This is a genomic window from Mycobacterium szulgai, assembly GCF_002116635.1.
Lineage (GTDB): Bacteria > Actinomycetota > Actinomycetes > Mycobacteriales > Mycobacteriaceae > Mycobacterium > Mycobacterium szulgai.
This window is the reverse complement of the sequence record NZ_LQPW01000163.1, coordinates 56,200-109,568: the sequence shown is the minus strand read 5'-3', so window position 1 is coordinate 109,568 and position 53,369 is coordinate 56,200. Positions and strand designations below refer to the sequence as shown.

Annotated in this window: 45 protein-coding genes, 2 pseudogenes and 1 riboswitch (1 of these 48 running past the window's edge); of the genes and pseudogenes, 12 read left to right on the top strand and 35 right to left on the bottom strand. The window is 64.7% G+C overall.

Translation table 11 applies throughout. From position 1 onward, the window contains the following. Positions 1–211, top strand: a 211-nt coding sequence (locus AWC27_RS24860) for a PE family protein (protein ID WP_085672901.1), incomplete at its 5' end; no start/stop codon positions are given. On the opposite strand, the gene AWC27_RS24855 is transcribed toward AWC27_RS24860, so the two are convergent. From AWC27_RS24855 to AWC27_RS24845, 3 genes are all read right to left on the bottom strand, one after another. Next, entirely contained in the window at positions 195–1,670 is a 1,476-nt protein-coding gene (locus tag AWC27_RS24855) for an FAD-binding protein (RefSeq protein WP_085672900.1), read from the bottom strand. The two genes, AWC27_RS24860 and AWC27_RS24855, sit on opposite strands and share 17 nt — an antisense overlap. Positions 1,671–1,822: 152 nt before the next feature. Then, a complete protein-coding gene (locus tag AWC27_RS24850) occupies positions 1,823–2,323 on the bottom strand; it encodes a VOC family protein (protein WP_085672899.1) in 501 nt (166 codons plus the stop codon). Between the two features lie 91 nt (positions 2,324–2,414). Beyond that, on the bottom strand, positions 2,415–3,101 hold the full coding sequence (locus tag AWC27_RS24845) for a TetR/AcrR family transcriptional regulator (RefSeq protein WP_085672898.1): 687 nt from the start codon (positions 3,099–3,101) through the stop codon (positions 2,415–2,417). Between the two features lie 112 nt (positions 3,102–3,213). Between AWC27_RS24845 and AWC27_RS24840 the strand changes: the two genes are divergently transcribed. Beyond that, complete coding sequence (locus AWC27_RS24840; RefSeq protein ID WP_085672897.1) at positions 3,214–3,654, top strand: nitroreductase/quinone reductase family protein; 441 nt, start codon at positions 3,214–3,216, stop codon at positions 3,652–3,654. Positions 3,655–3,657: 3 nt separating this feature from the next. Here the strand turns inward: AWC27_RS24840 and AWC27_RS24835 are convergent, their stop codons facing one another. Both AWC27_RS24835 and AWC27_RS24830 read right to left on the bottom strand, forming a co-directional pair. Further along, positions 3,658–4,329 carry an Rv1815 family serine proteinase gene (locus tag AWC27_RS24835; protein ID WP_085672919.1) on the bottom strand — a complete coding sequence of 224 codons (672 nt, stop codon included), beginning with the start codon at positions 4,327–4,329 and terminating at the stop codon, positions 3,658–3,660. A 73-nt stretch (positions 4,330–4,402) separates the two neighbouring features. Next, positions 4,403–5,350 carry a sterol desaturase family protein gene (locus AWC27_RS24830; RefSeq protein ID WP_211281709.1) on the bottom strand — a complete coding sequence of 316 codons (948 nt, stop codon included), beginning with the start codon at positions 5,348–5,350 and terminating at the stop codon, positions 4,403–4,405. Between the two features lie 140 nt (positions 5,351–5,490). Here AWC27_RS24830 and AWC27_RS24825 point away from each other — a divergent pair, with 140 nt between their 5' ends. Then, the gene (locus AWC27_RS24825; RefSeq protein ID WP_169726861.1) at positions 5,491–6,342 is read left to right on the top strand and encodes an alpha/beta hydrolase fold domain-containing protein; all 852 of its coding nucleotides are present in this window, start codon (positions 5,491–5,493) and stop codon (positions 6,340–6,342) included. Then, positions 6,339–7,526, top strand: coding sequence for an NAD(P)/FAD-dependent oxidoreductase (locus AWC27_RS24820; RefSeq protein ID WP_085672895.1), 1,188 nt, complete (start codon positions 6,339–6,341; stop codon positions 7,524–7,526). Before AWC27_RS24825 ends, AWC27_RS24820 begins: the two co-directional genes overlap by 4 nt. A 7-nt stretch (positions 7,527–7,533) precedes the next feature. Here the strand turns inward: AWC27_RS24820 and AWC27_RS24815 are convergent, their stop codons facing one another. From AWC27_RS24815 to AWC27_RS24720, 20 genes are all read right to left on the bottom strand, one after another. Beyond that, positions 7,534–8,244: an MgtC/SapB family protein gene (locus tag AWC27_RS24815; protein ID WP_085672917.1), complete on the bottom strand. Its 711-nt coding sequence runs from the start codon at positions 8,242–8,244 to the stop codon at positions 7,534–7,536. A gap of 142 nt (positions 8,245–8,386) precedes the next feature. Further along, the gene (locus AWC27_RS24810) at positions 8,387–8,710 is read right to left on the bottom strand and encodes a DUF732 domain-containing protein (RefSeq protein ID WP_083111351.1); all 324 of its coding nucleotides are present in this window, start codon (positions 8,708–8,710) and stop codon (positions 8,387–8,389) included. Positions 8,711–8,744: 34 nt separating this feature from the next. Further along, entirely contained in the window at positions 8,745–10,154 is a 1,410-nt protein-coding gene (locus AWC27_RS24805) for a PPE family protein (RefSeq protein WP_085672894.1), read from the bottom strand. A gap of 13 nt (positions 10,155–10,167) precedes the next feature. Further along, on the bottom strand, positions 10,168–11,442 hold the full coding sequence (locus tag AWC27_RS24800) for a PPE family protein (protein ID WP_085672893.1): 1,275 nt from the start codon (positions 11,440–11,442) through the stop codon (positions 10,168–10,170). A 924-nt stretch (positions 11,443–12,366) separates the two neighbouring features. Then, complete coding sequence (locus tag AWC27_RS24795) at positions 12,367–13,557, bottom strand: PPE family protein (protein ID WP_085672892.1); 1,191 nt, start codon at positions 13,555–13,557, stop codon at positions 12,367–12,369. Positions 13,558–13,867: 310 nt separating this feature from the next. Beyond that, positions 13,868–14,041, bottom strand: a riboswitch (M-box (ykoK) riboswitch). A gap of 162 nt (positions 14,042–14,203) precedes the next feature. Next, the gene (locus AWC27_RS24785) at positions 14,204–15,412 is read right to left on the bottom strand and encodes a PPE family protein (RefSeq protein ID WP_085672916.1); all 1,209 of its coding nucleotides are present in this window, start codon (positions 15,410–15,412) and stop codon (positions 14,204–14,206) included. Positions 15,413–15,506: 94 nt separating this feature from the next. Then, entirely contained in the window at positions 15,507–16,781 is a 1,275-nt protein-coding gene (locus AWC27_RS24780) for a PPE family protein (RefSeq protein ID WP_085672891.1), read from the bottom strand. 13 nt (positions 16,782–16,794) lie between these two features. Further along, a complete protein-coding gene (locus AWC27_RS32910; RefSeq protein ID WP_264078830.1) occupies positions 16,795–16,929 on the bottom strand; it encodes a hypothetical protein in 135 nt (44 codons plus the stop codon). Between the two features lie 640 nt (positions 16,930–17,569). Continuing rightward, on the bottom strand, positions 17,570–19,402 hold the full coding sequence (eccA, locus tag AWC27_RS24775; RefSeq protein ID WP_085672890.1) for a type VII secretion AAA-ATPase EccA: 1,833 nt from the start codon (positions 19,400–19,402) through the stop codon (positions 17,570–17,572). After that, positions 19,399–20,613: a type VII secretion protein EccE gene (gene eccE, locus AWC27_RS24770; RefSeq protein WP_085672889.1), complete on the bottom strand. Its 1,215-nt coding sequence runs from the start codon at positions 20,611–20,613 to the stop codon at positions 19,399–19,401. The genes eccA and eccE overlap by 4 nt, the downstream gene beginning before the upstream one ends. Next, positions 20,610–22,388, bottom strand: coding sequence for a type VII secretion-associated serine protease mycosin (mycP, locus tag AWC27_RS24765; RefSeq protein WP_085672888.1), 1,779 nt, complete (start codon positions 22,386–22,388; stop codon positions 20,610–20,612). The genes eccE and mycP overlap by 4 nt, the downstream gene beginning before the upstream one ends. Further along, positions 22,360–23,871, bottom strand: a complete 1,512-nt coding sequence (eccD, locus tag AWC27_RS24760) for a type VII secretion integral membrane protein EccD (protein WP_085672887.1) — start codon at positions 23,869–23,871, stop codon at positions 22,360–22,362. The genes mycP and eccD overlap by 29 nt, the downstream gene beginning before the upstream one ends. A gap of 281 nt (positions 23,872–24,152) precedes the next feature. Next, the gene (locus AWC27_RS24755; RefSeq protein ID WP_085672886.1) at positions 24,153–25,055 is read right to left on the bottom strand and encodes an ESX secretion-associated protein EspG; all 903 of its coding nucleotides are present in this window, start codon (positions 25,053–25,055) and stop codon (positions 24,153–24,155) included. A 108-nt stretch (positions 25,056–25,163) separates the two neighbouring features. Then, entirely contained in the window at positions 25,164–25,448 is a 285-nt protein-coding gene (locus AWC27_RS24750) for a WXG100 family type VII secretion target (RefSeq protein WP_083111340.1), read from the bottom strand. A gap of 50 nt (positions 25,449–25,498) precedes the next feature. Then, positions 25,499–25,795: a WXG100 family type VII secretion target gene (locus AWC27_RS24745; protein ID WP_083111339.1), complete on the bottom strand. Its 297-nt coding sequence runs from the start codon at positions 25,793–25,795 to the stop codon at positions 25,499–25,501. A 287-nt stretch (positions 25,796–26,082) separates the two neighbouring features. Continuing rightward, entirely contained in the window at positions 26,083–26,382 is a 300-nt protein-coding gene (locus AWC27_RS24740) for a PE family protein (RefSeq protein WP_083111338.1), read from the bottom strand. A 301-nt stretch (positions 26,383–26,683) separates the two neighbouring features. Continuing rightward, complete coding sequence (locus tag AWC27_RS24735) at positions 26,684–27,916, bottom strand: PPE family protein (RefSeq protein WP_085672885.1); 1,233 nt, start codon at positions 27,914–27,916, stop codon at positions 26,684–26,686. An 11-nt stretch (positions 27,917–27,927) separates the two neighbouring features. Then, positions 27,928–28,227 carry a PE family protein gene (locus AWC27_RS24730; protein WP_083111336.1) on the bottom strand — a complete coding sequence of 100 codons (300 nt, stop codon included), beginning with the start codon at positions 28,225–28,227 and terminating at the stop codon, positions 27,928–27,930. Between the two features lie 191 nt (positions 28,228–28,418). Next, on the bottom strand, positions 28,419–29,627 hold the full coding sequence (locus tag AWC27_RS24725) for a PPE family protein (protein ID WP_139837200.1): 1,209 nt from the start codon (positions 29,625–29,627) through the stop codon (positions 28,419–28,421). Between the two features lie 561 nt (positions 29,628–30,188). Continuing rightward, complete coding sequence (locus AWC27_RS24720; protein WP_085672884.1) at positions 30,189–30,383, bottom strand: ferredoxin; 195 nt, start codon at positions 30,381–30,383, stop codon at positions 30,189–30,191. A 227-nt stretch (positions 30,384–30,610) separates the two neighbouring features. Between AWC27_RS24720 and AWC27_RS24715 the strand changes: the two genes are divergently transcribed. Beyond that, on the top strand, positions 30,611–31,792 hold the full coding sequence (locus AWC27_RS24715) for a cytochrome P450 (protein ID WP_085672883.1): 1,182 nt from the start codon (positions 30,611–30,613) through the stop codon (positions 31,790–31,792). 42 nt (positions 31,793–31,834) lie between these two features. On the opposite strand, the gene eccCa is transcribed toward AWC27_RS24715, so the two are convergent. Both eccCa and eccB read right to left on the bottom strand, forming a co-directional pair. Beyond that, positions 31,835–35,998 (bottom strand): type VII secretion protein EccCa, encoded by a 4,164-nt coding sequence (gene eccCa, locus AWC27_RS24710; protein WP_085672882.1) that lies wholly within the window; start codon positions 35,996–35,998, stop codon positions 31,835–31,837. Then, a complete protein-coding gene (gene eccB / locus AWC27_RS24705) occupies positions 35,995–37,515 on the bottom strand; it encodes a type VII secretion protein EccB (RefSeq protein WP_085672881.1) in 1,521 nt (506 codons plus the stop codon). The genes eccCa and eccB overlap by 4 nt, the downstream gene beginning before the upstream one ends. Positions 37,516–37,827: 312 nt before the next feature. Between eccB and malQ the strand changes: the two genes are divergently transcribed. From malQ to AWC27_RS24680, 5 genes are all read left to right on the top strand, one after another. Further along, positions 37,828–39,969 (top strand): 4-alpha-glucanotransferase, encoded by a 2,142-nt coding sequence (gene malQ / locus AWC27_RS24700; protein ID WP_085672914.1) that lies wholly within the window; start codon positions 37,828–37,830, stop codon positions 39,967–39,969. A 165-nt stretch (positions 39,970–40,134) separates the two neighbouring features. Then, on the top strand, positions 40,135–41,871 hold the full coding sequence (locus AWC27_RS24695) for a molybdopterin-dependent oxidoreductase (protein WP_085672913.1): 1,737 nt from the start codon (positions 40,135–40,137) through the stop codon (positions 41,869–41,871). A gap of 66 nt (positions 41,872–41,937) precedes the next feature. After that, a complete protein-coding gene (locus AWC27_RS24690) occupies positions 41,938–42,813 on the top strand; it encodes an LLM class F420-dependent oxidoreductase (RefSeq protein ID WP_085672912.1) in 876 nt (291 codons plus the stop codon). Beyond that, the gene (locus AWC27_RS24685; protein WP_085672880.1) at positions 42,813–43,277 is read left to right on the top strand and encodes a nuclear transport factor 2 family protein; all 465 of its coding nucleotides are present in this window, start codon (positions 42,813–42,815) and stop codon (positions 43,275–43,277) included. Before AWC27_RS24690 ends, AWC27_RS24685 begins: the two co-directional genes overlap by 1 nt. 130 nt (positions 43,278–43,407) lie before the next feature. Further along, positions 43,408–43,710 (top strand): LapA family protein, encoded by a 303-nt coding sequence (locus tag AWC27_RS24680; protein ID WP_245847512.1) that lies wholly within the window; start codon positions 43,408–43,410, stop codon positions 43,708–43,710. Positions 43,711–43,734: 24 nt separating this feature from the next. Here AWC27_RS24680 and AWC27_RS24675 read toward each other — a convergent pair whose 3' ends face one another. Both AWC27_RS24675 and AWC27_RS24670 read right to left on the bottom strand, forming a co-directional pair. Next, positions 43,735–44,163: a type II toxin-antitoxin system Rv0910 family toxin gene (locus AWC27_RS24675; RefSeq protein ID WP_085672879.1), complete on the bottom strand. Its 429-nt coding sequence runs from the start codon at positions 44,161–44,163 to the stop codon at positions 43,735–43,737. 328 nt (positions 44,164–44,491) lie between these two features. Then, a complete protein-coding gene (locus AWC27_RS24670) occupies positions 44,492–45,055 on the bottom strand; it encodes a hypothetical protein (RefSeq protein ID WP_085672878.1) in 564 nt (187 codons plus the stop codon). Between the two features lie 267 nt (positions 45,056–45,322). Here AWC27_RS24670 and AWC27_RS24665 point away from each other — a divergent pair, with 267 nt between their 5' ends. Further along, positions 45,323–47,176, top strand: coding sequence for a DUF4407 domain-containing protein (locus AWC27_RS24665; RefSeq protein WP_085672877.1), 1,854 nt, complete (start codon positions 45,323–45,325; stop codon positions 47,174–47,176). A gap of 174 nt (positions 47,177–47,350) precedes the next feature. Beyond that, positions 47,351–47,773, top strand: a pseudogene (locus tag AWC27_RS24660) (DUF6941 family protein); the annotation flags it as partial. A 5-nt stretch (positions 47,774–47,778) separates the two neighbouring features. Here AWC27_RS24660 and AWC27_RS24655 read toward each other — a convergent pair. The 6 genes and pseudogenes from AWC27_RS24655 to AWC27_RS24630 all read right to left on the bottom strand — a co-directional run. After that, positions 47,779–48,237 (bottom strand): annotated as a pseudogene (locus tag AWC27_RS24655) (GAF domain-containing protein); the annotation flags it as partial. Positions 48,238–48,494: 257 nt separating this feature from the next. Then, positions 48,495–49,151 (bottom strand): response regulator, encoded by a 657-nt coding sequence (locus AWC27_RS24650; protein WP_085672876.1) that lies wholly within the window; start codon positions 49,149–49,151, stop codon positions 48,495–48,497. 144 nt (positions 49,152–49,295) lie between these two features. After that, positions 49,296–50,066: a universal stress protein gene (locus tag AWC27_RS24645; protein WP_085672875.1), complete on the bottom strand. Its 771-nt coding sequence runs from the start codon at positions 50,064–50,066 to the stop codon at positions 49,296–49,298. Positions 50,067–50,183: 117 nt separating this feature from the next. Beyond that, entirely contained in the window at positions 50,184–51,197 is a 1,014-nt protein-coding gene (locus AWC27_RS24640; RefSeq protein WP_211281708.1) for a 1-phosphofructokinase family hexose kinase, read from the bottom strand. A 5-nt stretch (positions 51,198–51,202) separates the two neighbouring features. Continuing rightward, complete coding sequence (locus AWC27_RS24635; RefSeq protein WP_085672874.1) at positions 51,203–53,239, bottom strand: erythromycin esterase family protein; 2,037 nt, start codon at positions 53,237–53,239, stop codon at positions 51,203–51,205. Between the two features lie 17 nt (positions 53,240–53,256). Further along, positions 53,257–53,369, bottom strand: the end of a protein-coding gene (locus tag AWC27_RS24630) for an HSP20 family small heat-shock protein (protein ID WP_085672873.1). 319 nt of this gene lie beyond the right edge of the window; 113 of the gene's 432 nt are visible here — the last part of the coding sequence; the start codon falls outside the window, past its right edge; the stop codon is at positions 53,257–53,259.

Here is a 53,369-nt window from a genome sequence, read left to right as displayed (position 1 = left end):
TTTGTTCGGCGACGGCGGGGACGGTGGCGCGGGCGGATCAGCTGGGGTAGCCGCCAAGGCCGGCGGTAACGGCGGCCGCGGCGGTGACGCGCTACTGCTGGGCAACGGTGGTAACGGCGGCAACGCAGGGCTTGGCGCTCCCAATGGCAACATCGGCACCGGCGGTAGCGCGGGATGGTTGGGCAAAAACGGGGTTAACGGGTCGACGTAGCTCGCGCCGCCGCATGCGCTCCGGCGCGCCGGCCAAAGAACGAACCCTCACCCAGCTGGGTCCCGCTGGCGTATCCCTTTCCGTCCTGGGCGATGTTGGAGGCGCAGGCCCCGGCTGCATACAGGCCGGCCACCACCGACCCGTCTTCGCGCAACACCTCACCGTCCACCGACGTGGCCAGCCCGCCCACGGTGAATCCGGCGTACATCGCTTTGCCCAGCGACATGTCGAAGGCGCCCCACGGTCCTTTGTCTTGCGCCGCAAGGAATTCCGGTTGCTTGTGAAAGTCCGGGTCCTCGCCCCGCGCGGCATAGGTGTTGTAGCGGTCCAGTGTGGCGGCCAGGTTGCCCTGCGGAATACCAAGCGCGGCTTCCATTTCCGTGACGGTCTCCCACCCGTCGATCAACGGCACCAGGGGCATTTTCGGGTGCTCCAGGTGTGCCTCGTCGACGATCAAGTAGGCGGCGCTGTCGGGTTGGTCCATGATGAACCCGGCGGTTCTGGAGTGGTACGAGTCCTCGGCGACGAACCGCTGCCCCAGCTTGTTGACGATGATCCCGGTGAGCAGGATCGACGGTGGGTACGGCGGCGCGGTGATGAAGATCTGATCCATGTGTTGCGTTGCGCCGCCGGCGGATTCGCCGAGCCGGATACCGAGCCCGTCGTCGTAGGTATTGCCGAGCACGAACGGCTTCTCGGCGAGCTTTGGGGTGTACTTGGCGACCATGTCCGGATTCATCACGAACCCGCCGGCGGCGATGATCACCGACTTCGCTTTGATCGCACCGGTTTCGGAGAACCGCTTCCAGATGACACCGCTCACGCTGGTCTGCGGGCCCGAGCCCTCGATGATGAGTTCGGTGGCACCCGTTTCGTAGCGGACCTCTACCCCCAAGCTGGCCGCCCGCTTGACGAGCAGGTCGATCACCATGCTGGCGCCGCCGGTATCACCGGGGATCGGCACTTTGTGGCCGCGGGGTGCAGGCACCGCCTGCTCGAGGAAGGGCCAAACCTTCTCGTTGCCCGTGTACATCAGCCCTTCAGTGTTGGGCTGGATCACGGCCTTGCCCGGGAAGAAGCTGCGCTCGAACTGGAAACCCAGGTCCTCCAGCCAGTTGAAGTGCTCCACACTGCCATCGCAGTACGCGCGGATCTTCTCGTGATCGGGTTGCCGGGACACCGCAACCAGGTACTTGTACATCTCGTCGGGCGAGTCTGGGTTATTGGTCGCCTGCTGGACCGCGGTTCCGCCGCCCAGGTAGAAGTGGCCGCCGGCAAGCGAAGTCGTGCCACCGGCGGCGGCGGCGCGTTCGAGCAGCAGTACCCGCGCTCCGGCGGCAGCGGCGGCCACCGCCGCGCAGCCACCGCCGATTCCGAAACCGATGACCACTACGTCGACGTCATCCGACCAGGACGTCACTGTGTTCACGTCCACCGTCGTTGGTATTTCGGTACTCATTGCCGCCACTCCTTACCCCTGCTACGCGCTGCATCGTCGGCGCGGCTCATTGGCGCCACTCCTGCGCATCGCGCAGCTCTGCATCGTCGTCGGCGCGGCTCATTGGCGCCACTCCTGCGCATCGCGCAGCTCTGCATCGTCGTCGGCGCGGCTCACCGCTGCTCCTGTTTGATGTACTCGTAGAACGCCCTGATTTGTGGCGACAGGTGCGCGATCTCGACGAACGGCACCCCGGCCTGCGGTGCGGACACATAGGCGAAATGGATCCCACCGGGCATCAGGCCCTGCTGCACCACCTCGGCTCCATGATGGGACGCCTCCAGGATCGCGGCATCGAATAGTTCCAGGGTTTCGGCTTCGATACAGATGTGGTGCAAGCCCGGCCCGTGGTCGCGCAAAAAGTCACTATAGATGTTCTCCCCGCGGACCGGTGTGATCAGTTCCAGCTGCATGTCTCCGAGATAGCTCAGCGAGATACTGGCGACGAAGTCAGCGGGCTTGCCGCGATAGGTACAGCTGTCCGGGGCGAAATGCACATCGGGTATCCGAACCCACTTTCTTGCGCCTAACAGGCCGGTGAGAGTCGTTTCGGTGGCGTCCAGGTCCGCGGTTACCCATGCGATCTGTGTCGGAGACTGAACGGGAAAGCTCATCGTTTCGCAGAATAGCCCAATTTGCCGCGATCGGCGATGGCCGTGTCTGAACGGCCGGATGAACGTGTTCTAATTTCGCTCGCTGCCCCCGTCAGTGTTGTCCCAGCACATCCACCAGCAGCCGCAACTGGGCATCGAACACCGACTCAGGATCGGTCAGCGTGTCGGCGCCGTACTGCCCGAACACCTCGAGGCTGACCGCACCCACCACGCCGGCCCATAGCAGGAAGCATTTGGCAATCACGCGGTCATCGCCGGGAAATCCGAATTCATGCCGAATGCGTCCGAAGTCCGACGCCATCGGTCGCGGCGCCGGGCTATTGGTCAACATGATGTCGCCGGTGGCGATCCCGGCGGCGATGGCGTCGAAGAACGCCCCGACCACGCGGGTACCCACTCCGACCGTCCGTTCAGGGGGCGCGTGGTACCCCGGCACCGGGCTGCCGTAGAGGAGCGCCCACCGCGCCGGGTGCGCGACGGCCCACCGGCGCACCGCGCGAGCAATGGCGATGACGTCGTCGCTCCACAGCTCGGCGATGGTGGCGTCGCGCGCCCGGTCCACGCTGTCGGCCAGGTCGGTATATGCGTCGACGAGCAGCAACGTCAGCAGCTCGTCACGGCTGGACACATACCGGTAGACCGCCGACGACACCATGCCCAGCTCGCGGGCAATGGCGCGCAGCGATAAACCGGCAGCACCGTGATCCACCAGGTGGCGCCGGCCGAGCTCGACGATTCTCGACTCGATCTGTTCCCGCGACTCCTGGCGCTTGCCCACGGGGCCAAGTCTGACACAACCGAGATCACTGCTCTTGATTTTCCGATAAGACTCTGTCACGGTAGCTATCGAGAGCGGTGCTCTCAATTGTTATCGACCGAGAGGCTGCGCTGTGTCCACGCGATACGAGGAACCGAATAAAGCCGCCCGGGCAGCGAACGCGCTGATCCGCTGGCTCGCCGAACTGGGCATCAGCATCGCCGGTACCCGCGCACTGCGGGTGCGGGGCCGCAAGAGCGGCAAGCAGCGTTCCGTGGTGATCAACCTGCTCACCGTCGACGGCGTCGACTATGTCGTCTCACCGCGCGGCAACACCCAGTGGGCGCGCAACGTCAGGGCGGCCGGCGTGGTGGAGATGGGACCCAGCTGGCACAAGGAGCGCGCCGAGGTCCGGGAACTTGCCGATGATGCCAAGCCCGAAGTCCTCAGGCGCTATCTGCAGCGCTGGTACTGGCAGGTCAAGGACTATGTCGTGGGATTGACCCCGCAGTCCAGCGATGATGAGCTGCGCGCCGCAGCACCGCAGATCCCGGTGTTCGAGCTCGCGAACTGACCGCTACGCCCTGGGCGGCGTACCGAGATCCTGCCGGGCCTGCCCCAGGACTGACTGCCAGGACACCGCCGCGGGAAACTGCCCCCAGACGCTGTTGAAGATTCCGACGATTTGTGCGGGCCCCCCGACCGGCGCCACGTAGATAGGTCCGCCCGAGTCGCCCTTTTGGCTGGCTACCCCGTTGGACATGGTGAACCACCCGTTGTTGACGGCATCGACGGTTCCACACGTTTCACCGGTGCTGATACCGAAGTGGCAGACCGCTTGGCCGGGTGCAACCATGACGCTTGGATTCGATACCAATGGACGTCCACCCGGAAGGACGTCGTTCACGGTTACGTTGTCGGCCAGCGCGATCGCCTCGTAGTCGTCGATCGACTCGTCGGTGGCCACCGTAGTGCCGCTGGGCGTGCTGTCGCGAAACGCCGCAAGATGGCCGATGACGTTGTTGTTGACGTCAGTGACCGGTCCCGCGCCCCTGCAGTGCCCGGCGGTGTAGGCAATGCGCTGGCTGCGGTCGATATAGGCCAGCGTGCAGACGCGGTTGTCCTGGTGGATCTCCATACCGGGAAACACCAGGGTCGGGTCGGCCTTGGCGGTCGCCGGCGAATAGACCGAGGCGAGCGCCGCGAGGGCAACCGATGCGGTCAATACACGCTGTGCCAGGCGCCGCAATGTGGACTCCGATCCGTCGAGGCCGCCGAGTGCCGGCCGCACATTGAGTTGTTCGCGTCGGAGGTTCCCGGCGTTACCGCGACGTGACCAAGCGGGCCGCCGCAGACGTCTTTGCGCTGACCCGCGGTTCCCAGCCCGGCGGCCCGAAGACGTAACCCAGCCGGTCCCGTAGCCGCTTTGCGGAACGCCAGTCCCGGACAATCGCCACGTACTCGTGGGTCTGCAGCTTCCAGATGTTGAACGTGTCGACCTGCTTGGTCAGGCCGTAATGCGGCCGGAACAGCTCGGACTGAAAGCTTCCGAACAGCCGGTCCCACACGATGAAGATACCGCCGTAGTTCTTGTCCAGGTACAGCTGATCCATCCCGTGATGCACCCGGTGATGTGAGGGCGTGTTGAAGGTGAACTCGAACCACCGCGGCATCTTGCCGATCCGCTCGGTGTGCACCCAGAACTGGTAGATCAGGTTCAGCGACCAACTGAAGAACACCATCCAGGGCGGCAGGCCAAGCAGAGGCAACGGCGCCCAAAGAAGTACTTCGCCGCTGTTATTCCACTTCTGGCGTAGCGCGGTGGCGAAGTTGAAATATTCGCTGGAGTGATGGGCCTGATGCGTTGCCCATATCAGCCGGACCCGATGAGCCACCCGGTGATAGACGTAATAAAGCAGATCTACGCCCACGATCGCGACCACCCAGGTGTACCACTGGCCCGGCGAGAGATGCCACGGCGCGACATAGGCATACAGCGCGGCATAGCCAAGCAGGGCCAGAGTCTTCCAACCCGCGGTGGTGGCTATCGAAACCAATCCCATCGAGATGCTCGCCATCGAATCGCGGCTGAGATAGGCACCCGAAGCCGGCCGCGGCTTTCCGGTATCGGGGTTGGTCTCGATACTTTCCAGCTTGCGGGCAGCAAATCCTTCGAGGGCCAGCAGCAGCAAGAAGAAGGGGATGGCGAACAGCACCGGGTCCCGCAAGGGCGGCGGTAGCAGGGACCAGAACCCGGGGTAAACATCCACACCAGACAGATTACGACCACGGCCGCCCCGCCGGTGACCATCGGTCGCATTGGTTGTCCGGGGAGTACAGACTGATAACCGCTATGGACCGCAGAATGCTCAGGCTCAATGTCAGCCATCGGTTGCTTCGCTCTACCGGCATGCGCAAGCGGCTCTTTCCGGCCGCCAAGCTGGACCGCTGGGCCGCACATCCGCGGCTGCCCTACAGCGGCCGGCCGTCCAAGCGAGTGCTGAAGAAGGTCGAGGTCACCCGGGCCGACGTGGCCGGGCGTCCCGTTTACCAGGTCAAGCCGCTGCTGAGCTCGCCGCCGCTTAATGGCGGTGAGTTGTTATACCTGCACGGCGGGGCATACGTGCTGGACCTGATGCCGCACTTCCACTGGCCTGCGATCGCAAAGCTGGCCAATCTCACCGGCCGGACACTGACCGTGCCGATTTATCCGATCGCTCCGGAGCACAGCTATCGCGAAGTGTTTCCCTTTCTACTGCAGGTGTATCGCCGCATGCTAAAGGACCAGGATCCGAGTTCGATTGCCTTCATGGGCGATTCGGCAGGGGGCGGCATGGCCTTTGCGCTGTGTCATGCGGTGCGCGACGCCGGTCTGCCACAGCCGGCCGATGCCGTGCTGCTATCCCCCTGGATGCACGTGGGGCTGCCGGATCCGGATGTCCCGGCGGTCGCCAAGATCGATCCCTTCCTGAACCTCGACGACCTGCGGGCAGCGGGACTGCGCTATGCCGCCGGCGATCCGCTGGACACTCCCCTGGTGAGCCCCAGCCAGGGGCCACTTGAAGGCTTGCCGCGGCTCACGGTGTTCACCGGAACGCACGATGTGCTCAACCCCGACACCCGGGCTTTCCGCAAGCGCGCGCTCGCCGAGGGTCTGGACATCGGATGGTACGAGCGGGAAGGAGCTTTGCACGTGTGGATGTACTTGCCCAATCGCAGCGCCATGGAAGCCCTGGTGCAGATCCGCGAGGTGTTGCAGTGACCCAAGTGCTGGTAATCGGCTCCGGGTTCGCCGGTCTGTGGGCGGCACTCGGCGCCGCACGACGACTCGACGAGCTTGCGGTGCCGGCGGGCAGTGTCGAAATCACCGTTGTGAGCGCAGAACCGTTCCATGACATCCGGGTTCGCAATTACGAGGCTGACCTGAGTGCTTGCCGCATTCCGCTCGCCGACGTGCTCGACCCCGCCGGTATCGCACACGTCACCGCCGAGGTGACCGGGATCGACGCCGACGCCCGGCGCGTTACTTCCGCCAGTGGCCAGACCTACTCCTACGACCGCCTGGTGCTTGCGTCGGGAAGCCGGGTGGCCAAGCCGGACCTGCCGGGCTTGCGGGAGTTCGGTTTCGACGTCGACACCTATGACGGCGCGGTCAAGCTGCAACATCACCTGCAGAAGCTGGCCGACGGTCCCGCGACGCCGGCGGCGGCCACCGTCGTTGTGGTCGGTGCCGGCCTCACCGGTATCGAGACCGCTTGCGAACTGCCGGCCCGGCTGCGCGCTATGGGCATGACCCCTCGGGTCGTGCTGGTCGACCACAACTCGTTCGTCGGCTCCGACATGGGGGCATCGGCGCGGCCGGTGATCGAAAAAGCCTTGTCGGACAACGGGGTTGAAGCCAAGACCGGTGTCGGTGTGGCCGCGGTCGGCCAGGACAGCGTATCGCTCTCGGCGGGCGAGCAACTCGCAACCGCCACGGTGGTGTGGTGTGCCGGCATGCGGGCCAACCCGCTGACCGAACAGCTGCCGGTGGCACGCGACCGGCTGGGCAGGGTTGCAGTCGATGACTACCTTCGGGTGGTCGGGGTGCCCGCGATGTTCGCCGCGGGTGACGTGGCCGCGGCACGCATGGACGACGAACACCTGTCGGTGATGTCGTGTCAGCATGGGCGCCCGATGGGCCGTTATGCCGGTTACAACGTCATCAGCGACTTGTTTGATCAGCCGATGCTGGCGCTCCGAATTCCCTGGTACGTCACGGTTCTCGATCTGGGGCCGGCCGGGGCGGTATACACCGAGGGGTGGGATCGGAGGGTCGTGTCACGTGGCGCGCAGGCTAAGGCCACTAAGCAGACGATCAATACCCAGCGGATCTACCCGCCCTTGACCAGAAGCCGCGCCGACCTGCTTGCGGCGGCCGCGCCGGACCTGCAGGCACGCCCTTAGCGCAGGATCAATCCGCGCTCGCTTGTTCACCGGCATACCAGTGCACGGCGTAAATGCCTGGCTGCAGCGACAATTCGGCCACCATGCGCTCCAGCTTGGCCGGTGCGTGGCCGCCTATGAGCAGGTGCGCAGCCAGGGTGACCTTGTCGTCGCCATCGGATGGACTCGTGTGAATGCCCCAGAGCGTGATGTCGTTGTTGCTGGTGTGCTGGACGATTTGGGCGCGCGCATACTTTGCGGATTTGCGCCGACAAACCACCTCCACCTGATAGGGCTGCAGGCTTTCGTCCTCTTCGACGCTGTTGTCGTGGTCGATCAGGCGGCCTAGCGGGCGCCCCAGCAGATGGATTGCCACGACCGTACCGGTGGCGATCACCGTGAAGACCAAATGCCCCGAAGCGGCCAGCACGCCTACGGCCGCCGAGCACCACAGGGTGGCGGCGGTATTGAGGCCCCGGACATTGAAGCCTTCGCGCAGGATCACTCCGCCGCCGAGAAACCCGATCCCTGACACCACGTATGACGCGACCCGGGTGGGGCTGCTGTCCTCGGTTGCGGCCGCGTACAACACGAACAACGTTGCGCCAGTTGCCACCAGAGCATTGGTGCGCAGGCCGGCCATGCGTGCCCGCCATTGCCGCTCAAAGCCGATCAGGGAACCACAGCCAACTCCAACGCCCAGCCGGAGTGCGAAATCGGCGATGCTGAGTGTCTGCATGACGGCGCACTCCTTTCCTGTGGCGGGGCTGAGCACCGCTACCGAACCCGCCGGGCGCGGCGGCAGCTAACCACGTTCAGGTGAACGGCAAGTGGCCCTGAGTCGAAGCTAACGACCCGGGCAAGAGCAAAGGCGACTTGGGTCAGGCGTGGCTGAGGTGGTGAGGGCAGTAATATTTCGAGGCGAGCAGGGCGAACTGCGACGCGGCTTCCATGTCCAATCCGGGGTTTCGGGTCTTGACGTCGTGGAGTAGCTCCAGGCCCGATTCACCGTTATCCAGGCATCCACAAACCGCTTTCGCCGAGCCGATGGCCGACGCCGGGTTGCTATAGGTGATGCCGGCTTGTTGCAGCGCCGCCAGAAACGCCGCGTCGTCACCGTCGTGGGTGTCGTCCGGATCGGCATACGCGGGCGCGGCAAGACCGATCATGGCCGCGACGCCAAGTAGCGCCAATAGCCGTCTCATAGCTAACACTCTCCTATGTCTGGTGGCATGCCCGTCAGCCCAACGAGGCATCTGACGGCAAGACTTTTGGCTTGTCGCCTTTGGTGAGGTGGACCGCGTGAATACCGGGCTTCTTCGACAGTTGCTCAAGCAAGCTGTCCAGCCCTTCTTGATCGACGTTGTGATGCTGGACGCTCTCAGGTTTTTCCGAAATCTGTGCGACCAGACGCTTTAACTGCTCAGGCGAGTGTTTGTCTTTGAGGTCCTTGATCTTGGTGAGGCGCCCTTTCACGCCGACACGTGCGTAGGCGTCCGGAGCTCCCGCGCCAAAGGCGCTACCGAGCATCCCCGCGCTGGACATCGCACTGAACAGGCTCCCCTCGCTGAGCGCCGCCGCCGGCACCGCCTCTGGCCCAGCGGCCGACAGCGCGGCAGCGACCATCCGGATGCCCGGGGTGGCCGGCGCCCAGCTCGGCGGCACCGTCAACTTCCCGACCAGGGTGCCGCGTCCCAAGTCGGCCGCCACCGGGTTCACCGAGCTGGTCAACCAGCCCCGGCCCCAGTGCGGACCGGCGACTCCCAGTCCGCCACCCAGCGCGTCCTTGGGCAACTCGCCGAGCACGCCGGGTTTGGTGGCGAATTTCAAGAACTGCGATGCGACGAAGTTGATGATCAGCCCGATGTCATTGAACTGCGTGGTGAAGCCAAGCGGAACCTTGATGGCTTGGTACAAACTCGTGTACGTCGCAGCCGTGGTTGGGCCGAAGATGGCGTTGATGAGCTGAGGGACGGCGGTGTTATACGCCGTGGCAAGGTCTGCGCCCCACTGAAGCAGCGTCGAAATCGGATCGGCCGCCGCTAACAGCGACTGGAGGTCGGTGGCGGCCGCGCCGCCGGCGGCTTGGCCCACGGCGGCCGCCTGGCCGGCCAGACCACTCGCATTCGTCATCTGTGGCGGCTCGGTGAATGCCGAGACTTGGGTGGCGGCCGCCGACGAGCTTACGTAGCTGTTCATTGCCGAAGCATCCTGTGCCCAGAATTCCGCGTACTGAGCCTCGACGGCGGCGATTGCCGAAGTGTTCTGTCCGAAGAGGTTCGTCGCCACGAGCATGGCCAGTTGGCTGCGATTGGCGGCGATCACCGGCGGGGGCACGTGCGCGGCGAACGCGGTTTCGTAGGCGCTTGCCGCCGCGTTGGCCTGCGTTGCCGTCTCTTTGGCCTGGGCGGCGGTCGCACTCATCCAAGTCAGGTACGGAGCGACGGCGGCGGTCATGGCTATCGATGACGGGCCGACCCAGGGTCCGCTGGCCAGCGTCGAAATCGCCGAGGTGTACAGGGATACCGTGGACTGCAGCTCGGCGGCCAGCATGTCCCAGGCCGCCGCGGCGGCCAGCATCGGTTCTGCTCCTGGTCCGGTGTACATCCTGCCCGAGTTGATCTCTGGCGGTAGCGCTGCGTAAAACATGCGTGCCCCTTACCTAGTCCTCGATCGCCGGTATCACGATGATGGTGGCCGCGGCCGGGTCAGCCTCGGCGACGACACCACCCACCGCGTGCGCTGCAGCGCCGCCGCTGGAACCGAACGCAGTCGTCCCCAGCGCGCGTCCAGCCAGGCTTGACAGCGCCATCTGACTGAACACGCCGCCCTCACCCGCCAGCGAGGCGGCCGGAGCGGCCGCCAAGCCGGTGGGAAATATCGAGGCAAGCGTTCGCATCGCGGGGGCTTCGGTGGTCCAGCCCTGCGGCACCGACAAACTTCCCACCAGCGCCGCACGGCCCATGGCCCCCGATGCCACGGGCGCGCCGCCGACACTGCCGGCGGCGGTCAGGTTCGCCCCCAGCTGCGGGGCGATGGGTGCCAATGCTCCGCTGATGGGTTTGGCGGGGCTGAAGAAGGCTTGCAGGCCCTGGCCGTTCTGGGCATAGGCGTATACCTGGCCGAACGACAGGAACGGTCCACCGGGGATGGAGGTTATTCCCTGAATGGAGTACGGCCCGGTGAGGGTGGCCATGATGGTGTTCCAGTTCGCGATGTTGGTTACAAGCCAGGGCGGCAGCGGCGGCAAGGTGAGGCCGGGCACTGCAGCCGCGGAAGGGTTTGTCGCCAGGCCTTGCAGCGCGTTCGGCATCGCCGAGATCAGCTGGGACAACTGAGAAGTGACTTCGGAGCCGGTAGAGCTGCCGGCGGCTTGGGCCACCGTTGCCGATTGTGTGGCCGCCGCCGACGGGTTCGTGGTTTGCGGGGGTTCGTTGAACGGCGTCAACGCCGACGCGGTCGCCGACGAGGCCGCATAGGCGTACATCGCGGCGGCGTCCTGGGCCCACATCTCGGCGTAGTGGGCTTCGGCAGCCGCGATCGCCGGAGTGTTCTGACCGAAGATATTCGTGGCGATCAACGTCATCAACAACGCGCGGTTAGCCTCGATTACCGGCGGCGGCACCGTCGCGGCGAACGCCGTCTCGTAGGCCGCCGCGGCGATCTTGGCCTGAGTGGCGGCCTGTTCGGCCAGCGCGGCTGTCGCACTGATCCACGACACGTATGGCGCCGCTGCGGTCGCCATCAGGATCGACGACGGGCCCGTCCACGGTCCGACCGTCAGCCCCTCGATCGCGGAGCCGTAAGACGCCGCCGTAGCGTGCAGTTGCGCAGCCACCTCGTCCCAGGCTGCGGCTGCAGCAAGCATTGGCCCCGAACCCGCGCCTAAGTACATCCGACCGGAGTTGATTTCCGGCGGTAGCGCCCCGAAGTCCATATGTGTTACCTCCGGTCCCCTATATTGCCGTCATGGTAATCACGGCCTCGTAGTTCTGCACACGAATCAGTCCGGCTCTCATCAGACTCACCAGACATACAAATAATGTGCGGGGCAAGTGAGCCAATCATTCAACCACGGCGAACCCGCATGGCCCGCCATTCGCTGACCGTGTCACGATTGGTTTTCCCTCCCCTGCTTCATGCCTTTCCCCAGGCCTCCCTGCCCGATAATGATATACTGCGCGCAATTTATTTGCATTGGGTTCCGCTCACGTAAGCGCAACGTAAACAATGCGTTTCACCTCCCGTTGACCTCCAGTGAGACCCGTGCGCAGCTACCGGTAAATAACAGTAAAAAAGCAGCTCGCAGCGATGTGTGGGGTACATCTGCAAACAAGCCAAGCGGATTTAAGTGTGGGTTGATTTCCGGCCGCACGCGCGTAGTCGATACCCGCGATTTCGTGCCATTTGTTGCCTCCATCGCGAATATTTTGCTCCGGTTCGTCACAGATGCGACGATTAAAATTCGGATAACGCATCGTCGATGGATTTTTTCGAAGCCATCCGTCACCACCATTATGGCGGTGATTTATTTATCAATGTCATATGCGGTCGTAACATCATCGAAGGCCGCCTCGTCGACATGTGCAGTCGAGTCGCCCAAGGCTGTTGCGTGACCGTATTTGAGGTCTAAGTCACCCTGGATTCGACGCCACGGGTCGCCCGGTCTCGAACGTCCATCGCCTGCATCTACCCCTCCAATCCGTGGCGCCCGATGAGCCTCCCGCGATCCACCGCTACCGCCAGCCGTTGTCGTCCGTTCTCCCAACGCTAGGCGAGCGTACGCAACGCGTTAAGCCAGCCTTGTTACATACGCCTGTCAGCTAGCTGCCCACTTTCTGTAGATTTCCTGGACGCCGGGCTATCCGGCGGCGGGTGGGCGTGCCACGAAGGTGGGACGGAAACCGTACTGGGGCACTGCGCGCCCGAAGGGCTGACCGGACATATTGCCCATGGGAACCGCAGGCATGCCGGCGGCCACGGCCGGCGGTGGCGCAACCATCGGAGTGCCCCCGAGTGCTGCCCCGACGGGACTGGTCGATGGTGCGGCCGCAAGCCAACTCGGCGGCACCGACAGCTTGCCGACGATACCGGCGTCGCCCGTAACGGCCGATACTGCGCCACCCAGTCCGCCCGCGGATGCGAGCGGGCTTGCCACCGCATCGCCGACTCCAGTCGCGGCAGCTGCGGCACCCGCCTCAGCCGCATCCGCAGCACTGTTACCAGCCAGCACGCTGGCCATGAAGGGAGCAAATGCGCTGCCCGGCACGAAGAGCCCAGTCGAAGTTATGGTGTTCCAGACATTCGCGTTGGGCCCCCACGCATTCCAGAAGGTCTGCCACCAGGCAGGTCCAGACCCAGTCAGCAGATCCCAAATGATCTGCCAAATGGTTGTGCCGTTGGATCCCGAAAGTCCCTGTAGTGCACTGGGTATCGCCGCGATCAGTTCTGATAGCGCGCTCTGCTGATTGCCGGCAGAGGCGACGGCTGCTGCCTGGGCGGCCAGCCCGTTGGGATTGGTCGTCGGCTGGGGTCCGACGAAAGGGGTCAGCCGGGCGGCGACGGCCGAGGTGCCGGCGTACGCGTACATGGCGGCGGCGTCCTGCGCCCACATTTCGAGGTAATGCGCCTCGGTCGCGGCGATTGCCGGGGTGTTCTGGCCCAGGATGTTGGTGGCGATCAACGTCCTCAACAACGTGCGGTTTGCTGCGATCACCGCTGGGGGCACCGTCGCGGCGAATGCGGCTTCGTAGGCACCCGCCGCGGCTTCGGCTTGGGCGGCGGACTGCTCGGCCTGGACGGCGGTAGTGCTCAACCACGTCACGTAGGGTGCGACGGCGGCTGCCATCGATGCAGCGGCTGGTCCATACCATTCCTCGCCGGTCAGCGCGCAGAGCACCGAGTGGTAGGACAACGCGGTGGCGCGCAGTTCGGCGGCCACCCCGTTCCAGGCCGATGCGGCTGCCAACATTGGTCCGGAGCCCGCGCCCGTGTACATGCGCGCGGAGTTGATTTCGGGCGGCAGAGCCGCAAAGTCCAGTGTGCCGGTCATGGCGGGGTTCTCCTAGCTGGAAGATCCGAAGCCGGCGTCCCGATATTTCAATTTCTGTGTTCTATGGCTAATTTCCGCGCACACCAATCAGGCGCACTCACGAGACTTGAGTGCGCGGTTGAGGATTTAGCGGTAAAGCCGAATCAGATTACGAAAAATTGGGCCGGGCCGGATCGAAACGAAATGGTCTTCGATCTCGGATACGGACTATCGCCGGGACTCACTTCGCTCTCACCTCCTCAGGGCCGGGGCACACGGGGATGCCGGTCAACGACACGCAGGGATGAAAGCCCAGCACAAGTCAAGCTGAGCAACACCCCTCTCGACAGAGCTTTGGCACCACACGGCGTATCCGGCTTACCAGCCGAAAGCCACTTGGGCTCAACCCTTAAGCCGGGAAGAGCTGTCCTGACCCTGGGCGTCTTTCGACGTTCGAGGTCAGTGGCCTGTGTCCGTGCAGACGCCTCACCTAGCGAGGTGCATGCAGAGGCCATCGTGGCACTCGGGGCGGGAGTAGTCAACTCAACGCGCTCAGCGATTTGCAATGCTTAATTCGCAAAAGCTGAACAATCGTTTGGCATCGGCAAACAATTTCGATTATCCGCTGGTCGACGCAGAATTGCCGTTAGGTACGGCTGAAGTTCGGTTATCCGCCGGATGGTGGGCGCGTCATTATCGTCGGCTGGAATCCGTAGCGAGGGCCACTGCCGAAGCTGCGCGCGTACACACCAGCGCCAGGCATGCCGGGTACACCGGGCACGGTTGAGGTGGCTTCCGGGGCAGCGGCGGCCCCGGTCAAGCCGGCACCGGTGACCGGGTTACCGGCATTCGTGGCTACCTCGACGGCCGCGGTCCAGCTCGGCGGCACTGATAACCGGCCGACCAGGGCCGCCTGATTAGTGCCGGCGGTGACTCCCCCGACGCCTGGTTGGATCACGGTCGCTGCGGCGTCCGTTGCAGCGATAGAACCGGCGCTCGCCAATGAGCCCTCTGGCCCGGCGTCAACGGCCACCGCATTGAAGTCGGCGATTGCGCCGGTGATAGCCGGCAAGATCGCTCCGGGAGCCGTGTAGCCGGCAGAGACGAATCCGTTCGTCAAGTTGGAATTGAAGAAGATCCCGTAAGGGTTACCGTCGTTGCCGTCCAGGAAGTTCAGGATGTCGGCGAGCAGACCGGTCTGGGGTAAGGCGTCGAACGGTGAGGCTGCGGCCGGTGATGAGATTTCTTGTAGGGTCGCCGGCACCGCGGACATGAGTTGGGGCAGCTCGGTTTGCGCGAGGCTGTCAGTCGCCTGAGTGACCGCTGCGGCCTGGGCGTACTGTCCGGATGGGTTGGCTATCTGGGTGGGTTCGGAAAAGGCTTCCAGCGCAACGGCTTCCGCCGAACTTGCGGCGTATCCGTACATCGCTGTCGCGTCCTGTGCCCACATCTCTGCGTATTCGGCCTCGGTAGCCGCGATCGCAGGTGTGTTTATGCCCAGAAAATTGGTGGCCACCAGCGCCAGTAATCGGGCACGGTTGGCGGCGACCACCGCCGGCGGCACTGTCATGGCAAACGCGGCCTCGAACGCCGCCGCGGCTGCTGCGGCCTGACTGGCGGTCTGGGCGGCCAGCAGGCCCGTGTCGCTCATCCATGTCACATAAGGGGCGACCGCGGACACCATAGCCGCCGACGCCGGCCCCAGCCAGCCTTCACTGACCAGAGCTGAGATCGCTGACTCGTATGCCGTTGCGGTCAAATGCATTTCGGCGGCAAGGCCATCCCAGGCCGTCGCGGCAGCCAGCATTGGCGCCGAGCCGGGCCCGGAATACATGCGCAGGGAGTTGACTTCAGGCGGGAGCGCCCCGAAATCCATTGCCTGCACCTCCTTTAATGACCGCACGCGAGGCGGCACCGATTACCGATGCCAGCACTCGCCGATATCCGCCGATGATCTGGTGGCTCTTCCGTCATCCAGCGGCTGGCGGGCGTCCCATGACCGTCGGGCGGAACCCATATCGCGGGGCATTGCCGAAGCTGTGGCCGTAAATGCCCGCTGCGGGCATACCTGGCACGCCGGGCATACCTGCGGCCGCTTGCGGGACAGCGGCGGTACTGGTCCAGCCGCCGCCGGGCGCCGCGGCACCGGCGTGGTTGGCCACCGCGGTAGCTTCCGTCCAGCTCTGCGGAACGGACAAACGCCCTACTAACGCCGCCTGGTTAATGCCGGCTGATACCCCTGCACCCGTACTCGTTGAGCTCGCCGTGTTGATTTCGTTGAGGATCGGCACATTCACGGCACTGTCCGGCGAAGCCGCTGGTATCCACGTAGGGTTTCCTTCGCCGGAGCCCATGGGCGGTAATGCGCTCCCTTGCGAGCCGAGCGCTACCGCATTGATATCTGCCATCCCCGCCCAGACAGCGGGGGTGACGATCGCGGGGCTGATATATCCGGCTGAGACGAACCCGTTCACCAACGAGGAATTGAAGAAGATCCCATAGGGATTGCCGTCGTTGCCGTCCAGGAAATTCAAGAGGTCCGCGAGCAACCCCGATCCGGGAATGGCGTCCAGCGGCGACGCCGCAGCCGGGGAAGCAAGTCCTTGCAGGCTCCCCGGCACCTGGGACATGAGCTGCGGCAATTCCGTTTGGGTGAGGTTGCCGACCGCGTTGCCCGCGGCTTGAACGACCGCCTCGGCCTGCGGGAGCTGACCGCTGGGGTCCGTCACCTGTGCTGGTTGGGTGAACGGTGCCAGCGTCGAGGCCACGGCAGAGCCGGTGGCATAGCCGTACATCGCCGCCGCATCCTGGGCCCACATCTCGCCGTAAGCAGCTTCGGTAGCCGCGATTGCGGGCGTGTTCTGGCCAATCAGATTGGTCGCGACCAACGCCTGTAACTGTGCGCGGTTGGCTGCCACGGCAGCCGGAGGCACCGTCATGGCGAACGCGGATTCGTATGCCCCCGCTGCCGCCGCTGCCTGACGGGCAGTCTGCTCAGCCTGCATGCCGGTGATGGTCATCCACGACAGGTACGGGGTGACCGCAGCTACCATCGATTCCGACGCCGGCCCCAGCCAGCCGTCGCTGGTCAGCACCGAAATCACCGTCTGGTATTGGGCGGCCGTCGAACGCAGCTCTGCGGCAAGCCCATCCCAGGCGGTCACGGCCGCCAGCATCGATGCTGAGCCCGGTCCCGAATACATCCGCAACGAGTTGACTTCTGGCGGTAATGCTCCGAAATCCATTGCTGTGCCTCCCTTAACCGGCTACTGCTTCGATGGCCGTGTTGACCACGGGCAGCGCGAATTTGCTTGCGGCAGGGCGATGTAACACGCTGTGCAGTTCACCGGCCGCTGGTTCCAGCGATTCGAGTCGGGTGCCCACAGAAGACATCGGACTCCTCCTTTGAGATAGTCCGACCCGGATCGGGGTCTCGGCCGCTGCGGCGGGTGTCGGGGATTGCCGATGGCACGTGCGCAATGGCTGCGCAGCGTTTCGGATACTCGGCGCCAGTCGATTTCAGACGGCGGAGAACGCGCCGTGACCGGATCGGGAAGAAACGATCATCAACTCCGTACGACTACTGTTAATAGATCAATCCCGCCCCACCTCCCGTCAGGATTCGGTCACCCGGGAGTGCCGTTGTGTTGCACAAAGTGGGATGGGGTAGTCCGGCAAAATTTGCCAGATACGGCGTCCCGCTCGTCCGAGCTTCGGCACAAACAGCGTATCCGGCTGTCGCGCCGCCCGAAGCGAGTTGGACGCAACCCATAGAATGCCCGTGTCGCGCCGCATTCCGGCGGCCTTCGCCGTGTGATTTCAATTGTTAATTCCGAGCCTGTTTTCGTGCAGAAACTTCATCTGACGGGCCAGCCAGCGCCATCGTGGCATCGCTGCGGATACGGGGTCAAAGCGACTCGCGGCGGTTACCTCGAGTTAATTGCGATGCATTAATGCCAGCCGCTAATGGAGGCTACAACGCTCATGGTTTCAGCCGAAGCTGGTTAGCTGCTGACGCCACGAAGAAGGGCGATCAGCTTGTTTTCTTCTCCGCCACCGCGGCGCCGAGGCCTTCGGCGAGATCCTCGCGCGTCAGCTCTTTGAATCGGCGCAGTTGCACTTCGCTGAAATCGGTGAAATCGCTAGCCAGCACTTCGTCGAGGACCGCGTCGTCGAGCCGGAAACTGCGGTGGTCGCGCGCTTTCTCCACCACATTGCGCACGAATCCGGCATTACCGAGGGTATCGATGCCGCGGATCAAATCGCCGTCTTCGGAATAGGTCTCATCGAGATAGAACTTGGTGTAGGACGGCAACAATACCTGGACCGCGTCGTCGGTAATGACGTCCTCGTTTTCCTGGCCCATCAATCGGGTCAGCGCGAGCAACTCGTCCGGGGTATAGCTGAAGAACTCGATGACCGTCGAAAAGCGCCGTCGCAGACCCTGATTCACCTCGAGCATCTTTTCCATCGCCTTGGCGTAGCCGGCACCGAAGACCACCAGTTCATCGCGATGGTTTTCCATGTAGAGCAGCAGGGTATTGATGATCGCGTTGCCGTAGGGGTCCCCCTGGGAATAGCCCTTCTCATGCAGGGTGTGCATCTCATCGAAGAACACGGCACCGCCGAGGGCGCCCTCGAGCATCTCCTCGGTGTTTTTTTCCGCGTCGGCCATGTAGCGGCCCAACAGCTTGGTGCGGCTGGTTTCCACCACCACTGGCTTGCGAAGTACCGTCAGCCCGCACAGCTGTTTGCTGAACGCGCGTGCCACGGACGTCTTACCGGTACCGGGCGGCCCCAGCAGCAATGTGTGCCGCGACGTCACCGGTACCGGAAGGCCCATCTTGGCGCGCGCCAGGTTCACCTTCGTCGTGGACTTGATGAGCTTGATCTCCCGCTTGGCCCGTTCCATGCCGAGCATCGCGTTCAGCTCGGCATCGCCCTCGGCCAGGTACTTCGCGGCCATTTCGGCGTGCCGGGCGGCCTCGGTCTGCGCGCGGGTCGGTGCACTCTCCGGATCCCACGGATCGGTGCGCGCCTCGATGGTCTCCGGGTCGGTCAGGACCAGCCGGAAGTTCGGGTTGTCCAGCGCCTCGCGGGCCGGGGTGAACTTTGCGTCACGTGAGTACACGCGACGCAACAGCTCGACGGCTTCCTCCTCGCGGCCGACGTGGCGCAGACACATGCCCTGGGTGTACAGGGCGATGTTGGCCGCGCCCGGCACACGGTCACCTTCGATGGCCTCAGAAGCGCGGCGGTAGGCCTCCTCGAAGACGCCGAGGGATGCCAGTGCAGTAGTGGCCATGGCCGCGCCCGCGGCTTTGAGTTCAGGATGACGCCAGGGCGTGGCTTCGGGAAACTGAGTCAGCACGTCCGGCCAGCGTTTGGTGCGGAAATACAACACGCCCCGCACGTAGCTCACCAGTTCGGTGTCGAAAGGGTGTTTGGGATCGGTGGCGTCCAGAAGTTCGGCCGCCTCCTTGTAGCGCTTGGCCTCGGCGAGAACGGCAGCGTACGCGCAGGCCAGCGAATCCACGCTGGTCACCGCCAGGCGCAGGAACAGGCCGTCGGATACCTCGGGGCGAAACTGCAGATCCGTGACGCCCAGTCGGCGGGTTTCCCACCCGAACGTCCTTACCGCCGCCCAGGCGCCGGCGAGTACCTCGATGCTCTGGTCGCCGGCCAGCACCCGAGCCAGCCAGGCGTCACACATCATGGGGTCACGGGTGGTAGCCGTGGTGAACATCTGCGCGGCGACCTGCGGATTGTGGCTGGGTTGCAGCCCGTTTACCGAGATTCCCGACGCCAGCAGACCGGCGACCATGGCATTGCGGGCGTCTTCGGCGGCGGACTGCGCGCGGGTCATTGCCCTGCGGAAGAGCTTGTTGCGTGCTCCGTCTCGTGGCTGACTATGAGCTCGAGCTCCTCGTGATCCCGCAGATCACGACTGGGGATGACCAGTTGGGGCCGGGTTGTGGGAGCGGGCAGGCTGGCGCGTACAGCGGCAAGCTGGCGGCCGGTGAGCCGGTTGAGCCCGCTCGAGAGCTCTTTGGGCAGTCGAGCTGCACTGTGATACCGCACCCATGCCGACAGCGCCGGCCGTCCGACCCGCGTGGTTAACCGCACGGTGATCACCGTCGCGCCCACTTCGGGGGCATCAGCCAACCACAGCTGCTCCAGCGTCTCGGATTCGATGTCGGCCGGCGTCACCCAGAAACTTGTCACGAACCCGTTGAAGTGCTTGAGGTGACGCCAACCCGGACGACTCCACGTCGGCTCCAAATCAGCCAGAACCGTGCTGTCGACCTCAGCCAACTCGTCGGCAGTCAAAGGGCGGGCGGCACAACTTTGTCCATCCAGATCCTGAACCAGCCGCTCGGTGGCCGCGACTAACGTCGAAGCCAACGAATCGCGAGCCACCACAGCGGCGACATTGCGCAGCGGATTCATTCGCAGTACCAGCCAGGTACGGCGCCGATCGGGCGCGGGGCCATCGCCCACCATGCCCCACTCTTCGGGCCCCCACTCCTCTAGTGAGGCCGAGGCTTTGGCCGCCTCCGCGCCACCTCGCACCTGCACCGACACAATGTCGATGCCGTCCAAGTGAATGTCGAACTGGCGCAATCCGTCAGCGACCGCGGCCACCGACACAACGGGCGCCGACGAACTCGACCGATGGCGATGCCGACCCGTCGGGTCACCTTCGCCGCCGTCCACGGCGATCACCGTGACCAACCGGCCCCGGTACTCGCGCACGCCGACGGTGTCACGCCCGAACCGGCGCTGATAGTCCAGCGCCGGCGTGCATCCGGCGGCCAGCGCCGTGCCCGGGTCAGCAGACCAATCCCACAGCCATGCCGCCACACCGGACGTCACCGTGAGTCCGTGGTAGGTGACCACTGACAGCAGTGTCACCAGCACCGCGAGGCCCACACCTACCCACCACGCCACATGGTTTTCGCCCTGCCACGACTCCGGGCAATGGCTTGCCACCACCAGAATCAGGACGTCGACCAAGAACACGGCTGTCAGCCGCGGCCACGACAACGACAACCCGAACCTGCGCTGAGCCTTCATCGCTGCTTCCTTGATCGCCGCATCAACGTCGCCGTACCAAACACTGCGCCGCCTATCAGTAGTGCTCCGGTCAGTCCCCCGGCTGCCACCCAGACTGGCACCATATTCCGATCTGCGGGCGGCTTTGGCAGCACCAGTGGCGCCGACAGCTGTTTCGGTGGCTTGGCGGGGCCTTCCGGCACATCCCAAGTCAGCGCCGCGACCGGGTCGACCACACCGTAACCGACCTGATTGTCCACACCGCGAGCGGGCGGCCTGGCGGTGTGAATCAGCCGATTCATGACCTGGTATGCCGACAGCTCAGGGAATTTGGCCCGCACCAGCGCCGCTACGCCGGACACGATCGCGGCCGAGAAGCTGGTCCCGGCCGGAACCAGCAACGTGTTGTCCGGGCCGTCGACCGCGTTGATCAGACCGTCATCGCGGGGCGAAAGCCCGACGACATCGGTGCCCGGCGCCGCTATCGACACCCAAGGTCCGGCGATACTCATTTGACTCAGTGGCTGACCATTTGAGTCCACTCCACCGACGGTCAAAACGAAGTCGCTGAACCAGGACGGAGTCACCACGGTGGTGACGGCGTTCCAGTCGCGAGGATCGTTGGGCTGCAGCGGATCGAAGATCGGATTCTGCTTGCAGTCCTTCTTGCTGCTGTCGCCGGCAGCGGCGACGATGAGCGCATTCTTGTCGACGGCCGCGTAATGCACCGCGGCACCAAGCACCCGCTGGTCGATCACGTTGCGCGCGCTCATACAGGTGACGTCCGAGATGTTGATGATCGAAGCGCCCATGTTGGCCGCATGAACGATCGCGCGCGCCATGGTCTGGACGTTGTCGATCTTTGCCGCTGTCTGCGGATCTTCGTCGCCGGTGTAGGCGTCCTTGAGGCCGAAGGCCTGGCTGGACTGCCGGATCGAGATCACGTCGACATCCGGTGCGATCCCGACAAACGCGTCCGGCGCCGGCGCCCCACCCGGGGCGGGGGGCGGCGGTGGCGCGGGCGGTGCAGGGGTAGTGGTCGTCGACGGGGCGAGCGGGTGCGGGTGGTCGACGGGGGCCACCTTCGCGCCGCCGGAGTAGCCGGGAATGGTCACCGTGCCACCGCCGCGGTTGCCAGACGGCGCCTGCCCGGGTCCGGGTGCCGGCCCCGGCGGGGCTCCTTCCTGCGACGGCGGCGGAGCCGGGATGACCGTCACGGTTGGACCCGGGACGGGTGACAGCGTCACCGTCTGCGGCGGCGGAGGCTTTTCGGTGGTGGGAATGGTGACGGGCCGGCGCGGTGCCGCCGGCGGCGGGACCGCGCCGTTGGCCGGCGCCGCGGCGATCATCGACGCCACGATGGTGCCGTGGGCGTCGCAGTCCGACAATCCGTCTCCGCCCGCCATCACGTAGTCACCGCCGGGGATCAGGTGCGGCAACCTGGGGTGTGGCGTCACGCCCGTATCGATGACGGCGACCTTCACTCCCCCGCCACGCCCGAACTGCCACGCCTCGTTGAGGTTCAGCATTTCCATGTACTTCGGCTGCAACCGAAAGTCGGTGCCCGGCAGTACCCCTACCTCAGTGCAGTAGGAGTTCTGCTTCATCGGCGCCACCGGTCCGGGCGGGCCGTCGGGCGGCACTGCGGCTGGATCAATCGTGGGCGGCGATATTGCAGAAGCGGGCGGCAAGCCGGCTAACGCACCGGAGGCAAGCAGCATCGCGGCGACGGTCGCGGTGGTTACGCGACCACGCCACGATTTGCTGCTACCGGTACCTGATCGCTGCGTAGACATTCATCAACCACAATGCCAGCGGGAAGATCGGCATCAGGCAGAGGTATTCGATCCACTCCACAAACTTGCGGAACAGCGGGCTGTAGATGGTGTTGGGCACCACCGCGGCCGCCGTCAGCCCCGCGGTCGGCAGCAGCACCAGAATCGCGGAGGTGATCGACACCGACAACGGCGAGTGCAGTCCCACCGCGTAGCGCACGCATACCGCGGCCACGATGATCACCGCAGTACCGGCGAGGGTGATCGCCTGCCAGCGGTCGACGTACGAGCGGCCGCGCAGCAGCAGGAATCCCGCGGTGAACCCGGCCAGGATCAGTGGCAGCCAGCGCTCGTGGGTGTGTGGGTTGGACAACGCGGTCGCGCATATCACGACCACGACGCCGAGTCCGATCAGTAGGCCACTCAAGAACGACCGAGCGCGTTCCGCCTGCAGCAGCACGTCGCGCACCGACGCCGGACCTTCCAAGGTCGGCAGGCCGCCACCGGACCTCACCACGGTCGTCGGCAGATCGGGTCGGGCCTCGAAAACCCATCGGCTGGTGGCCGACGGGAAGACAGGCAACCGGATGCCGGCCAGCCGGCGAGACAGCGCCGGCGCGGCGTGGTAGAGGAACACGCAGGCCAGCAGCAGGCTGCTGAACAGGGTCACCGCACTGCTCGCGGCCACCATCCGCCACAGGCTCGCGATCGTCGTCAGTGTGCTGATCGTGATCACGGCGGTGTAGATCGCGAGCCGGCGACCGGTGAAGCGCAGGGCCAGCGTGGCTGCGACCGCCAGGACTCCAAAGCCCAGCACGGCCTGGGGTGAACCCACCGGGCCCGGCGGTGCGGCCGCTGCGGCGATCGTCACCGGCACGATGCCACTCATCAGCATGATGTCGGCAACGCGGCGATCCGCGTCCGTCTTTGCCCGCATCAGGAGCAGCATGGCAACGGTCAGCACCAGCACTCCGACCACCGCCGTGAAGATGGTGGTCAGCCAGGAGTTGTGGTGCCAGCGCCACCAGCCGAGCACTCCGGACGCCAGAACGACGCCACTCGCCACCATGGTGGCACCGACCTGCACGGCGACCACCGGGTCGATCGCGGCGAATCGCTTGCTGAGGTTGGACGACACCGCGGTGGAGATGTGCTCGATGACTTGCGACCGATGCTCGGTGTCGGTGATGAACCGAATCCACAGCCGATCGCCGTCGTAGACGTCTTGTTCGGTCAGCGATTGGGTGGCGCGCAATGGGGTGCCATCGACGAGGCACAGTGCCCATCTGCCGCGTCCGGTGGCTTCCAGCGGATTCTCACCGAGCTCCCGGAGGCGACTGTTGACCACCTTCAGCAGGGGATCGGTCATCACCGAAACCGGCGCGTTGGCGTCCAATAGCACGCCGATCTGCACGCCCTCGCCGGCCATGATGCCGACGACGACGGCCCGGGGCGATGAGACGCCCTCTACCTCTGCCTGTGGTGCATCAGCTACTGCGGTCATCGTCCCGTACCCCCTGACGTGGCGAACGTATTACCCCGTGATTCAAGCCGCGCGGGGAGCGCTTTCGGTGTACTCACCGAAGTGCCCGAGGGGTGATGCCCCCCCAGGAGCTGCGGCTCGACTAACTCCCAATCCATTTGCCTCGCCTCGCGACTAATAGTTGTGGTTGACGTACATTTTCAGTTTTTGCAGCCGATTCTAGAGCAGTATGCCTCGTCCGCATCTAGCTCGCACTTTATGTTTAAAACTGTTGCTGCACTGCGTTTTTCGTAACAGCGTTGTTAAACTCTGCTGTGTGTTTTCCACTCCCCATAGGGCAGTGTGTCCAAAACCGTCTTAATTCCTACCTGCACCAGCTGCGGGGTAGCCGGACAAATTGCTAGCCAGGCCTCGCCGGACCCCGCGGTCCGCGCCTGCTGGTACAGGGCGATGCGCCCGCCCGATCCGTCTTTGAGCGACAGCACCGAGGCGCTGGGGCCCTTGGCGTCGTCGCGGTATTGGCGCGCGTAGACGGCGACCTCGGCGGCCGGATCCGACAGGGCCTGCCCCAGCGCGGCCACGGTGGAAGCGCTGATGCCCATGCGGCGCAGATCGCCGCCGGAGAAGACATTGAAGCCCGATTCCTGCCATGACTTCGTTGCCTCGAGCATCTCTTCCAGAGGGACGTTGACCGCGTTGATGGCTGCCGGATCGGCGTGGTGGATCGACTCCAAACCGTCGATCACCAGCGCGGCGATCGACGCGCTGTCAGCGACCGATACGTCGTCGACGGTGATGTCGTTGCCCACCCGGACCGCAGACACCCAGTGCTGGCCACGGCGGGCCAACACCACGCGGAACTCGTTGTCCGGGATGTCGCGCGAGCCCGGCGGCTGGTTCTCGTCCTCGACTACTCCGTAGAGCAACTTGCCGCGCGAGAGTAACGCGACGACCTCCAGGTCCGGCGCCGCGAGCACCTTCATCCGGGCGGCCACCTGCTCGTTGACGGCGTCGCCGACGACGATGCCTTGCTCGCGCATGACTGCCATACCGGGATGCTCGTTCAGCCAGTCGTTGTTGTCGGTGGATACGTACGGCCGGCACCGCAACTCGGGCGCGACGTGCCGGATATCCAGCAGCGCCTGCAGCATCCAGAAGCCGTCGACGTTGACGGTGATGTCGGTGCGGGTACTTTGTTGATCCATCCCTACCTCAGAGGTCCTCGGTCATTCCAGTGCCATTCCAGTTCCGATCGACTGCAGGACACGGCAGCACACCGGCTGGTGGTGTGCTGCCGCGCCTGAAGTTCGGTTTTAGGCCCAGCTGGAGCCGACGGCGCTGTCTGTTTGCGCCATGTTGCTGCCGGCGGACTGAACCTTTTGCCCGTGAGCGTTGGCCTGCTCGTAGATCACCTGGAAGTTGCGACCCAACTGGGTGATGAACTCCTGGCAAGCCACCGAACCGGCGCCGCCCCAGAAGTCACCGGCAGCCAGCACATCGCGAACGATGGCCTGGTGCTCGGCCTCCAGGTTTGCGGCCTGTGCGCGGATGAGAGCGCCGTGCGCGTCGACATCCCCGAACTGGTAATTAATGGTCATATTGGTGTTCTCCTGTCGTGAGAAAGCCTACGCAGCTGAGGCTTTGGTGGCTAGCTGCTGAGGGTCTGCTGTGCAGCCTGCTCTTGCTGCTCGTAGTTGTTCGCGTCGCGAACCAGGCCGTCGCGAACGCCGTGCAGCATGTTCACGATGTTGCGGAAAGCGGTGTTCATCTGGCCCATGGTGTCCAGCGAGGTGGCCTCGGCCAGACCGCTCCAGCCGGCACCCGAGATGTTCTGCGAGGACGCCCACATGCGGCGGGCCTCGTCTTCGACGGTCTGGGCGTGCATCTCAAAGCGGCCCGCCATGTCGCGCATCGCGTGCGGGTCAGTCATAAAACGCGTGGTCACTTGCCTGTCTCCTTAATTCTTGTTACCTGACGGTTAGATCATCTGTCGCTAATACGACGATGGCCGGACCGGCTGCGCCGTGGCGCATCCGCCGATCCGAACTACGGATGACCCCCCCCTCCCCATCTCATTCAACCGGTGGGAACCGGCTTGCCCATCACGGTGTGATGGACGTGCAACCTCGACCCCGGTGTCGGGGTTGACGAAAGATCCACCGGCCGGCGGGCGGTTGCCGCGGAACTCATGTCCGAGCTGATCCGTCCCGCGCCCTGGAACCGTCCGCCCGATCAGCCCGCAGCGGCCGCGTTGGCGGCCTCAGTGGCCTCATACGAGCCGGAACTCGTTGCCAGCGTGTTAACGAACATCTCGTGGATTGCGGCGGCCTGAGCACTGACGGCCTGGTACATCTGGGCGTGGGCGGCGAACTGAGCCGCTGTTAGCGCCGAAACCTCGTCGGCGGCTGCCGGCACTACCCCCGTGGTCGGCGCTGCCGCAGCAGCATTCTGGGCGTTCATCGCCGAGCCGATACCCTGCAGATTTCCGGCCGCCGCAGCCAAGGCTTCCGGCTGTGTGGTCACGAACGACATGCTGTTTTCCTCTCTTGAATGATCCCCAGCTACCGCTCTTTGCAAGAGAGTAGATGACTAGGTCGCACCAGGTCGCCTTCGACGCCCCCTGTTCGCATTTGTTCACTGGATGCCACGACGAATTCACCTGCTGTAACGACACAGTAACAGCGTGTGACCTGGTTGGCAGGCCATTATGCAGGCCCGGCTCAGGGGGTCCCGCGTCATCGGAGCGCCGCCGCGAAAAAAATCTCGCGTCACGAAAACCATGTCAGAACCACCTGCCGAGGACAGTCGTGCACTGCTGGCAATCCCATCCGGGCTAACCAGCAAACGGTGGACGGGCCATCACGGTCGGCCGGAAGCCGTACTTGGGACCGGCGCCGGCCGCGCCAGCTCCCACACCTGCCAACGGCATGCCGCCGAGCAGGTTTCCCACACCGGCGTCCGGGGCGGCGCTGACCGTACTCACCGGCAGCGGCGCCGCGTGGCCGATCGACGGCCCCAAGCCAGCGATTGCCGCCGGCACCGACAACTTCCCGATTGAGGCCGCCTGGCCCATGCCCGCCGCGACTCCCCCGACGCCGCCACCGCCGAATAATCCGCCCAGGCCGGCCAAGCCTTTGGCGGCTGCCGCACCCCCGGCCGATGCGGCGGCCGGTGCCAGTCCCTTACTGAGGGAGAGCAGCGTGTTTGCCATGCCGGTGGAGAAGTACGGCAGACCCTCGATGTTGTAAATGGGGCCGGCAAAGTTCCTGAAGGCGGTGATGAGCCACGCCGGGTTCACCGTGCTGTTCCCGCCGATTCCGGTAAGGATCGAACCCATGACGGAGTTCGGGGCGAAAACCGTCCCCGCCAGCGTCTCGCTCGTCGGCGTAAGCCCCAAAAGGGCTACATTGCCAGGCGACGCGAGGCCCGCCAACTGGGCCTGCAGCCCATTGACCAGGTTCAACAACGATTGCTGCGCCGAGCCGGCCGCGTTGCCTACCGCGCCGGTGACCGCTCCCGACTGCACTGCCGCGGCGGCTGGACTGGTGGTCTGCGGCGGTGCAGCGAACGGCGTTATCTTCGTGGCGGTCGTCGACGACGCTGCGTACTGATACATCACCGCGGCATCCTGTGCCCACATTTCCCCGTATTGCGCTTCGAGGGCCGCGATCGCGTTCGTGTTTTGACCGAAGACGTTGGTGGTCAGTAGTTGCGTCAGCTCCGCACGGTTCAACGCGACCAGCTCGGGTGGCACTATCGCAGCGTGTGCGGCCTCGTACGCCGCGGCTGCGCTGGTGGCCTGCGTGGCCGCATGTTCGGCCTGCCCGGCTGTGGCGCTCATCCACCCCACGTAGGGCGACACTGCCTCAGCCATCGATGCCGACGCCGGGCCAAGCCATTCTTCGCTGCTCAGCCCGGTGATCACCGTGTCGTAGGCCATGGCGGTGGAATTCAGCTCCGCGGCCAGCCCGTTCCACGCCGAGGCGGCGGCTGCCATCGGCCCTGACCCAGGGCCGGCATACATCAGCGCGGAGTTTATCTCCGGCGGTAACGCCCCGAAATCCATCGCTTGACCCCTTATCTGCTTGCGGCCGCGTTAGCGGCCTCGGTAGCCGCGTACGACCCAGCGCTGACGCCCAAGGTCTTGACGAACATGTCGTGGATGGCCGCCGCCTGGGCACTGACGGCCTGGTACATCTCGGCATGGACGGCAAACTGTGCCGCCGTCAGCGCCGACACCTCGTCGGCTGCGGCTGGAACCACCCCGGTGGTCGGTGCTGCAGAGGCTGCGTTCTGCGCGCTCAGAGCGGAGCCGATGCCTTGTAGCGTGGCGGCAGCCGCCGACAATGCTTCTGGATGTGTGGTTACGAACGACATTTAATTTCCCTCCTCAAATAGCCCTGTGGCTTTCCCCTTCAAGAAATTCACGCCACAGTCGCCGGATGTAGTTTTATCGGCATCGAGCATTTACTTGCAGTAGCCCGCGGCAACGGGCCAGCAGTTGCACCTCCACATGCATCACGTCGCTCCAATCATTGGTCGCGGTTCTCATGTGCCTCCCTGTCGCCTCATCCCGCCGACGGCGGACGGGCCAAAACGTTGTAACGGAACCCGTATTTGTTGACGTAGCCCGCGGTGCGCCGACCCGCACCGGTCAGCGGCAGCCCCCGCAACAAGCCGGAGGTTCCGGCATTGCTCGCGGCACTGTTGAAACCCTCTATGCCGCCGGTTCCAGGCGATAGCGGGGTGATGTTGGAGACTGTGGTGGCGGCCCAGGTCGGTGGTACCGACAGCCGGCCGACGACGCCGGCCTTGCCCAAACTGGCAGCCGGTGCGCCCCAGGAGCCGCCCACCGCGCCCGGCGGCGCGAGCGCTCCGCCCAGCGCGGGATTGGGCGCCGGGGCACCGGGCAATAGACCGCCGCCCCACGCGACGAGCGAATTGACCGATCCCAACGCGAAATACGGATAGTTGGTAACCGAGTTCCAAATATTGGTCGAATCGCCAAATGCGGTGGCAATCAACCCCGTCGGCCCCAGGAACCAAGGTGGCAGCGCCAAAGACGACGGGTTAAGCGAAAAGCCTAATTGCGTCAATATCGAATTGACCCCGGCCACCGGCGACGTGGTCGATATCGACGATCCCAACGTACTTAATAGCGCGGTGGTGGGTAGGACCGTGGCCGCGGAGTTCGCAGCGGCAGACGCCGCAGCCTCGCCGACGGCGGCGGCCTGCCCGGCGACTGCGTCAGCGTCGGCGGTAGCCGGTGGCGGCAGGAACGGACTCAACTCCGAAGCGGCCGCCGAGGATGCCGCATAGCCGTACATCGCTGCGGCGTCTTGAGCCCACATCTCGGCGTACTGGGCTTCGGTGGCCGCGATCGCCGGTGTGTTCTGCCCGAAGAAGTTCGTTGCAATCAACGTCAGCAACAACGTGCGGTTGGCCGCTACCAGCGCAGGTGGAACCGTCATCACAAACGCCGTCTCATAAGCCGCCGCCGCCGCCCGGGCCTGCATGCCGGCCTGCTCGGCCTGTTCAGTGGCGTCATTCAGCCACGCCACATAGGGCGTGGCCGCAGCCACCATCGCGGTAGAGGCCGGTCCCACCCACGGTGCGCTGGTGAGCTCGGTAATCACCGCACCGTAACCCGCGGCGGCCGTGCCCAATTCTGCGGCCAGCCCGTCCCAGCCCGCCGCGGCAGCCATCATCGGCCCTGATCCCGGACCGGCATACATCCGCCCCGAGTTGATCTCCGGCGGTAATGCCCCGAAGTCCAACACCACCCCTCCTCAGCCGACCGTGCCCGTGTGAGCGAACCCGGCGGCGGCCTCGTCATGTCCTACTTCTTGACTGCCTGCCTTGATTGCGCGCCGCAATTACGTTGTTGCCGACGCTCATCCCCCACTGGCTCAGCCCCGACGCCCTGGATATCCGCCGGATTACGCGCGAGCGTCCGCGAGCGGATAAGGGGTTATCGACGGTCACCACCACGACTGCGTGCGGGTGTACGGTGACCAACGAAATGCGCCCTCAGCCTCGAAAAATCCGACATCTTAACATGGTGGTGCAACAGTTCTTTCGTTTCAGAACCGTTGCACATCAAACACATTAGATTGCCCAACCGGCGTCGTGACCTTGGCTCGCCAACTATTCACCGCTCGGGGACCAGAGTTCAGCTTCCGTTAAATTACTATTCGATAAACATTCAGTTTCAGCCAGATCACCTGCGGAATCCGCGCGGCGCTCAGCTGCAATGGCCGGGAATGGATTCTGGTCAGCTGCACATAAATTATGAATTCAGCATGCAGAACGCGTAGCCGGTACGGTCCGCGAGGTTGTCAGTCGGCTTCGAGAATGAGTGCCATTTCGGGGCAGGCGCCTACCCCGTCGCGCGTTGCCTGCTCGTCCTCGGGCCGCACATGGCGTTCTTGAAGCGTCGAATAGCCCGAGTCGTCGATCGGGAACAACTCTGGATCGACGGCGTAGCACTGCGCATGTCCGACGCACCTTGTTTGCTCGAGACGAACCTTCACGGGTTTCCTTCCTCGAGTGGGCCTCGACCGGGTGTCGATCGCGTCAGGGATGCACAAGATGGAACGCGACAGAGGGTATCCGAGCGGCGACGGCTCCGCTAGCGAGGCGACAAGGCGGCTCCGGTGGTGGCTACGCATCGCGCATGCGATATTTGCCCTGCCACGTGGTAGGACCGAACTCGCGGTCGCGGCTCCACTGCGGCGGGAATGGAGATCTGAAGAAGCACATGAGCACTGTCGACAGCGGGCAGGCGAACGCGTTCTATTTGCCGCGCCTGGAGTACTCGACGTTGCCGATGACTGCCGACAGAGGTGTCGGGTGGAAGATCCTCCGCGACGCCGGGCCGGTGGTGTTCATGAACGGCTGGTACTACCTGACGCGTCGTGAAGATGTGCTCGCAGCACTGCGTGACACCAAGGCGTTTTCGTCCAGGGAAGCGCTCCAGCCGCCGGACAACCCACTGCCTGTGGTGCCACTGGGATTCGACCCGCCGGAGCACACTCGATACCGCAAGATCCTGCAGCCCTTCTTCAGCCCGTCCGCGCTGGCCAAGAAACGGCCGGCACTGCTGGAGCAGACCGTCGCGATGATCGACGCCATTGCGGTGCGAGGTGAATGTGAGGCGATGGCAGATCTGGCGAATCTGTTCCCGTTTCAGCTGTTTCTGGTCCTCTACGGTTTGCCATTGGAGGATCGGGACCGGTTGATCGGCTGGAAAGACGCCGTGATCGGTATGTCGGACAAGCCCTACCCCGCTGAGGCCGACGTCGCTGCTTCGCGGGAACTGTTCGAATACCTCGCACAAGCGATTGCCGATCGCAAGCAGAATCCGGGCCCCGACGTCTTGTCGCAGGTGCTCATCGGTGCCGATCCGTTGAGCGAGATCGAGGTGTTGGGCCTCAGCCATCTCTTGATCCTGGCAGGACTGGATACGGTGACCGCCGCGGTGGGTTTCTGCTTGCTCGAACTCGCACGGCGGCCCCAGCTTCGGGAGCTGCTGCGCGACGATCCCAAACAGGTCAGGGTCTTCATCGAGGAGATCGTCCGCCTTGAGCCGTCTGCGCCGGTGGCACCTCGGATCACCACGCAGATCGTCAATGTCGGCGGCATGGTGCTGCCCGCGGGCTCCAGGGTGCGGCTGTGCATGGCCGCGATCAACCGGGACGGTTCCGATGAAATATCCACCGATGAACTTGTGATGGACGGAAAGGTGCACCGGCACTGGGGTTTCGGCGGCGGACCGCACCGCTGTCTGGGCTCTCACCTGGCGCGGGTGGAGCTCACGCTGCTGGTCGGTGAGTGGCTGAAGAGAATCCCCGACTTCGAGCTGGCCCCGGACTACACGCCCGAAATCAGGTTTCCCTCAAAGTCTTTCGCGCTCAAGACGTTGCCGCTGCGCTGGGGCTGAACCGGTCGATCCGGGTCCAGCCCCAGCGACGACAGCAGATTTTTACTTGCGCACCTCGGTGGCTGCCACCTGGACGAACACGCCGGTGTCCTCGGCCATCAGCAGGCCTCGGCCGCGGGGCAGCGGACCGCCCTTCATCTTGCCGCGGATGAAGCCCTCGTCCGGGTCGGCGTCCATGACCAGCAACGGCGCATTGGCCTGATGCAGAGCCCGCAGCATCGGGTCGCTGCCGGCCGACGACCAGCCGCCGAAGCTACGGGTGACGATCACATGCAACCCCAGGTCGGCGGCACGGTTTACGAATGGAACCACCTTGTGTAGCGGTGAATCGAAACCTGGCGGCAGCTGCTGAATGTCGTCGACGATCAGGAAGATCTCCGGGCCGCTCCACCATGACCGGGACAGCAGCTGCTCGGCGGACAGCCCGGGCGGCGGCTCGCGGCCGGCCAAGGCCGCCGCCAGCTCACCCACCATTTGCACGACGCCGTCGAGGTTGTAGGCGAACTTCTCGACATAGTCCGAACCCAGTGCGGTCAGCAGCTGGCGGCGCGGGTCGACCAGCCAAACCTGCGCAGAAGGCCGTCCGGCGGGCGGCGGCGGCGCGCTGCTGGCGCCGGGCGCATACAACCGCCCGATCTCCGACATGATGGTGGCCAACGTCGTGGTGCGCCCACATTCGCGGCGGCCCGTCACCATCAAGTGCGAGTTCTCGGCGAAGTTGAGGTACACCGGCTGCAGATCCAATTCGGATATGGCCCAAGCGATTCCGCCGGCACCAACGTTCTGGCGAGTGTCGCGCGCGGCCAGCTCCCGCACCTGCTCCACACCGAACCGGGCCGGCAGCCTGCGCACCGGGGGTGCCTGCGCGCTGGTGAGCCTGCTGACCGCCGCGACGATGCTGTCGCATTCGAAGACGTTGTCGGCTGTACTGGCCAACGCCGGACGGGCCACCAACGTGTGCAGACCGGCCTGCGGGTCGCTGTCCAGGCGCACGTAGTTGACCGCGACCATGCCGCGACCCGGCTTGACTGGTACGTCCTTGGCGAATCGGGACCGCACCAGCTTGGCGTCTTCCACTGCGGCCAAGCGCAATTCGACCCGGGAACCGAAGCCGCTTCGCACCGGCGGCCGAAGTTCGGATTCGCGATCGGCGGTGACGACCACATGCACCCCGAACGAGGGACCCTGGTTGATGATGAGGTTGACCTGCTCGATCAACACCTCGTTTTCCTCGGCCAGCGCCCGGTAGTTGTCGATCACCAGGAAGACATCGCCGAAGCCGTCGTTGGGTACCGGCCCGGCCTCCCCGGCGAACTTGCGGCGCCGGAACATATCCATCGACGCGATGCCGCATTCCAGGAAGGTGCGCTTGCGGTCGCGGACCAGGGCCAACAGCTCGGCCACCGTGCGGCGCACGCCGTACGGATCCGTCGGACCGGCCACCTCACCTACGTGCGGCAGCTGAGCCACGGTCGTTAATGCGGTGCTGCTGTAAGCGAGGCAATAGAACTGCACCTGCTCGGGCGTGTGCGTCAGCGCCGCCGAACAGATCAGCGTCTGCAGCGCGGTCGTCTTGCCCGAACCGCCAGCGCCCAGAATCAAGACGTTGGCACCGGGACCGGAGGTGTCGACCGTCCACGGCGGCTGATCGTGCTTGAACGGGCGGTCGATGATACCGATCGGGAATACCAAATCCCTCGCGGTGCCGTAGTCCTTCTGCCACGGGCGGCCGAGGAAACGGTTGACCAACTCGTCGATGGCGACTGGTTTCGTCAGCGGAGGTTGCCAGAGCCGGTAGGGCTCGAAGTTGATCCTGCGCAGCTGATCGATGATCACCGTACCGACCTTCGGCGTGCGAATTCCGCCTTCTTCTTCCTCGGATTCGCCGTCGGTGGCGTGCACCTCGCCGTTGGTGTAGGTGGCCGCAGGTTCGATTTCCGGGCCACCCACGCTCACCTCGAGGGGGGTGAAATCGTTGGTGAACAGTTGCGGGCGCACATAGTCGATGTTGTGCACCAGCACCGGCGCTTCCTCGCCGTCGATGCTGCTGAGGCGGAAATAATCGCGCCACAGGAACTCGGCCTGGAACCTGATGATGTCGTCGAGGCTCTTACGGAAGTACCCCAGGCCGGCCTGGGCGGGTAGGTTCACTGCGTTCGGCACGCCGGCCGCCTGCGCCGCACCCGCGGTACGCGCCTTCAGCACCAGGCGGTAACCCATGTTCTCCATGAGCTTTTCGGCTCGGCTCTCAATGGTCTGCGAAGCCATCATCAGGTGAATCCAGTAGGCACGACCCTGCCGGCCGATCGAGTCGAGGACGTCGACGGCCGTCGGCATGATCCGGAACCACTCGTAGAACTCGTCGATGACCACCACCAGCATCGGCAGCGGCGCCATGTCCTGTCCGCGTGCGCGCATCCTGGCCCGTACCGAGTTGTATTCCTTGGCGTCGTCGACACCGGCGCTGTCGCAGATCGCCTTGCGGCGCGCGATCTCGCCCCACAGCGCGTCCAGGAAACGTTCCATCAGCGCCTGGTCTTCTTCCAGGTCGGTGATGATCCGAGACACGTGCGGTACGCCGGCGAACGGCTTAACGGCCGAACCACCCTTAAGGTCAGCCAGCACGAATTGCAGCTCTTCGGGCGGATGTCCGAGCATCAGCGACTCGATCACGGTTCGCACCAGTGTCGACTTACCCGAACCGGTGGTGCCCGACATGACACCGTGCGGGCCGTCGCCGCCCTCGTCGAGCGACTTCATGTCCAAGAAAAGCAACTCACCGTTGTCAGACCGGTTGCCGAACGGCGCCCGCAGCCTCGAACGGCCCATGCTGTCAGTGCGGCTCCCCCACAGCGCGTCGAAGTCGATATCCGACGGATCGTCAATACCGTAGTAAGACAAGATGTCTCGCGCGCCGATGTGGGCAACCCGTTGGCCGATCTCTTCGTAGGCCTCGGCGAGACGCCATTGCGCCAGCTTTTGCGAGAACTCCTCGGCCTCGGCGATGGTGAGCTGGTCGCTGAGTGCGAAGAACCACGCCTTGTCGTCGATCACCATCCAGGTGTCACGGTCGCGAGGCAGGGCTTCGATCACGCCGATCTCGTCGAACTGCAACTTCCGCTCGGGGACTTCCGTCCACATCGAAGAACCGGTCAGATCGAAGAATGTCACGCCATCGACGCCTTCGGCGCTGATCACGTACTCCCACTGCGGGTCATCGACGTCGGCGATGATCACGTGGTGCGGAGTCGGTGTCTGCGCCGACGAACTGGCATGCCGGGGCGTGAACGACCCACGACCGGCGAACAATTCGGCTTGTTCGGCGGCGAACTCGCGTACCGAGCTGTACACCATCCGGGCGTTGCCGGCCGCGTCGTGGCGCCGCGAATCACCGAAGTGTGGCAGCCACTTCACCCAGTCCCATTTCTCCAAATCGGAACTGACCACGATCATCTGGACGTGGTCGGGTCCGTGGGAGAACGCCAGCTGGCAGATGATCGCGCGCATCAATCCCAGCACCTGCTCGCGTTCGCCGACGAGGGCGTACCACGGTTCGACCAAGACCGAAACCATCTTCGGCAGGTTGTAGACGACGCTTTGGTAGCGCCCGAATTCCTGCAGCGCCTTACCGGTCACCGGCTCCAGCTCGATGTCGGTCGGCATGTTCTGCGGCTCACCCCAGGTCACTTCGGGACGCGTCATGCCAACACCGACGCGGACGACGCCGAAGTTGAGGTCCTTGCCGTCAGGCTTGCGCTCCCACATCCGGGACGAGCCCACGGCCGCGGTCAGCGTGGTGGGCGCCGGGTGAAACCACCGGTAGTTGGCGTCCATACTGTCGGCCGACTCCTGCGCCGTCTCGCGGAGCATGTCCAGCATCAGCATGAACTGGGCGCGCATGGCGTCCAACTTCGGCCGGCTCATCTGCTGCTGGCCGCCCATCCGGCCACCGAACATCATCATCATCATTCCGCCGACCATGAAGATGGGGAATATCGAACCGACGCCGCCGAACACGCGTGACCCACTGGCGAAGGTCATGGCCACCATGCCGCCCAGCAGGCCGATCACGACGACGCCGATCACGATCATGTACCACGGCTTGCCCTCCGGCGGCGGAATGCTCAGGGGCGTTGGCAGGACGATGTTCTCCGGCTTGATTACCGGAGGCCTTTCGGGTGTCGGTCGCGCAAATCCACGTTTCACTTCGGTACCACCAACTCTGCAGGGGTCATGTCCATGGGTAGGGTGTCGTGCTCAACCAGGGCGTCAGCTCGAGAGAGCGTCGGACCCTGTGGCAGCAGCCGCAGCGCCACCCACGGCGCCAAGCTCGGCTGCAAAGTCAGGCCCAGGGCTTCACGTGCTTCCTTACTGTCTTCCACTCCGAACCGGGCGCCGGCATTGGTCAGCCACCACAGCGATTCCGCTGTCTGAGCGGCCGGATTATTACCGGTGACCGCGACGAAGTTCGCGTAGTTGGGGCCGAAGTACACCTGGTCGGCTTCGCGACCGGTCATATCGGCTTTCACCAGCGACACAACCCTTTTCATCTCGTGTTGCGAGATCGGGAGGGTTGGCCCGGCGATCACTTGCACGCGGGCCCGGTTCTCGCCGGCGGTCCGTTCCCACCACCAGCAGGTCGACGGGTTCTCCCGGATATCCAGCACATTCAACGGGTTGTCCGGGTAGGCGGACAGATCCAGCCTGTTGACGACCGGCATCTTCGCCAGCGCCGACGGTTCTATCGTCACCGGCTTGGTGTTGCCGGGACGACCCGCGTTCTGCATGATCTGGGCCACCAACGGCGGCAGCGTTTGCACACCATCCACCAGCACCAGCGAATACTGTTGCGGCCCGCTGATTTGTGGAGTCACCAGTACGGTGCCAACCGGGCCGGGAGCACCCGGGAAGGTCGCCGGTGCGCCCACGTTCGGCACCTCGGGCACCAGCAACTCCGGCCCGACCGGCAAGGCGTCGTAAAGGGCGTGGCTCATCGGTTTGGCCTGGCTGACCTGCTCAGGTGTCAGGCCCAGCGGCAGCAGCACCGACCGGTCGGTCGCGTCGATCTTCGACCGGCGTCCTTCCCGGACAACCCACGTGTTGCCGCCGTAGTTCAGTACGACGGCGTCCGACCCGGTCAGGGTCCGCCGGTGGTTGGTCAGGTCGGGCGTGCCGTCGATGACGGTCACCGTCACTCCGCCCGGCGTCCCGACACCGGTTGAAGTGGCCACGGTGTCACACACCAGCCACGACGATGCGGCTGGACTCTTGGGTGCGAATTCCGATGGTGCGCCGGGAATGCCGACCAGTGGGCCGTGCGGCAGGCTGGCGATCTGACTGGCCTTGACCAAGTGCGGATTGTCGGCCCGCCCGGTGATCAGCCGCGCCGACGCCAGATTCAGGGCCGGGTAGAGCCGGTCGCCGACTCGGACGTAGAGCGCGCCGGAGTCCCGGTCGGCAATGATCGGCGACTCGTTTATTTGGCCGGACGGGCTGATGAATGACCACAGCAGCGCACCCAGACAGATCACCAACGCCGCCGATATCGACGCGACCACCGCTAGCGTTTGGCGCCGGCCTGGCTCGATCTCCATCCGAACCCGCCACCGGGTCAACGCCATCGCGGTGCGGCGGGCCAGGAACTGATAACCGGTCACCTGGGTTCGCGTCGATAGCCCGAGGCCGTACCCCGACCCCCGCTGCCCCCGGCTGTCTTCAGCCACGTTATTTCACCATCCGGTCTATTAAAACGCCTGGTTAACGACCTGCATATTTATGAATGCGCTCGTCACTTCGATAACCGTAGGGCACCCACACACACGCCGTCACGCGACGCCGACCGCGCTGGATCCCCCAAGATTTCGCCGTGTCTCCACTGGGCATGGTAGCGGCGATTTGCCGACTCGGCCTGTTGAGCCGAAAACTTCCGTGCCTACAGCCGTGACCTGCGAAGTAATTGGAGCCCTTGGCGGCCGATTCCGGAGAAAGCGCCCCTCTCGCCCCCGGACCCGGACGCGCCACGCAAGATGGGCGACATGACTGAGCTTGCGCCCTCGCTGGTCGAACTGGCCCGGCGATTCGGCATCGCCACCGCCTATGACGACTGGACCGGCCGGCAGCTGCTCGTCCCGGAGACCACGCTGGTCGCCGTACTGGCCGCCCTGGGCGTACCGGCCGACACCGAGCAGCAGCGCAATGCGGCCCTAACTGCCCAGCTGCGCTCATATTGGACACGCCCGTTGCCGCCGACCATCGTGGGCCGCGCCGGCGCGCAAACGCGCTTTTGGGTGCATGTGACCCACGGCGCCCCTGCCGAAGTCAGGTTGCAGCTCGAGGACGGCACGGTGCGCGGTGGGCTGATACAGGTCGACAACTTCACTCCCCCGTTCGATCTGGACGGCCGATGGGTCGGCGAGGCCAGCTTCGTATTGCCCGCCGACCTGCCGCTCGGCTACCACCGGGTGCAGCTGCGTTCCGGTGACCACCAGGCCAGCACCGCCCTCATCGTGACGCCGGATTGGCTCGGGCTCCCCGAACAACTCGGTAGCCGCCGCGCCTGGGGCCTGGCCACCCAGCTCTACAGCGTGCGGTCGCGCCGCTCCTGGGGCATCGGCGACCTCACCGACCTAGCCGATCTGGCGCTGTGGTCGGCCTCGGCGCATGGCGCCGACTATGTCCTCGTGAATCCCTTGCACGCGGCGGCGCCGTCTGGACCGGGCGCACCCATGGAGCCGTCCCCGTACTTGCCGACGTCACGGCGCTTCGTCAATCCTCTTTACCTTCGCGTCGAAGCCATTCCCGAGCTCGTGGACTTGCCAAAGCGCAGCCGGGTGCGCCAACTGCGCGACGACGTGCAAGACCGCGCGGATCAGCTCGACGCCATCGATCGTGACGCGGCGTGGACCGCCAAGCGCGCCGCGCTGCAGCTAATCCATCGGGTGCCGCGGTCGGCCGGGCGCGAGCTGTCCTATGCCGCGTTCCGCGATCGGGAAGGGCGCGCCTTGGACGACTTCGCGACCTGGTGTGCGCTGGCCGAGGAGTACGGCGGCGACTGGCATCGCTGGCCGAGATCGCTGCAGCATCCCGACGGTCCGGGTGTGGCCAAGTTCGTCAATAAACATAAGGAAGCGGTTGACTTCCACCGCTGGCTGCAATGGCAGCTCGACGAGCAGCTAGCCGCTGCTCAATCGCAGGCGGTCCGGGCCGGAATGGCGTTGGGCATCATGCATGACCTCGCCGTCGGCGTGCACCCCAATGGGGCTGACGCCTGGGCGCTGCAGGATGTGCTGGCGCTCGGCGTGACGGCGGGCGCGCCGCCGGATGAGTTCAACCAGCTCGGCCAGGACTGGTCGCAACCGCCCTGGCGCCCAGACCGGCTCGATGAGCAGGAATACCGTCCATTTCGCGCACTGATCCAGAACGTGCTGCGCCACGCCGGCGGCGTACGCATTGACCACATCATCGGACTGTTTCGGCTGTGGTGGATTCCCGAGGGCGCGCCGCCGACCGAGGGCACATACGTGCGCTACGACCATGAGGCGATGATCGGCATCGTTGCGCTGGAGGCGCATCGTGCCGGGGCGGTTGTCGTCGGCGAGGATCTGGGCACCGTCGAACCCTGGGTGCGCGACTACCTCTTGCTACGTGGACTGTTGGGTACTTCGATTCTGTGGTTCGAGCAGGATCGAGACGGAAATGGCGGACCGCTGCCCGCCGAACGCTGGCGGGAGTACTGCTTGTCCTCGGTGACCACCCATGACCTGCCACCGACCGCGGGGTATCTGGCGGGCGATCACGTGCGGCTGCGCGAATCATTGGGGTTGTTGACTCGGCCGGTGGCAGCCGAACTCGAATCGAGCCGCGCCGAGCTCGACGCGTGGACCGCCGAGCTGCGCCGGGTCGGCCTGCTCGAAGACGGTGAAGACGCCCCGGAACAGCAGATACTTGCTCTGTACCGATATCTCGGGCGCACACCGTCACGCTTGTTGGGTGTGGCGCTGACCGATGCGGTCGGTGACCGCCGGACCCAGAACCAGCCCGGCACCACCGACGAATATCCCAATTGGCGAGTACCGCTGACCGGCCCGGACGGTCGGCAGATCCTGCTCGAGGACATCTTCACCAACCGCAGAGCCGCTACGCTCGCCGACGCTGTCCGCGCGGTGACCGGCCATTGACGGCGCTGCTGAAGGCGATGTAAAGCGCTTCCGTCCGATTTGTTTGCTCTAGCGCAACTAAAGTTGTAACTTCGGGCAGTGAGCATCACCGGTGAAGACGCTGATCACGTGGCTGACTCGACGGGGACGGCAACACCGCCCGCCCCGGCAGCCGAAATCGCCCGGCTGGAACGGCAACTTGGCGTCGATTACGCCAAGGAGGTCCATACCGCCGAGGACATCGTCGATGTCGAGACCTACGGAGGCGGCTTCGACCTCACTCGGCGGGCTACTGCGCCGCGGCTGCGGGTCGGGCGCGACAAGTGGTTCAACCTGTTGTGGCTGATACCCATCGGCTTCGCTCTATTGGTCGCCGCCGTGGCAATCGGCAAAGGGCTGCACAACATGCCGGCGGTGCAGTCGTTCATTCAGCGTTATCCCGGAACCGACGTCAAGCACGCCAGGCCCACGCTGCCGGCCTGGATTGGCTGGACGCATTTTTTCAACCTCTTCATGATGATGTTCATCATCCGGTCCGGCATCCAGATTTTGTGCGATCATCCGCGGCTGTACTTCAGCCGCAATGCCACTCCGGGCAAGGATGAGTGGCTGCGGGTCGGACCGCCCGTTCCCGACGATCCGCTCTGGACCGCGAACTCCGACACCGTGGCGCTGCCCCCCCAGTTCGGATTGCCAGGATTTCGCCACTCCATTGGACTCGCGCGGTGGTGGCATCTCGGCATAGACGTCTTGTGGCTGGTCAACGGCGCGGTCTTCTATGTGCTGCTGTTTGCTACCGGGCAGTGGCGCCACATCGTGCCGACCAGCTGGGACGTCTTCCCCGACGCCGCATCCGTAGCGATTCAGTACCTGTCTCTGGACTGGCCACATGACGACGGGTGGCTTGCCTACAACGGTCTACAGGTCCTGGCCTACTTCACCACAGTCTTCATCGCCGCCCCGGCCGCGCTGATCACCGGACTGGGCATGTCGCCGGCACTGTCGCAGCGTGTCCACTGGCTGAGCAAGCGCCTGAGCATTCAGCACGCCCGTTCGCTGCATTTTCTGGTCCTGGTGTACTTCCTGTTCTTCATCGTCGTGCACGTCACCTTGGTGTTTGCGACGGAGGCTTTGCGCAATCTCAACCACATATTCGCCGCGCGCGACGACGACGGCTGGATGGGTTTCGCGGTATTCGTGGTCGCGATGGTGGTGGTGGCCGTCGCTTGGGTAGCGGCCACTCCGTTCACCATTCGGCATCCGCGAGTAGTCCAGCGGGTGGGGTATGCGCTGGTCGGCCCGTTCCAACGGGCGCTGGAAAACCTCAACCCGAAGCCGGGCGCCTTCACTGAAAAAGACATTTCACCGTTCCATTGGCGCAACGGCCGATTGCCCGAGAACGTCGAGTACAAAGAGCTGGAAGAAAACGACTTCGCGGACTGGCGATTGCGGGTGTACGGCCTTGTCGAGAATCCGACGGCCTTCTCACTCGACGACTTGCGGGCCTTGCCCTATCACGACCAGATCACCCAGCACTTCTGCATTCAGGCGTGGTCGGGCGTAGCCAAGTGGGGCGGTGTGTCGATGCAGACCATCATCGATATCGTCAAGCCGCTGCCGGAGGCGAAATGGGTGGTCTTCTACTCCATGGGCGAGGGCGCGACCGGCGGCATCTACTACAACGCCCACCCGATCGACCAAATGACTCACCACATGAGCATGCTGGCCTACAACATGAACGACCAGCCGCTCCCCTACCTGCACGGGCGGCCCCTGCGGCTACGCAACGAGCTGCAGCACGGCTTCAAACAGGTGAAGTGGATCAAAGGCATTGAGTTCGTCGCACACTACGGCGAGATCGGCAGTGGTTACGGCGGCTACAGCGAGGACCACAAGTACTTCGGCCGGCACCAGACGCTCTGAGGCGCAGCGAACCGCGTAGGGTCGACGGACAGCCCGCCTGTAGCTTCGGTTCTCATGAACGTCCCGCTGAAGGCCGGGGTCGTGGTCCCGGTTGCCGACGGTGTTACCGCCGACCCGGAGTGGATGACGGCCTTCGCCCAGCACCTCGAGGCGTGCGGCTTCGAATCGATCATCGTCGTCGAGCACACCGTCTTAGTCACCCGCTACGACAGTGTGTATCCCTATGACAGTTCCGGGCGGGTCGGGCTGACGCCGGACTGCCCGATCCCCGACCCCCTCGATCTGCTTGCATTCTTGGCCGGCCGGACCACCCGGCTCACCCTGGCCACCGGAGTCCTGGTGCTGCCCAACCATCATCCGGTGGTGCTCGCCAAACGCGCCGCCACCGTGGACGCACTTTCGGCCGGCAGATTGCGACTGTGCGTGGGTGTGGGTTGGCTCAAGGAGGAGCTCGAAGCCTGCGGTGCAGACTTCGGCAACCGGGGCCGACGCGCCGACGAGCAGTTGGCCGTGCTGCGGGCGCTGTGGGCCGACCAGCCGCACGGCGCGTCTTTTCACGGCGAGTTCTTCAGCTTCGACAACGCCATGTGCTATCCCAAACCCGTTGCGCGACTCCCTATTCACATCGGTGGACACACCAGGGCGGCCGCCCGGCGTGCCGGACGGTTCGGCGACGGATTCCAGCCGCTGGGCGTCAGCGGCGCCCAATTGGCTGAGCTGATCGAGCTGATGCGCGCCGAAGCGTCGGCCGCAGGCCGGAATCCGGCGAGCCTCGAGATCTCCCTGGGCCACCTCGTCACCAAGATCGATGCCGAACGTGCCGCCGGTCTGGTCGATCAAGGCGCCGACCGGATCGTGCTCGCTATGCCGCCCACCACCGATATCGAGCAGGCCAAGGACATCCTTTCGGCGTGCGCGCAACGGCTGTCGTTGGCGTCTTGATGGCCTTTTCAGTAATCGAACGGGCCGCCCTCTCCGACCTGGTACACCGATATGCCGTTTGCGTGGATGACCGTCAATTCGATACTGCTGCAGCACTTTTCACTGAATCGGCGGAACTGTTGGTGCCCGACCCGCCCGCCATGCTGGAACCCGTCCACACTCATCGGGGGCGCGCGGCCATCGCCGGTGCGGTGTCCGCCGTCGCTCGGGTCTTACGCACGGAGCACGCGATCGTCGGTGAGGTGTACGACGAAGGTTCGCGCGCCGGCGTCGCCCGTGGCCGGATCAGCTGCATCGCACACCATTGGAACACGCGTTCAGACGAAATCGTCGATGTGGTGTGGCATCTGCGCTACGACGACGAGTATGAGTTGACCGATGCGGGGTGGCGGATCAGCCATCGCGCCTTGGCGATCAATGCCATTGAGACCCGTCCGGTGCGCCGGCTGCGGCCATGGGCATGATTCGAAGTCGTTTGTTCCCGCGGCATTTCGGGTAATTCCTGACAATGCCCTACGCAGGCCGGTCGAGGCCGGCCGGGTGCCGTTCGGGTCGGCGCCTCAGCTATTGAAGGCGATAGCAGAGGAGACGTTCATGGGTGATATCTCGCGCCGTCGGGTCGACTCAACTCCATACGCCGGCCAACAGATCGAGGACGTAGAGCGGCTGCCCGGACTGGTCGTGGTCGTGGGCGCCGCGCTGGTTTTCGTGGTTTGCGTGGCCAATTTCGCTTTTGGCCAAGTCACTGTCGGAATCGCCACCGCGATCGGCGGAATGCTGGTCTTCGGCGCCGGTTTGGCATGGCTCTCCATGGAACGCCGGCGAGTTCGCCAAGCCGAGCGGGAATGGAGTTTGGATCACCCCAACCGGCCCCGCTCCAACCGGCCCGTGCGGTAGGTCTGTCCGGTGGCTGCAAGGCCGTTACTGCAAGGCTGCGAGGTTATCGATCGAATTCCGCACATCCGAGCGCAGCACTCTGGCCACGAGTTTGCCGACTGGACCGCCGAGCAGACCGCCCTTGAGATCGGCGACGAGATGAAAAGTCGACCCCGGCTTGTCGTCGGCTACTGTCATTTTCAGCCCGATCCGTATCCCACCCCGGCCGCGACCTTGCAGCTCAATGGATTTCGGTTCGTCGTAGCGAGTGACTTCCCAGTTGATGATATTGCGGAAGCCTTTGACCTTGATGCACGACGAAATGCAGGTGCCCTGTTCGATCTCTGCGGGCACCTCACCGCGCCACCCGCCGAAAATCGTCAGCCACTCATCGAATCGCTGCAGGTCGGACGCCAGCTTCCAGGCGGACGCCGGGTCCAGATCGGATGTGGTTGAAACGTCTACCTGCGCCATGCGTTAACCCGCTCCTCCTGCGCTGCGATGGTGGCCAGGCCGGGCCTGATCGTCCGAATTAGTTACCCAGGCGACGCGACGCGGTAAACACCGAGCGCGGATTTCATCCCGCCCGGCCACCCGCGGCGTCAGCGCCGACGGCGTCGACTGAGGCAGACCTGGTAGTAGGCGCCGGCCGTCGTGACGAAGTGCTCGATCGCGTCCTTGGCCGACGCCGCGATCAGATTCGGGTTGGCTGCAAAACTGGCACCTGGGTTCCGCGTGCTGACCGAAGGCTTTGCCGGACAACAGAATCTGTGGCAGGTACCGCCAGGTACCCGAGGCATTTCTAGATCCCGGTCCAGGCGGCGTCCAGCCGGGTGGCGACATCGATGACCTGGGCGGCTTGCGATTGCGGCGTATCAATTTCCTCGGCGACGTACTGGGCTATGAAACGCCGAATCTCGCCGTCGACACCGGCCAGAATCCGCAACACCTCGCCGCGAATGGATTTGGACGACACGTTGACCGTGATATCGGACGGCCGTGGTTTGGAGACGTCGACGATCAGCAGCAGCGGATCGGCGGCGCGGGCGGTCGCCCGCAGCGCGATGTCTCCGGCGACCTTGAATCGCTGTTTATCCAGGCGCAGGTCGAGAAGGAGATCGATCGACAGCGGAATGTGGATGACAAAGGTGATCAGGTCGCCGAGCTTGCGGGTCACCCGGGGCTCCTGGATCTTGACATTCGCACTGACCTTCGCAATTCCGCCGGGCCCCTGCGCGATCGGCTCCATGGCGAACTCGCTGCCGGCGATGTCGGCGAACGCGGCAGCGACCCGGTCCGGGGTGACGGCGACTTCGAAGAATCTGCGGCCGAAGTCTTCGTAGGTGAGGAAGTCGTGATTTTGCATAGATTTATACCGTCTCATGTCGCCAGCCCCAACGGTCGCTGATCCGCTCGCGTCGCAGGAAATCGACGCCGAAACACGGCCTCGAAACGTTTTCCAACCGGCTCACAAGCCCACTCAGACCGGCCCCAGCGCCGCCTCCGAGTGCCCCAAGGGTGTGATCTGCGTCACGCAACGTTCAGTTGTGAACAACACCACAAGGGGCGCCTTCGATTCGGTGTGTCGGCCGGAGGCCTGCCAGGCTGGAGCACTTGGAGGTATTTGAGTCCCATGTGCGCCCATGAAGTTCCTGAGCAGCGCTCGCCCCTGGCACGGATCGAGGGGTTACTCACCTGGCTCGGCGGCGGCCACTCGCGTGAATTGGCCGAGCGTCACGAGCGGTCCACGCACGCGGTAGCCGGGGCGGTTGTTGCACTGGGCGCCGGGCTGGCGTGGCTGATTGCGAGCCTGGCCGTCAGCGAGTCGGTGCGCTGGCCGCTCTGGGCCGTGCTCGCGTCGACGCTTGTCTTCGGTCTGCTGGTCGGGTCGGTGATTCGCGGTACCGCCAGCGGCCCCGCCCGGGGCCGGGCCGGCATTGCGGGCCGTGCCGCGGTCGCGGTGGCGGTGGGTGTCGTGGTCGGCGAACTTGCTGCGCTTGTGGCATTTTCCGGCTCTATCGACCACCGACTCGATGAGCAGGCTCTGAGCAATGCCGATTCGGTGCCGGCTGTCGCGCAAGCCTCGCTCTCGCTGCAACAGGCGCGCACCGCGCGGGCTTCGCTCGACAACACCGTCGAGCAGGCCCGCGGCCGGCTGGACCGGGCGTTGGTCATCGCGCGCTGTGAATACAACCCCAGCCCGGCCTGCCCGCAAACCCGCATCACCGGGGTTCCCGGTCAGGGACCCGAAACGCGCACGGCTAACCAGCTTCTCGCCGACGCGCAGCGCGAATTGGACAACGCGGTGGCCGCGCGCGACCGTCAGGCTCCCGAGCTGGACGCCAAGGTCGCCCAAGACGAGCAGGCCGTGGCCGCTGCGCGGCACGGCGTGGTTGCCGACGCAAGTCGCGGCTTAGGCACCAGGTGGGTCGCCATGAACGGCCTGACGCTTGCCGCCGTTGGCCCGCTGGTACTGCGAGCGCTGATCGTCGCGTTCTTCGCGCTGCTGTACCTGCTGCCGTTGATCCTGCGCCTGTGGCGCGGCGAGACGACCCACGATCGGCACGCGGCCGCCCGGGCGGAGCAGGAACGTGCCGAATTGGAGGCCGACACCGCCATCGCGATCAAGCGGGCCGAAGTCCGTCGGGCCGCCGAAATCATGTGGGCTGAACATCAACTCACCCAGACCCGCCTTGCCATCGAGGCCCAGGCCGAAATCGATCGCGAACACCAACGCCGTCGAGTCATCGAAGCGCTCGACGGCCCAGTGCACGCGTCGTCGCAGCGTACCTTCGAGCCAGTGGAGGAAGACATGTATCTGCCGATCGCCGCCGAAGCCGAGGCCGCCAGCCGGGCAGTCGCCGAGTTGCCCGCCGCGGCACAGCCCGACCGCGGCGAGGTGCCGGAAAATCTGCCTGCACAGATCGAATCTGCCGGCGCCGTCGAACCCCACGAAGAACACGAACCCCAACAGGAGCGCGGAGCCCCATTGATTCCCTCGATTCCCGATGCCACCAAGGCCGCAGCCCGGTGGATTCGCCCGCTGGTGCCGCCGTTCGTCGCCAAGGTCATCGACAACACCACCCAGCCGCTGCGCAGCGCCCGCCAGGTGTTCGAAGAGGTTGAGGAGATCGCCTTCTCGTTCAAGCGCACCCGCAAGGTGACAGTCAACTCCGAGAGCTCCGATCCCGGCGAGCAGCAGCTGACCGCGTCGTCGTCGGCGGCGGCGGAGAACCGAGCGGAAACCAATCGGATTGAATCGTCGCGCGGACACGGCGATTACGCGGGTACGGGCGCAGTTGGCGGCAATGAGGGTCGGCTGGACGCGTACCGTGACCGCCCGTCGCTCGAGCATGTGCCTGCCCGGGACATGGCTGGGCTGTCGGTCGGCTCGAACGCACGCGATGACCGGGCTCTGGTCGGCCGGGACGGACCGCCGGAGCTGAGCTCGCCGGAAGGCCCCCGCCAGCTACCACCCGGGAAGTAGCGTTGCGGCCAGCCGCAAAACCGCATGATTGGGTGGCGGGTTCGCGGCGTATGATCCTGCCGAGTAATTGCATACGGATTGGGAGCAGGACGTGGATCTGATCGATCTCGTGACGGCAGCAATCGCAGGGCAGGATCTCGCAGTTATACACCCCAGCGCGGTGCCGGCAGCCGAATGAAGGTCAGCCTGTTTCTCGCAGATGCTGCCCAGGCTGACGCTCAATCGGGGAAGGTTCACGCTCTCGGGCTCGGCTGGCGACAGTGCCAAACACCTACGCCGCCTTTCGCTTTGGTGCTGTTTCTCGATATCGACTGGGATGAGACGAACAAACAGCACAAGCTGACCTGCCAATTGCTGACCACCGACGGCGAAGCGGTGGTGGTGCCCGGGCCACAAGGGCCGCAGCGGATGCTGTTCGAGGCCGCGGCCGAGGCGGGTCGTCCGCCGGGGGCGATCCACGGTACGTCGGTTCGGATGCCGCTCACCCTCAATATTCCGGCCGGAATCCCGCTGGAGCCAGGCATATACGAATGGCGGGTGGAAGTCGAGGGCTACGAGCAGGCGACGGTGGTCGAAGCGTTTGTGGTCTCGGCAGGCAGCTTGTCGTCCGATTCGGAGAACGCCCGTTCCGGATCGACATGGGTCAGATACAGGCTGCCGAAAACCGTTCCACGGATCGTGATCGGCACCCCGAGGAACGCGCGCATGGGCGGATGGTGCTCGGGGAAGCCGACAGCGGCCGGATGCATGGTCAGATCGTCCAGTCGCAGCGCGGGAGTTTCGACCAGCGATACGCCCAGCACGCCCTTACCGACTGGCAGATGCCCGATCCGCCCAACCGTATCGGGGTCCATGCCCCCGTGGACGAACGAAAGCAGGGTGCCTTCGGGATCACGGACTGCCAGGGCGCCGTACGGAGCACTGGTCAATTCCCTGGCCGCCAGGATTATGCGGTGCAACGTCGCCTCTAAATCAAGATCCGAACCGATCTCTACGATCACCCGCAGCAACTGCTCCATCTGATCGCGCGCCGCCAGCAGCTCGTCGAGCTGCGCGTGCATTCGGTTCACGAGTCCTGGCTGACCCAACCCAGCAAACGCCGAGCCGCTTTCCTCGTTGGCCACCCGATACCTCCACGACACCTGGGCGTTAAGGCAGCTGTCATTGCAGCAGCACCCCCGAGGTGCCGTCGGCCAGCGTACTCGCATTGCGTTCAGACGGCCAAGTTACCCGGCCAGCTGAACTACTTCGCTGTAGTGTGCCGGCACCCGACGACCCAATTTGGCAAGATCAGTTAATTTTTGCCTAGATGCACGAATTAGCTGCCGGCGCCTGGCGAAGTCGACTTTTGGCCCAACTTCGACGCGAAAACCGCTGCTTGGGTCCGCCTCTCCATGCCGAGCTTGGCCAGCAATCGCGAGACATAGTTCTTCACCGTTTTCTCGGCCAGGAACATCCGCGCCGCGATCTGCCGATTGGTCAAGCCCTCGCTGAGTAGTCCAAGCAGAGTCCGTTCCTGCTCGCTCAATCCCGCCAAAGGGTCCTTCTGCTCGGTGCCGCCGCGCAGCTTGGCCATCAGGGCGGCGGCGGCCCGGTTATCCAGCAGCGATTTACCGGCTCCGACTTCTTTGATGGCCCGCGCCAGCTCCATACCCTTGATGTCTTTGACGACGTAGCCGCTGGCCCCGGCCAGAATCGCCTCCAGCATCGCTTCGTCAGAGGTGAACGACGTCAGCATGAGGCACCGCAAGTCAGGAACAGCCGAAAGCAGGTCGCGACACAGCTCGATGCCGTTGCCGTCGGGCAGGCGCACGTCGAGCACGGCGACGTCGGGCCGCAACGCCGGAATCCTGGCCATCGCCGCGGACACCGAGCCCGCCTCGCCGATGACTTCGAGTTCGGGGTCGCAGCTAAGCAGGTCGACCAGTCCGCGACGTACGACTTCATGGTCATCGACCAGGAAAACCTTAACCATTGCGAATCCTTCCAGCCCAGCATGCGAAGTAAGAGTCCTGAGGTTTTCGGTCAACTTCTCACGTCTCATAATGGCGCAAACAAGGCCGTTTTGGACCAACCAATCCAAAACGTTGAAATCCCAGCGCAAATAGAGCTTTCGCGGCTAGTGCCGCAGCAGCAGCACCGAGCAATCCGGGTAGCCCAAAATGGGATGGCAGTTCGGCGTAACCAGGCCGGGAAGCTCCTTGGCATCGGCCTGACCCACCACCGCCAATCCGATTGCGCTGCTGTGATTTTCAGCGCCCTTGGCGCCGGTGCCTGCGGCAACGATCTGCACTGGCACATCCGGATACCGGCGTACCCAGCTGTCCACGCGTCGATCGATCTGCCGCACCACCGCGTGGCGGCGCCGTCCTTCTTCCATGGCCTGGTGTACGACTTCGTCGTTGTCGGGATCATCGTTGAGCACAACGGCGATCACGCCGACGTCGGTCGGCGATCCGTCGGGATTGGTTCGGATGACGGCCACCGGACAGTGCGCCCGCGCCACCAACCCGGCCGCGGTTGGCCCCAGCAACCCATCGGCTGCCCATCCCCTTCGCGCGGTGCCGACGCACACCAGCGCGGCATCGTGCGACTCGTTGATCATCACCTCGACGGGGTCGCCGGACAGAATCGCGGTTTCCACCTCGATCGGTCGACCTGCGTTCTGTACGGCGCAGTCGGCCTGGGAGAGCGCCATTTCGCCACGTTCAAGCTCCCAATCGGAGGCAGGAGCCGATGCGGCGGCATCACCTGAACGCCTCACCACATAGACGAGTCGAAGTGGCATCTGCCGGCTGATCGCCTCGTCGATCGCCCACTTAGCCGCATTGACCGCGGCTTGCGAGCCATTGATGCCCACGACCACCGACTTGGCGTCCACCTGGTTCATGTCGGCTCCCGGTTGGTTCGATTCGCTCAACGTCAGGCTATTGCGCCCGTCGCCGGCTGCGCAGGAGTCGTTCGTCCTCACCTGCGATGCCGTTCGTCCTCGACCAGCCAAGACGGCTCACACGTCGGCCGGCGCTGCGGCAGCGACCTCCGTGGGATCGGCGACCCGCTCGAACAAGTCCTCCACATCGGCGCGATTACAGGCCGCAGTACCGGGCGTCACCAGCATCGCCGCACCTGCCGCAATCCCCAGCCGAACCGATTCGACCAGCGACCATCGGCGACTGAGGCCCATCGTGATCGCGGCTACCATCGCGTCACCGGCGCCCACCCCGCTGCCGCTCGGCATCGAAACCGCCGCAAACCGCTGTCCGCCATCGCGTGTCGCAAGCAAGGCGCCGCCGGCGCCCAAGGACACGACTACGACTTGGGCACGACCGCCTTCGATGAGTTCTTGTGCGGCAGCCAATTGGTCGGTCTCGGTGAGGAGTTCGCGTCCGACGCATTCCCGCAATTCCCGCAGGCTCGCCTTCAGCAGGAACACCCCAGACGAGATGTGCCGTAGTCCGCCGCCGGAGGTGTCCAGAATCAGGACGGCACCCGCATGACGGCAAACGTCGGAAACCCGTTGGTAGTAATCGGCTGGCACCCCCGGGGGCAAGCTGCCGCTTGCTACCACGAAATCGGCTGATTCCGCGGCCGCCCGTAGTTTGTCCAGACACTCCCTATGTTCCGCCGGTGTCAGCCGCGGCCCGGGAAGCACAAACCGGTATTGCCGACCGGTGCTGGTCTCGTTGACAGTGAAGCTTTCTCGCGTCGCCTCCCCGATCGGCACATCCTGAAAGGGCACACCCGCATCGCGCAACAAAGCCGTGATGAGACTGCCTGTGGGCCCGCCGGCCGGAAATATCGCCGACACCGACCCGCCCAGAACCCGCAGTATCCGAGCGACGTTGATGCCGCCGCCGCCGGGATCGCGGCGAGGTGTACCGCAACGCAGCTTGTCCATGGGACGCACCACGCCGATGTCTGTGGTGATGTCGAGCGCCGGATTCATGGTCAACGTGACGATCCGCGGTTCGGTTGCACCCTGGCCTGCCGGGCCGTCAAAGTCCGCTTCTGCACTGATCATTTCGATTACAGGCCGCTCGGGTAAGTTTCCGGAGTCTCGCCGGCGATCCACAAACTCGTAGTCTCGAGAGGCTCGAGGGCGCGGGTCTTGTCGATATGGATCATGGCATCGAACTGATCGGCGGGCCGGACGTGGAAGTAGTGGCTCTGCCGCTCGGTCGCGGGAAGATAGATCACCCCGATGGCACGCCCCAGCCGAACGACGGCCAGCGGGTCAGCGGCCTGCGGGTTCAGCGCAGCCGATACGACGAAGGCATCCCTGCCGGTCTCGTGGAACAGTTCTTCGATGCTGCCGTTGAGCGCCGGCCGCACCACCTTCCGCTCGGCATTTCCGCCCCACTCACTGGCGGCGGTGACCGTGCCGGTGAACGTGCTGAGCCCGATGAGGCGCGAGTCATCACCGTATCGCTGTCGAACGAGCTGGCCGAGGGTGAGCTGTCCGTCGGACCCCACTTCGGTGGCCCGCGCGTCCCCTACATGAGAATTGTGGGCCCACACCACGATTCGGGCTCCGTCGCCGTGCCGGTCCAGATGCTTAAGCAGCGCCTCCAACGTCTGCGCCATGTGCTTATCGCGTAGATTCCAGGACGTGACCCGCCCGCTGAACATTGCGCGGTAATACACCTCCGCATTGCGGACCGTTTGAGCGTTCTGCTGCGCGTAGAACAGTTCGTCTTCGGCAAGCAGGCCGTCGCGCCGCGCATAGGCCAGTGCGTTGCGCTGCATGTCGATGAGCTGCTCGATCGCCTGACGCTCGCATGAGGGTCCGGCGCCGAACGCCGCCGAGAAGCCGTATGCCTGACCATCATCGGCTGACGCGTGATCGAAGCACGCGTAGCGAGCGCGCGCCCGCGCCGCCGCGTTCGAGTCGACGCCGTCGAGGTAGTTGATGACTTCCTGCATCGACCGGTGCAGGCTGTAGAGGTCCAAACCGTAGAAGCCGGCCTGTCGCCCAGTGGTTGCCGCGCACCGTTGGTTGCGCGCGCGCAGCCAGTCCACGAAGTCACGCACGACGACGTTGCGCCACATCCAGGCCGGAAATCGTTCGAAACCGCTCAGCGCCTCATCGGCGTTTCTGTCTTCGCCGACGCCGCGGACGTAGCGATTGACCCGATATGCATCAGGCCAGTCCGCTTCCGCGGCAACTGCGCAGAAGCCCTTGTTCTCGATCAACCATTTCGTTATGGCCGCCCGAGCCTCGTAGAACTCGTGGGTGCCATGCGAACTTTCGCCGATCAGCACGATCCGCGCGTCGCCGATGATCTCCTCGAGCGTGTCATACGGCGGAACACCGCCGGGAGCGTCGATCGCCACCCTGCGTATCACCTCCGCCGCGGTCGGCGCCGCAGCAGGGGTAATGGTGGCCCCTACCGTCGGAGTCGACAGGAGCTGCCGGACTTCATCGTCGGTGACTTGGCGGAAGTCCCAGAAGGATTCACCGACCGCGAGAAACGGAGTCGGCATCGACGCGCAAACCATGTCGTCGACCAAACCCGCGAATTCCCGGCAGGTGGATTCCGGAGCTGCCGGCACTGCAATCACGATGTGTGCGGGCTCGGCGTCGCGTAACGCCTGCACCGCGGCGAACATGCTGGCTCCGGTAGCCAAACCATCGTCGACCAGAATCACCGTCTTGCCGGTCACCACGAGGGGCGGGCGCCCCGCACGATAAGCGGCCTCGCGCCTGACGAGCTCGCGGCCCTCCCGCTCGGCGATGTCACGCAGTTGCTGCGGTGTGATTCGCAGCCCGCGCAACACATCGTCGTTGACGACGACACGGCCACCGCTGGCTAACGCGCCAACGGCGAACTCTTCGTGGTCGGGTGCGCCGAGCTTGCGCACAATGAACGCGTCCAAGGGGGCCTGCAACGCGGCCGCGACCTCCCACGCGACAGGTATTCCACCCCGGGCCAAGCCGAGGACTATGACGTCTTCGCGGTTGCGGTAGGCGCTCAGCAGTGTTGCCAGCACCCGGCCGGCTTCGCGGCGGTCTCTGAATACACGCCGCGGTGAGTGCCGGCTGAGCTTGGCTGCTGTGGTCATTTCACACCGTATTCGGGCTAGTTCGGGGATTGGATCTGAACGCGCCGCTCGGCCGGCTTCTTCGGCGCAACGGCCACCGAAATGGCGAGTATGCCTTTGTCGTACGTCGCCTTGATGTCGCCGTCGTCGG

What these genes read in the sequence shown, in the direction of transcription:
- AWC27_RS24855 (WP_085672900.1), bottom strand. Translation starts at nt 1,670, where the DNA reads ATGAGTACCGAAATACCAACGACGGTGGACGTGAACACAGTGACGTCC.
- AWC27_RS24850 (WP_085672899.1), bottom strand. Translation starts at nt 2,323, where the DNA reads ATGAGCTTTCCCGTTCAGTCTCCGACACAGATCGCATGGGTAACCGCG.
- AWC27_RS24825 (WP_169726861.1), top strand. Translation starts at nt 5,491, where the DNA reads ATGCGCAAGCGGCTCTTTCCGGCCGCCAAGCTGGACCGCTGGGCCGCA.
- AWC27_RS24815 (WP_085672917.1), bottom strand. Translation starts at nt 8,244, where the DNA reads ATGCAGACACTCAGCATCGCCGATTTCGCACTCCGGCTGGGCGTTGGA.
- AWC27_RS24810 (WP_083111351.1), bottom strand. Translation starts at nt 8,710, where the DNA reads ATGAGACGGCTATTGGCGCTACTTGGCGTCGCGGCCATGATCGGTCTT.
- AWC27_RS24805 (WP_085672894.1), bottom strand. Translation starts at nt 10,154, where the DNA reads ATGTTTTACGCAGCGCTACCGCCAGAGATCAACTCGGGCAGGATGTAC.
- AWC27_RS24800 (WP_085672893.1), bottom strand. Translation starts at nt 11,442, where the DNA reads ATGGACTTCGGGGCGCTACCGCCGGAAATCAACTCCGGTCGGATGTAC.
- AWC27_RS24795 (WP_085672892.1), bottom strand. Translation starts at nt 13,557, where the DNA reads ATGACCGGCACACTGGACTTTGCGGCTCTGCCGCCCGAAATCAACTCC.
- AWC27_RS24785 (WP_085672916.1), bottom strand. Translation starts at nt 15,412, where the DNA reads ATGGATTTCGGGGCGCTCCCGCCTGAAGTCAACTCCCTGCGCATGTAT.
- AWC27_RS24780 (WP_085672891.1), bottom strand. Translation starts at nt 16,781, where the DNA reads ATGGATTTCGGAGCATTACCGCCAGAAGTCAACTCGTTGCGGATGTAT.
- AWC27_RS32910 (WP_264078830.1), bottom strand. Translation starts at nt 16,929, where the DNA reads ATGTCTTCTGTGGGCACCCGACTCGAATCGCTGGAACCAGCGGCCGGT.
- eccA (WP_085672890.1), bottom strand. Translation starts at nt 19,402, where the DNA reads ATGACCCGCGCGCAGTCCGCCGCCGAAGACGCCCGCAATGCCATGGTC.
- eccE (WP_085672889.1), bottom strand. Translation starts at nt 20,613, where the DNA reads ATGAAGGCTCAGCGCAGGTTCGGGTTGTCGTTGTCGTGGCCGCGGCTG.
- mycP (WP_085672888.1), bottom strand. Translation starts at nt 22,388, where the DNA reads ATGTCTACGCAGCGATCAGGTACCGGTAGCAGCAAATCGTGGCGTGGT.
- eccD (WP_085672887.1), bottom strand. Translation starts at nt 23,871, where the DNA reads ATGACCGCAGTAGCTGATGCACCACAGGCAGAGGTAGAGGGCGTCTCA.
- AWC27_RS24755 (WP_085672886.1), bottom strand. Translation starts at nt 25,055, where the DNA reads ATGGATCAACAAAGTACCCGCACCGACATCACCGTCAACGTCGACGGC.
- AWC27_RS24750 (WP_083111340.1), bottom strand. Translation starts at nt 25,448, where the DNA reads ATGACCATTAATTACCAGTTCGGGGATGTCGACGCGCACGGCGCTCTC.
- AWC27_RS24740 (WP_083111338.1), bottom strand. Translation starts at nt 26,382, where the DNA reads ATGTCGTTCGTGACCACACAGCCGGAAGCCTTGGCTGCGGCGGCCGGA.
- AWC27_RS24735 (WP_085672885.1), bottom strand. Translation starts at nt 27,916, where the DNA reads ATGGATTTCGGGGCGTTACCGCCGGAGATAAACTCCGCGCTGATGTAT.
- AWC27_RS24730 (WP_083111336.1), bottom strand. Translation starts at nt 28,227, where the DNA reads ATGTCGTTCGTAACCACACATCCAGAAGCATTGTCGGCGGCTGCCGCC.
- AWC27_RS24715 (WP_085672883.1), top strand. Translation starts at nt 30,611, where the DNA reads ATGAGCACTGTCGACAGCGGGCAGGCGAACGCGTTCTATTTGCCGCGC.
- malQ (WP_085672914.1), top strand. Translation starts at nt 37,828, where the DNA reads ATGACTGAGCTTGCGCCCTCGCTGGTCGAACTGGCCCGGCGATTCGGC.
- AWC27_RS24685 (WP_085672880.1), top strand. Translation starts at nt 42,813, where the DNA reads ATGGCCTTTTCAGTAATCGAACGGGCCGCCCTCTCCGACCTGGTACAC.
- AWC27_RS24680 (WP_245847512.1), top strand. Translation starts at nt 43,408, where the DNA reads ATGGGTGATATCTCGCGCCGTCGGGTCGACTCAACTCCATACGCCGGC.
- AWC27_RS24675 (WP_085672879.1), bottom strand. Translation starts at nt 44,163, where the DNA reads ATGGCGCAGGTAGACGTTTCAACCACATCCGATCTGGACCCGGCGTCC.
- AWC27_RS24670 (WP_085672878.1), bottom strand. Translation starts at nt 45,055, where the DNA reads ATGCAAAATCACGACTTCCTCACCTACGAAGACTTCGGCCGCAGATTC.
- AWC27_RS24665 (WP_085672877.1), top strand. Translation starts at nt 45,323, where the DNA reads ATGTGCGCCCATGAAGTTCCTGAGCAGCGCTCGCCCCTGGCACGGATC.
- AWC27_RS24650 (WP_085672876.1), bottom strand. Translation starts at nt 49,151, where the DNA reads ATGGTTAAGGTTTTCCTGGTCGATGACCATGAAGTCGTACGTCGCGGA.
- AWC27_RS24645 (WP_085672875.1), bottom strand. Translation starts at nt 50,066, where the DNA reads ATGAACCAGGTGGACGCCAAGTCGGTGGTCGTGGGCATCAATGGCTCG.
- AWC27_RS24640 (WP_211281708.1), bottom strand. Translation starts at nt 51,197, where the DNA reads ATGATCAGTGCAGAAGCGGACTTTGACGGCCCGGCAGGCCAGGGTGCA.
- AWC27_RS24635 (WP_085672874.1), bottom strand. Translation starts at nt 53,239, where the DNA reads ATGACCACAGCAGCCAAGCTCAGCCGGCACTCACCGCGGCGTGTATTC.